The 46,376-nt window shown below is 70.2% G+C and carries 38 protein-coding genes; 15 read left to right on the top strand and 23 right to left on the bottom strand.

The genetic code is table 11. The features are described from left to right. Positions 1-105: 105 nt before the first annotated feature. The 4 genes from LMI96_RS14960 to LMI96_RS14945 all read right to left on the bottom strand — a co-directional run bounded on the left by LMI96_RS14960 (position 106) and on the right by LMI96_RS14945 (position 5,548). Positions 106-1,158: a hemolysin family protein gene (locus LMI96_RS14960; protein WP_228362061.1), complete on the bottom strand. Its 1,053-nt coding sequence runs from the start codon at positions 1,156-1,158 to the stop codon at positions 106-108. Continuing rightward, positions 1,155-2,501, bottom strand: a complete 1,347-nt coding sequence (locus tag LMI96_RS14955) for a hemolysin family protein (RefSeq protein ID WP_223723534.1) — start codon at positions 2,499-2,501, stop codon at positions 1,155-1,157. Before LMI96_RS14955 ends, LMI96_RS14960 begins: the two co-directional genes overlap by 4 nt. A 321-nt stretch (positions 2,502-2,822) precedes the next feature. Next, a complete protein-coding gene (locus tag LMI96_RS14950; RefSeq protein ID WP_228362060.1) occupies positions 2,823-3,623 on the bottom strand; it encodes a hypothetical protein in 801 nt (266 codons plus the stop codon). A gap of 467 nt (positions 3,624-4,090) precedes the next feature. Next, a complete protein-coding gene (locus tag LMI96_RS14945; RefSeq protein WP_228362059.1) occupies positions 4,091-5,548 on the bottom strand; it encodes a GuaB1 family IMP dehydrogenase-related protein in 1,458 nt (485 codons plus the stop codon). A 213-nt stretch (positions 5,549-5,761) separates the two neighbouring features. Between LMI96_RS14945 and LMI96_RS14940 the strand changes: the two genes are divergently transcribed. Then, positions 5,762-9,457 carry a multifunctional oxoglutarate decarboxylase/oxoglutarate dehydrogenase thiamine pyrophosphate-binding subunit/dihydrolipoyllysine-residue succinyltransferase subunit gene (locus LMI96_RS14940; protein WP_228362058.1) on the top strand — a complete coding sequence of 1,232 codons (3,696 nt, stop codon included), beginning with the start codon at positions 5,762-5,764 and terminating at the stop codon, positions 9,455-9,457. 59 nt (positions 9,458-9,516) lie between these two features. Here the strand turns inward: LMI96_RS14940 and LMI96_RS14935 are convergent, their stop codons facing one another. From LMI96_RS14935 to LMI96_RS14920, 4 genes are all read right to left on the bottom strand, one after another. After that, on the bottom strand, positions 9,517-10,815 hold the full coding sequence (locus tag LMI96_RS14935; protein WP_228362057.1) for an alpha/beta hydrolase-fold protein: 1,299 nt from the start codon (positions 10,813-10,815) through the stop codon (positions 9,517-9,519). Beyond that, positions 10,812-13,298, bottom strand: coding sequence for a bifunctional lysylphosphatidylglycerol flippase/synthetase MprF (locus LMI96_RS16380; RefSeq protein ID WP_228362056.1), 2,487 nt, complete (start codon positions 13,296-13,298; stop codon positions 10,812-10,814). Before LMI96_RS16380 ends, LMI96_RS14935 begins: the two co-directional genes overlap by 4 nt. Before the next feature lie 119 nt (positions 13,299-13,417). Then, a complete protein-coding gene (locus LMI96_RS14925; protein WP_223723540.1) occupies positions 13,418-13,663 on the bottom strand; it encodes a zf-HC2 domain-containing protein in 246 nt (81 codons plus the stop codon). Then, positions 13,660-14,313 (bottom strand): sigma-70 family RNA polymerase sigma factor, encoded by a 654-nt coding sequence (locus LMI96_RS14920; RefSeq protein WP_374197936.1) that lies wholly within the window; start codon positions 14,311-14,313, stop codon positions 13,660-13,662. Before LMI96_RS14920 ends, LMI96_RS14925 begins: the two co-directional genes overlap by 4 nt. A gap of 61 nt (positions 14,314-14,374) precedes the next feature. On the opposite strand from LMI96_RS14920, the gene aroA reads away from it, so the two are divergent. The 3 genes from aroA to bcp all read left to right on the top strand — a co-directional run bounded on the left by aroA (position 14,375) and on the right by bcp (position 17,483). Beyond that, positions 14,375-15,712, top strand: coding sequence for a 3-phosphoshikimate 1-carboxyvinyltransferase (aroA, locus tag LMI96_RS14915; RefSeq protein ID WP_228362055.1), 1,338 nt, complete (start codon positions 14,375-14,377; stop codon positions 15,710-15,712). After that, positions 15,709-16,749 carry a ribosome small subunit-dependent GTPase A gene (gene rsgA, locus LMI96_RS14910; RefSeq protein WP_228362054.1) on the top strand — a complete coding sequence of 347 codons (1,041 nt, stop codon included), beginning with the start codon at positions 15,709-15,711 and terminating at the stop codon, positions 16,747-16,749. The genes aroA and rsgA overlap by 4 nt, the downstream gene beginning before the upstream one ends. Positions 16,750-17,015: 266 nt before the next feature. Further along, positions 17,016-17,483: a thioredoxin-dependent thiol peroxidase gene (gene bcp / locus LMI96_RS14905; protein WP_228362053.1), complete on the top strand. Its 468-nt coding sequence runs from the start codon at positions 17,016-17,018 to the stop codon at positions 17,481-17,483. 36 nt (positions 17,484-17,519) lie between these two features. Here bcp and LMI96_RS14900 read toward each other — a convergent pair whose 3' ends face one another. After that, the gene (locus tag LMI96_RS14900; RefSeq protein ID WP_228362052.1) at positions 17,520-17,912 is read right to left on the bottom strand and encodes a histidine kinase; all 393 of its coding nucleotides are present in this window, start codon (positions 17,910-17,912) and stop codon (positions 17,520-17,522) included. Positions 17,913-18,153: 241 nt separating this feature from the next. Here LMI96_RS14900 and LMI96_RS14895 point away from each other — a divergent pair, with 241 nt between their 5' ends. Continuing rightward, the gene (locus LMI96_RS14895; RefSeq protein ID WP_047542656.1) at positions 18,154-18,402 is read left to right on the top strand and encodes a WhiB family transcriptional regulator; all 249 of its coding nucleotides are present in this window, start codon (positions 18,154-18,156) and stop codon (positions 18,400-18,402) included. 45 nt (positions 18,403-18,447) lie between these two features. On the opposite strand, the gene LMI96_RS14890 is transcribed toward LMI96_RS14895, so the two are convergent. From LMI96_RS14890 to LMI96_RS14880, 3 genes are read right to left on the bottom strand one after another with little or no spacing between them, the layout of a single operon-like run. Beyond that, on the bottom strand, positions 18,448-19,935 hold the full coding sequence (locus LMI96_RS14890) for a sensor histidine kinase (protein WP_223723545.1): 1,488 nt from the start codon (positions 19,933-19,935) through the stop codon (positions 18,448-18,450). A gap of 9 nt (positions 19,936-19,944) precedes the next feature. Beyond that, positions 19,945-21,231, bottom strand: a complete 1,287-nt coding sequence (locus LMI96_RS14885) for a ParA family protein (protein ID WP_228362051.1) — start codon at positions 21,229-21,231, stop codon at positions 19,945-19,947. After that, positions 21,228-21,857: an SAF domain-containing protein gene (locus LMI96_RS14880; protein ID WP_228362050.1), complete on the bottom strand. Its 630-nt coding sequence runs from the start codon at positions 21,855-21,857 to the stop codon at positions 21,228-21,230. Before LMI96_RS14880 ends, LMI96_RS14885 begins: the two co-directional genes overlap by 4 nt. Positions 21,858-21,955: 98 nt before the next feature. On the opposite strand from LMI96_RS14880, the gene LMI96_RS14875 reads away from it, so the two are divergent. Beyond that, positions 21,956-22,237, top strand: a complete 282-nt coding sequence (locus LMI96_RS14875; RefSeq protein ID WP_223723548.1) for an excisionase family DNA-binding protein — start codon at positions 21,956-21,958, stop codon at positions 22,235-22,237. Between the two features lie 56 nt (positions 22,238-22,293). Here LMI96_RS14875 and LMI96_RS14870 read toward each other — a convergent pair whose 3' ends face one another. Continuing rightward, a complete protein-coding gene (locus tag LMI96_RS14870) occupies positions 22,294-22,896 on the bottom strand; it encodes a hypothetical protein (RefSeq protein WP_228362049.1) in 603 nt (200 codons plus the stop codon). A 180-nt stretch (positions 22,897-23,076) separates the two neighbouring features. On the opposite strand from LMI96_RS14870, the gene LMI96_RS14865 reads away from it, so the two are divergent. Further along, positions 23,077-23,463 (top strand): Rv3235 family protein, encoded by a 387-nt coding sequence (locus LMI96_RS14865; protein WP_223723571.1) that lies wholly within the window; start codon positions 23,077-23,079, stop codon positions 23,461-23,463. Between the two features lie 67 nt (positions 23,464-23,530). On the opposite strand, the gene LMI96_RS14860 is transcribed toward LMI96_RS14865, so the two are convergent. Further along, positions 23,531-24,757 carry a pyridoxal phosphate-dependent aminotransferase gene (locus LMI96_RS14860; RefSeq protein WP_308015780.1) on the bottom strand — a complete coding sequence of 409 codons (1,227 nt, stop codon included), beginning with the start codon at positions 24,755-24,757 and terminating at the stop codon, positions 23,531-23,533. 195 nt (positions 24,758-24,952) lie between these two features. Beyond that, positions 24,953-27,748 carry a preprotein translocase subunit SecA gene (gene secA, locus LMI96_RS14855; RefSeq protein WP_228362048.1) on the bottom strand — a complete coding sequence of 932 codons (2,796 nt, stop codon included), beginning with the start codon at positions 27,746-27,748 and terminating at the stop codon, positions 24,953-24,955. Between the two features lie 194 nt (positions 27,749-27,942). On the opposite strand from secA, the gene LMI96_RS14850 reads away from it, so the two are divergent. Together LMI96_RS14850 and LMI96_RS14845 are read left to right on the top strand one after the other, a co-directional pair. Beyond that, on the top strand, positions 27,943-28,524 hold the full coding sequence (locus LMI96_RS14850) for a PadR family transcriptional regulator (RefSeq protein WP_223723551.1): 582 nt from the start codon (positions 27,943-27,945) through the stop codon (positions 28,522-28,524). A gap of 38 nt (positions 28,525-28,562) precedes the next feature. After that, positions 28,563-29,888 (top strand): hypothetical protein, encoded by a 1,326-nt coding sequence (locus LMI96_RS14845; protein ID WP_228362047.1) that lies wholly within the window; start codon positions 28,563-28,565, stop codon positions 29,886-29,888. An 82-nt stretch (positions 29,889-29,970) separates the two neighbouring features. Here the strand turns inward: LMI96_RS14845 and hpf are convergent, their stop codons facing one another. From hpf to mtrA, 5 genes are all read right to left on the bottom strand, one after another. Continuing rightward, positions 29,971-30,630, bottom strand: a complete 660-nt coding sequence (gene hpf, locus LMI96_RS14840; RefSeq protein WP_223723553.1) for a ribosome hibernation-promoting factor, HPF/YfiA family — start codon at positions 30,628-30,630, stop codon at positions 29,971-29,973. A gap of 87 nt (positions 30,631-30,717) precedes the next feature. After that, positions 30,718-31,386, bottom strand: coding sequence for a ComF family protein (locus LMI96_RS16375; protein WP_228362046.1), 669 nt, complete (start codon positions 31,384-31,386; stop codon positions 30,718-30,720). 94 nt (positions 31,387-31,480) lie between these two features. Continuing rightward, entirely contained in the window at positions 31,481-33,151 is a 1,671-nt protein-coding gene (locus LMI96_RS14830) for an LpqB family beta-propeller domain-containing protein (RefSeq protein ID WP_228362045.1), read from the bottom strand. Then, positions 33,148-34,833 (bottom strand): MtrAB system histidine kinase MtrB, encoded by a 1,686-nt coding sequence (gene mtrB / locus LMI96_RS14825; RefSeq protein WP_228362044.1) that lies wholly within the window; start codon positions 34,831-34,833, stop codon positions 33,148-33,150. The genes LMI96_RS14830 and mtrB overlap by 4 nt, the downstream gene beginning before the upstream one ends. 1 nt (position 34,834) lies before the next feature. Continuing rightward, a complete protein-coding gene (gene mtrA, locus LMI96_RS14820) occupies positions 34,835-35,515 on the bottom strand; it encodes an MtrAB system response regulator MtrA (protein ID WP_223723557.1) in 681 nt (226 codons plus the stop codon). A gap of 159 nt (positions 35,516-35,674) precedes the next feature. Here mtrA and LMI96_RS16225 point away from each other — a divergent pair, with 159 nt between their 5' ends. Genes LMI96_RS16225 through LMI96_RS14795 form a run of 5 tightly spaced genes read left to right on the top strand, consistent with a single transcriptional unit; the run spans position 35,675 to position 41,090 of the window. After that, complete coding sequence (locus tag LMI96_RS16225) at positions 35,675-36,991, top strand: glycerophosphoryl diester phosphodiesterase membrane domain-containing protein (RefSeq protein ID WP_308015779.1); 1,317 nt, start codon at positions 35,675-35,677, stop codon at positions 36,989-36,991. Further along, a complete protein-coding gene (locus LMI96_RS16370) occupies positions 36,988-37,635 on the top strand; it encodes a DUF4129 domain-containing protein (RefSeq protein ID WP_228362043.1) in 648 nt (215 codons plus the stop codon). Before LMI96_RS16225 ends, LMI96_RS16370 begins: the two co-directional genes overlap by 4 nt. After that, positions 37,632-38,810: a DUF4350 domain-containing protein gene (locus LMI96_RS14805; protein ID WP_228362042.1), complete on the top strand. Its 1,179-nt coding sequence runs from the start codon at positions 37,632-37,634 to the stop codon at positions 38,808-38,810. The genes LMI96_RS16370 and LMI96_RS14805 overlap by 4 nt, the downstream gene beginning before the upstream one ends. Beyond that, positions 38,807-39,772 carry a MoxR family ATPase gene (locus LMI96_RS14800; protein WP_228362041.1) on the top strand — a complete coding sequence of 322 codons (966 nt, stop codon included), beginning with the start codon at positions 38,807-38,809 and terminating at the stop codon, positions 39,770-39,772. The genes LMI96_RS14805 and LMI96_RS14800 overlap by 4 nt, the downstream gene beginning before the upstream one ends. Before the next feature lies 1 nt (position 39,773). After that, positions 39,774-41,090, top strand: a complete 1,317-nt coding sequence (locus LMI96_RS14795) for a DUF58 domain-containing protein (protein ID WP_228362040.1) — start codon at positions 39,774-39,776, stop codon at positions 41,088-41,090. Between the two features lie 108 nt (positions 41,091-41,198). On the opposite strand, the gene katG is transcribed toward LMI96_RS14795, so the two are convergent. The 3 genes from katG to LMI96_RS14780 all read right to left on the bottom strand — a co-directional run bounded on the left by katG (position 41,199) and on the right by LMI96_RS14780 (position 45,076). Beyond that, positions 41,199-43,550 carry a catalase/peroxidase HPI gene (gene katG / locus LMI96_RS14790; protein WP_228362039.1) on the bottom strand — a complete coding sequence of 784 codons (2,352 nt, stop codon included), beginning with the start codon at positions 43,548-43,550 and terminating at the stop codon, positions 41,199-41,201. Beyond that, entirely contained in the window at positions 43,547-44,014 is a 468-nt protein-coding gene (locus LMI96_RS14785; protein ID WP_223723563.1) for a Fur family transcriptional regulator, read from the bottom strand. Before LMI96_RS14785 ends, katG begins: the two co-directional genes overlap by 4 nt. 66 nt (positions 44,015-44,080) lie before the next feature. Then, positions 44,081-45,076, bottom strand: a complete 996-nt coding sequence (locus LMI96_RS14780) for a stage II sporulation protein M (RefSeq protein ID WP_228362038.1) — start codon at positions 45,074-45,076, stop codon at positions 44,081-44,083. A gap of 16 nt (positions 45,077-45,092) precedes the next feature. On the opposite strand from LMI96_RS14780, the gene LMI96_RS14775 reads away from it, so the two are divergent. Then, positions 45,093-45,899, top strand: a complete 807-nt coding sequence (locus LMI96_RS14775; protein WP_223723565.1) for an RDD family protein — start codon at positions 45,093-45,095, stop codon at positions 45,897-45,899. The last annotated feature ends 477 nt before the right edge of the window (positions 45,900-46,376 follow it).

Genomic DNA, 46,376 nt, shown 5'->3' with positions numbered 1-46,376 from the left:
GGGGGCGCGCGTGTTGGCGGGCGGGGCGTGTTTCGGGGGGCCCCCCCGGGTGGCCCCCCCGCCCCGATCCCGTCTCGCGGTCGAAAGGCGGGAGACGGATGCTGCTCAGCGGGCGCGGCGGGTCGCGTCCTGCACCTCTCCGATCAGCTCCTCGATGATGTCCTCGAGGAAGAGCACCGCGGTCGTGCGCCCGGTGGCGTCCCGCACCTGCGCGAGGTGGCGGCCGGCGCGGCGCATGAGCGCCAGCGCGTCCTCCAGATCGGTCGTCTCCTGCAGCGGCACCATCTGATGGATCCGCTTGGCGGGGATCACCCGGTCCGGGCGCGGGTCCGCCGGGTCCTCGGTCACCCGCAGCACGTCCTTCAGGTGCACATATCCGACGGGCACGCCCGCGTCGTCCACGATCACGTAGCGCGAGAACCCGTGGCGGGCGACGGCGCGTTCGATCTCCGCCGCCGTGGTGTGCTGCGGCAGGGTGACGAGCTCGGCGAGCGGCACGGCCGCATCCTTCGCTTTCTTGTCGGTGAACTCCACGACGGCCGCAACGGCGCCCGCGGAATCATCGAGCACGCCCTCGATCCGCGACTGGTTGACGATCGTCGCGACCTCCTCGAGCGTGAAGGTCGAGGCCGCCTCATCCTTCGGCTCCACCCGGAACAGGCGCACGATGTGATTCGCGGTCCAGTTGAGCGAGACGATGATCGGGCGGAACACCTTCGAGACCCACACGAGCGGCGGCGCCAGCATCAGCACCGCGCGATCCGGCACTGAGAACGCGAGGTTCTTCGGCACCATCTCGCCGAACACCACGTGCAGGTACGACACGAGCACCAGCGCGAAGGCGAAGGCGACGATGTCGACGACCCCCTCGCTCCATCCGGTCAGCTCGAGCGGAACCGCGAGCAGATGGTGGATGGCGGGCTCGGAGACGTTCAGGATCAGCAGCGAGCAGATCGTGATGCCGAGCTGGCACGTGGCCAGCATGAGCGTGGCGTGCTCCATCGCCCACAGCGCCGTCTTCGCCGCGCGCGATCCTTTCTCGGCGAGGGGTTCGATCTGCGATCGGCGCGCGGAGATGACCGCGAACTCGGCGCCGACGAAGAAGGCGTTGAAGACGAGCAGCACCACGAGCCAGACGATTCCCGCCCAATCGCTCATCGGGACTCACCCCCTCGGGCCTCACGTGCGACGTGGTCGGGTGTGTCACCGGGCATCGATCGCGGGGTGAACTTCACCCGGTCGACACGTCGTCCGTCCATGCGGGCCACCGCCAGCGTGCCGTCCTCGATCTCCACTTCGTCGCCCACTCGGGGGATCCGTTCCAGTTCGCTCATCAAGAATCCGCCGACCGTGTCGTAGACGTCGCCCTCGGGCACGCGGACGCCGGCGCGGTCGCTCAGTTCGTCGGGACGGAGCGCGGCCGAGAACGTCACCGAATCGGCACCGCGGACGATCTCCGCACGCCGCCGGTCGTGCTCATCGAGCACCTCGCCGACGATCTCCTCGACCAGGTCCTCCAGCGTGACGACGCCGGCGGTGCCGCCGTACTCGTCGACGACGATGGCCATCTGATAGCCGCGGGCGCGGAGCTCCGCGACGAGCACGTCGAGGTGGACGGTCTCGGGAACGCGCAGCGCCTCGCTCGCGAGGGCCGCGGCGGGCACGTCTCCGCGCCGATCGCGGGGCACGGCGACGGCGGCCTTGAGGTGCACGATGCCGACGATGTCGTCCATGGATTCGTCGTAGACCGGGAAGCGGCTGTGTCCCGTCGAGCGCGCCAGCTGGATGACGTCATCCGCGGAATCGGATGCGGCGACGGCGTGAACGCGCGGACGCGGCGTCATCACGTCGTCGGCGCTCAGTCGAGCGAATGTCAGGGTGCGGTCGAGAAGCGACGCGGTGTCCTTCTCGAGCACGCCCGCGCTCGCGGAACGGCGGACGAGGCTCGAGAGTTCTTCGGCGGTGCGGGCGCCGGACAGTTCTTCTTTCGGCTCGATGCCGACGGAGCGCAGGATGCCGTTCGCGCTGCCGTTGAGCAGAGCCACCGCCGGGCGGAAGACCGTGGTGAACGCGACTTGGAAGGGCATGACCAGAATCGCCGTCTGCCGCGGGATCGCGAGCGCGAAGTTCTTGGGGACGAGCTCGCCGATGATCATCGAGAACACCGTCGCGATCGTGATGCCGATCACCGAGGAGACGCCGACGACGATGCCCTCCGCGATCCCCCATCCGCTGAGCACCGGGCGCAACAGGTTCGAGATCGCCGGTTCCATCGTGTAACCGGTGAGCAGCGTGGTCAGGGTGATGCCGAGCTGCGCGCTCGAGAGGTGCGTCGACGTCATCCGCAACGCGCCGATCGTCATCGCCAGCCGGGTCTCGCCGGCGTCGCGCCGCGACTCGAGGTCGGCGCGATCAAGATTGACGAGGGCGAACTCGCTCGCAACGAACAAGCCCGTACCCACGGTGAGCAGGAGCCCCACGCCCAACATGACGTAATCCATCACGCATCACCTCCCGTGCGGGAGGGGGGTCGGTGGGGCGAGGGTCTGCAACTGGGAGGGTCGTCCATCGTGCGGACCACTTTACCGAAGACTGCACCCTCCGGACCCGGGCTCCCCCGCATCCGTCCCGCCGCTCCGCATCACCCGCACGCTCTACCGCCCCGCCGTTCCGCATCACCCTGGGTGCTCTACCGCTCCGTACCCGCCGCGGCTCCTGTTTCCTGCGACGGCGCTACATATTTCTGTGGCCAAGACAGGAAACTGGCGCCACGAGATGTGGGCGACCGGATTGCAGGGGTAGCCGGGTCCACGTGCGGGTGATCAGCGGAAGATCAGGCCCGCGGGCGGGCGAGGGCGGCGCGATGGCAGACCATCGAGGGTCAACACATCCCAGAGCAGCCGTGGGTCATCGAGTTGCGGCGTGCGCCAACGCGAGAGAGCCCGCACCATCCGCCGAAGCTCGTCGCCTCGATCCTTCTCCGCGGTGAGCGCCTGTTCGGCCGTCTGACCGTCACGCATCTGGGGATCGAGGTACTTCCCCAAGCCGTCGAACTCGCCTGCGTGGTCGAAATCCGGGAAGAAGAAATCTGTGCGGATGCGGCGTCCCCCGGGCAGCACGAACTCGCGCTGCAGGACGGGCACGGGAAATCCGAGCGCACCGATCAAGACCCTGCTCTGGGATTCGCGAACGGAGTCCGAGAGATGGGTCGCCGCTTCGAAGGCATCCCACGCCCGAGCGGCACCCACGCGGGAGCCCCTCGTCGACAGGATGCCCGCGATCTCGGCACGCGTTGCGAGGGGGCCGCCGGGTCGCCTCGCCCAGAGCGCCTGGTCCATCGCGATCACGCCCGCGGTGAACGAAGACACTCGCGCAAGGTCGATTGCGGTCTGGGCAGCGGTGGTGATCTCGTGCCCCTGCCACGGCGTGACGACCGCATCCACCGAAGTCCGCGTGCGGCGGCGGAACACCCCGCTGGAGCGCCCACCCGACGTGCGCGGCACGATCGTATCGATGCGTGCGGGCCAGGCGCCGAGTTTGTCGATGCCCCACTGCGCAGCCGCGGCGAAGTACCCCAGGGTGAGTGGTGACGCGGCCCGCGCCGCGGCCTCCGTCCCGCGCACGCGGTGCCTTTGCATAGGGCTGAGGGCCGCCCATTCCGCCGCCATCACGTAAACACCGGGCACTACCGCGATGAACTCACCGGAGGCGAGCGCTCGCTGTAGGCGACGATCGTTCAGGGGAAGCCCGTCACGTTCCCGACGGCGATGGATGGTGATCGACGCGGCCCCGTGCGTATTCATACGCCGACCCTCGCTGAATAGGGCGTCTGCGACACACGTGAATAGCCCGTCTGTGCAGAACAACCCCCCTCGGCTCACTGGGGAGGAACGTAGGACTCCAGCCGCGTCCTTCCTTGCTCCGCTCTCGCTCGTTCGCCTATCCCGCGATGGCGCCTCATTCCTGCTGAGGCGCCAGATACATCTGCAGCCTCAGCAGGAAACAGGAGCCATCGCAGGAAAACGGAGCGTCGACACGGGCGAACCGCGACCGGCGGACGGGCGCAGCGCGGGGCGCCGCGCCGCGCGGGTCACCAGCTGACGGGGAGCGCCTTGCCCTCTTCGTAACCGGATGCGGACTGCAGGCCGACGAGGGCGCGGTCGTGGAACTCGGCGACCGTCGACGCGCCGGCGTAAGTGAACGACGAGCGCACGCCGGAGGTGATCATGTCGAGCAGATCCTCGAGGCCCGGGCGCAGCGGATCGAGGTAGATCTTCGACGACGAGATCCCCTCGGCGAACAGCTCCTTCCGGGCGCGCTCGTAGGCGTCGAGCCGGCCGAACCGCGCCTGCACGGCCTTCGTGGACGCCATCCCCCACGATTCCTTGTAGACCCGACCCTGGGCATCCGCGAAAAGCTCGCCGGGCGCCTCGATCGTGCCGGCGAACCACGAGCCGACCATGACGGATGCGGCGCCCGCCGCCAGCGCCAGCGCGACGTCGCGGGGGTAGCGCACTCCGCCGTCCGCCCACACGTGCGCGCCGAACTCGCGCGCCGCCGCGGCTGTTTCGAGGACCGCGGAGAACTGGGGGCGCCCGACCGCGGTCATCATCCGCGTCGTGCACATCGCGCCCGGCCCCACGCCGACCTTCAGGATCGAGGCGCCGGCGTCGACGAGATCACGGACGCCGTCACCGGTCACGATGTTGCCCGCGGCGATGGGGAGTCCGAGCTGGAGCGCCGACACGGCCCGGAGGGCGTGCAGCATCCCCTCCTGGTGGCCGTGCGCGGTGTCGAGCACGAGCACGTCGACTCCGGCGGCCGCGAGCGCGCGCGCCTTGCTGGCAACGTCGCCGTTGATGCCGATGGCGGCGGCCACGATCAGTCGACCGTTCGCGTCCACGGCGGGTCGGTACAGCGTCGAGCGCAGGGCGCTCCGCTGCGAGAGCGTGCCGACGAGGTGCCCGTGGTGCAGCACGCACACGGTTTCCGCATCCGCCGCGACGAGCAGGTCGAACGCGGCGCGCGCGTCCGCGACGTCGTCCGCGTCGATCGCGACCGGGCGGCCGCGCACGAGATCGCCGAGGGTCGCATCCGGCAGCGCGGTGGCGAGCCGGGAGGCGGGCACCACCCCGGCGATGTCGTCGATCGAGAGCCCCTCCGCGGCAGCGTCGGCGACGACGATCCCGTGCCCGGGGGTGGCGGGAAGCATCCGGGACGCGTCGCTGACGGTCGTCTGCGGGGGCAGCACGAGGGGCGTGTCCCAGCGCACCGGCTGCCGCTTGACCCACCGGATGGCGGCATCGAGCTCCTGCAGGGGCATGTCCTGGGGCAGCACGCCGAGTCCGCCGCGTCGAGCGAGGGTCGCTGCGAGTCGCGGGCCGGTGACCGAGTTCATGTTCGCCGACACGAGCGGGATGCGCGCCGTCGTGCCGTCTCCGGGCGAGAGGTCGACGTCGAGCCTGCTGGTGACGGCGGATCGCCGCGGAATGAGGAACACGTCCGAGTAGGTCAGGTCCAGTTCGGGGTCGTCGCCGTAGAACTCCATGTATCCCAACGTTAGACCTCTCGCCCCGGCCGCGGACCTCTCGCCCCGGCCGCGGACCTCTCGCCCCGGCCGCGGACCGGCGGCGGAGGTGATACCACGGATGCGGGTCGCCGGACTCGGCGCGGCCAGACTGGGCTACCCTGGGTAAGCGTGCGTGTGGGCCGACGGTGGCCCCGCACGACCACTGAATCTCACGAAAGCGGGCGATCGAGAGTGTCGAGCCAGGTGACAGGCGTCGGAGTATCGAACGAGGGAGAGTTCGGGGCCAACGAATGGCTCGTCGAAGAGCTCTACGAGCAGTTCAAGGTCGACAGGAATTCTGTCGACAAGTCATGGTGGCCGGTTCTCGAGGCCTACACCCCGGCGGATCTCACGGCAGAGGCCGCCGCTCCGCAGACACCTAGCGCAGCGCCCGCCCCGACCGGCACGGAACCGCATCCGATCACGGCGCCGATCCCGGTGATCGGGGCTCAGCCTGTGGCGCGTACGACGGCGAAGCCGGCCGCGCGGCAGCCGATTCCCGCGCAGGCGCCGAGCGCGCAGCCCTCGAACCCGACGGCCGCCGTCGAAGAAGACACGGTCACGCCTCTGCGCGGCATGACCAAGACCCTCGCGGCGAACATGGACCAGTCGCTGACGGTCCCGACCGCGACCAGCGTCCGCACCGTGCCGGCGAAGCTGATGATCGACAACCGCATCGTCATCAACAACCACATGGCCCGCACCCGCGGCGGCAAGGTGAGCTTCACGCACCTGATCGGCTGGGCGCTGATCCAGGCGCTCAAGGAGTTCCCGAGCCAGAACGTGTTCTACGCCGAGGTCGAGGGCAAGCCGTCGGTCGTGGCGCCCGCGCACATCAACCTCGGCATCGCGATCGACCTGCCCAAGCCCGATGGCACCCGCTCGCTCATGGTGCCCAGCATCAAGCGCGCCGAGTCCCTGACGTTCCACGACTTTCTCACCTCCTACGAGGATCTCGTCAAGCGCGCACGCGCCAACAAGCTCACGGCCGCCGACTTCCAGGGCACGACGCTCTCGCTGACGAACCCCGGAGGAATCGGAACGGTGCACTCGGTGCCCCGTCTGATGAAGGGGCAGGGATGCATCGTCGGCGCGGGTGCCCTCGAGTACCCCGCCGAGTTCCAGGGTTCGAGCGACAAGACGCTCACCGAGCTCGGCATCGGCAAGACGATCACGCTCACCAGCACCTACGACCACCGCGTCATCCAGGGCGCCGGTTCGGGCGAGTTCCTCAAGAAGGTGCACGAGCTGCTGATCGGGCAGCGCGGGTTCTACGAAGACATCTTCGCCGACCTCCGCATCCCGTACGCGCCCATCCACTGGGCGCGCGACATCAACGTCGACCTCGCCGAGCGCGTCGACAAGGGCGCGCGCGTGCAGGAGCTCATCAACTCGTTCCGCGTGCGCGGCCACCTGATGGCCGACATCGACCCGCTCGAGTACATGCAGCGCACGCACCCCGACCTCGAGATCGAGAACCACGGCCTGACGTTCTGGGACCTCGATCGCGAGTTCGTCGTCGGCGGCTTCGGCGGCAAGCGGCTGATGAAGCTCCGCGACATCCTGGGTGTCCTCCGCGACTCGTACTGCCGCACGACCGGCATCGAGTACATGCACATTCAAGATCCGGTGCAGCGCAAGTGGTTCCAGGACAACGTCGAGGTCAAGTACCAGAAGCCCGGTCACGACGAGCAGCTGCGCATCCTGTCGAAGCTGAACGAGGCCGAGGCGTTCGAGACCTTCCTGCAGACCAAGTACGTCGGTCAGAAGCGCTTCAGCCTCGAGGGCGGCGAGTCCGTCATCCCGCTCCTCGACGAGATCCTGCAGGGGGCCGCCACCGCCGGACTCGACGGCGCGGCCATCGGAATGGCCCACCGCGGTCGCCTGAACGTGCTGACGAACATCGCCGGCAAGACGTACGGCCAGGTGTTCCGCGAGTTCGAGGGCACGAGCCTGCCGGGCAACAAGCGCGGCTCGGGCGACGTGAAGTACCACCTCGGCACCGAGGGCACCTTCATCTCCGACCGTGACGAGGAGCTGCCGGTCGTGCTGGCCGCGAACCCGTCGCACCTGGAGACCGTCGACGGCGTGCTCGAGGGAATCGTCCGCGCGAAGCAGGACCGCAAGCCGATCGGCACGTTCTCGTGGCTGCCGATCCTCGTCCACGGCGACGCCGCGTTCGCCGGCCAGGGAATCGTCGTCGAGACGCTCCAGATGTCGCAGCTGCGCGGGTACCGCACGGGTGGCACGATCCACGTCGTCATCAACAACCAGCTGGGCTTCACCACCCTGCCGATCGACGGTCGCTCGTCGGTGTACGCGACGGATGTGGCCAAAACCATCCAGGCACCGATCCTGCACGTGAACGGCGACGACCCCGAGGCCGTGGTTCGTGCGGCGGAGCTCGCATTCCGTTACCGCCAGGAGTTCCACCGCGACATCGTGGTCGACCTCGTCTGCTACCGCCGCCGCGGTCACAACGAGGGCGACGACCCGTCGATGACCCAACCCCTCATGACGAACCTCGTGGAGGCGAAGCGTTCCGTGCGCCGCCTGTACACCGAGGCGCTCGTCGGTCGCGGTGATATCACCGAAGAGGAATACGAGCAGGCGAAGCGCGACTTCCAGGACCGTCTCGAGGTGGCTTTCGCGGAGACGCACGCCGCCGAGACCGGTACGCACCAGGTCGTGAGTGACACCGTCGAGCCGGAACCCGCCGTCGGAGAGCCCGAATCCACGGGCGTGTCGACGGAGGTCGTGCACCTGATCGGCGACGCGTTCATCAACAAGCCCGACGGCTTCACGGTGCACGCCAAGCTGCAGCAGCTGCTCGACAAGCGCCACACGATGAGCCGTTCGGGCGGAATCGACTGGGCGTTCGGTGAGTTGCTCGCGTTCGGTTCGCTCGTTCTCGAGGGCACGCCGGTGCGCCTCGCCGGACAGGATTCCCGTCGCGGCACATTCGTGCAGCGTCACGCCGTGCTGCACGACCGCGCCAACGGCCAGGAGTGGCTGCCGCTCGTGAACATCGCCGACAACCAGGGCCGGTTCTTCGTGTACGACTCGCTGCTGAGCGAGTATGCGGCCGTCGGCTTCGAGTACGGCTACTCGGTCGAACGGCCCGACGCGCTCGTGCTGTGGGAGGCCCAGTTCGGTGACTTCGCCAACGGCGCGCAGACCGTGATCGACACCTACCTGACGTCGGCCGATCAGAAGTGGGGCCAGCAGTCGTCGGTCGTGCTCCTCCTGCCGCACGGCTACGAGGGCGCCGGTCCCGACCACTCGTCCGCGCGCATCGAGCGCTTCCTGCAGATGTGCGCGCAAGACAACATGGTCGTCGCGCGTCCGTCGACGCCCGCGTCGTACTTCCACCTGCTGCGTCGGCAGGCGTATTCGAAGCCCCGGAAGCCCCTCGTCGTCTTCACACCCAAGGCGATGCTGCGGCTGCGGGACGCGACGAGCCCGGTCGAGGACTTCACGCAGGGCCGCTTCGAACCGGTGCTCGATGACAATCGCGGACTCGACAAGAACGCGGTCACGCGGGTTCTGCTGCACGCGGGCAAGGTGCACTGGGACCTCCGCGCCGACCTCGAGAAGAACCCGAAGCCGGAGATCGCGCTCGTTCGGGTGGAGCAGTACTACCCCGCTCCGATCGACGAGTTGAACGCGATCATCGACAGCTACCCGAACGCCGAACTGGTGTGGGTCCAGGAAGAGCCCGAGAACCAGGGCGCATGGCCCTTCATCGCGCTCGAGGTCGTGCCGCACCTCCACCGCCCCTCGATGCGCGTGCTCTCGCGTGCTGCATCCGCCTCCCCGGCGGCCGGGTCGGCGAAGGTCCACCAGATCGAGCAGGCGAAACTGCTCGCGAAGGCGCTGACCCTCTGATCACCGCGGAATGACGATGCCCCGGATGCTGCGGCCTCCGGGGCATCGTCGTTTCCGTCTCAGCCGGTCGGGGCGGCGAGCCCGAGCCGGGGGCCGAGCGCGTCGATCGCCGAGGTGAGCCCCTTGGAGAGCGCCGCACCGACGTGCCCCTCCCCGGCGATGGTCTCGGCGTAGACCGTGAATCCCGCTTGCTGCGCCAGCGCCGCGTTGCTCACCTGCCCCGGGCCGAAGGTGGCGTCCTGGTCGCCGTGGGTGAAGACCGCCACGTGACCGTCGTACGCACCGGGGTGCGCGGCGAGCTGCGCCGCCGGCTTCGCCGCCGTGAACGCCGCGCTGTCGCCGCCGAACGCGTCGGCGATGGTCTGGTCGATGTGTTCGGATCCGGGGTACTCGTTCCCCGAGATGTCCATGACGTTTCCCCACAGTTCCGGATGCTGCGCCCCGTACGTGAAAGCGCAGGACCCACCGTTGGAGTAGCCGCCGATGACCCGGTACGCCGGGTCGTCCACGATGTTCAGCGTCCGGGTCGCGTAGTCGAGCACATCCTGGTTGATGTAGGTCGACACGGTTCCGTAGGTCTTGGAGTCGGCGCACGCCGGGTCGGCGTTCACGGAGCCGAGCTGGTCGGCCACGATCGCGATGGGGGCGAGACCGTTGTGCGCGGCCGCAAAGGCGTCGAGGGCCGCGGCGAGCGCCGTCGGGTCGGGAGAGCCGGGTTGGCCCATCATGAAGACGATCAGCGGCAGCTGGGGCGGGTCGGCCACGAGCGCCGCGGGCGGAAGATACACGGCCGCATCCCGTGCCGAGAAGCCGGTGGATGGGATCCGCTGGTCGCCGGACAGTGCGCTCACCCGGCCCTGCGCGGGCATTCCGGCCGGCGGTGTCCACGTCTCGTACAGCGTCGATGGGTCCGTCGACGCGGCGCCCGCATTCGGCAGCGGGGCGCTGTCGAGGGCTTGCACTCCGAGGATGGCGGCCAGATTGTGGGTGAGCCCGTACGACGCGTTGACGCCGAGACCGGCCGTGGTGGCGGCCAGAATCACCAGGAGGATGCCGAGCGCACGGCGCCACCAGGGCCGGAGGAAGAGCGCGAAGAACCCGATCACGATGAATCCGGTGCCCGCCGCCGCCCACAGGGCGGCATGCACGGGCAGCGCGCCGTCGAAGATCCCCCACCCCGCCAGCACATGGGCTGCGGCGTAGGCGGCGACCGTCGCCGCCGCGAACGTGATGAGGAGCCGGCGCACGCGCCGCGGACGCGCCGCGACGATGACGAGCGCGACGACGACGGTGAGGGCGGCGAACACCCACACGAGCGGGCTGTCGATCAGCTCGAGGCTCAGCATCCACCGGGTCATCGGTCGCCTCCTCGGGCGGAACGGAGCAGCGTCAGCACGTCGGCCGGCGTCGCGTCGGGAAGATAAGCGCGCCCGATGGCGATGCCGATCTTCGGCAGGTCGACCGGATCCCCGTAGGCGAGCCAGATCGTGCGGTAGTGCGGGTGGAACTTCCGCTTGAACCGGAACAGCGAGGCGAAGCCGTAGGCGGGTTCGAGCGTTTCCGCCAGCCAGCTCAAGACCCCGCGGAGCGTCGTCGGGTCGCCGGAGACCTCGGCGTCGGGCTTCACGGCCATGGGGGCACCCGACAGGCTCACCTCCTCGATGCCGTCCGCCGCGGCGCGCTGGGCCGCGCGTGCGATGACGAACTCCATGAGGCCGTTGGGTCCGTCCGCGCGGCGTCGCATGAAGTCGAGCGTCCATCCGGTCAGCGCGCCATCGCGCCACGACGGCATCCAGCTCGTGACGACCTGCACGCGTTCCTCCGCATCCACGGCCAACAGCAGCGCCACGTCCGGGTCGGTCACCTCATCGAGCGAACCGAGGGTGAATCCCATCTCCGGCAGGGCCTTGTCGGCCACCCACTGCTCGTCGATCTCGCGCACCTGCGCGCGCTGGGAGGCGGTGAGGTCGGCCCAACGGGTCCACACCGCCGTGATGCCCTCGCGCTCCGCCCGGGTCATCGGCTGACGTACCTTCTGCCACTGCTTGCCGGTCAGGGTGACTTCGGAGACCACCATGACGGTCTCCTCCCCCACCGAGACGTACTGCCAACCGATCCGATCGAACACGGGAAGTTGCGCATCGTGGATGCTGTAGAACACCGGAACCCAGCCCGCATCCGTGCAGTGATCGATGAATCCGCGGATGGCGCGGTCCTCGCCGCCGGGAGGCGTCAGCGGGTCGCCGAGCGCGAGGGCGACATCACCGACGAGCCGGAACGCGACGGCGGATGACCGATCCGGGCTGTACCAGTAGCTCGTGCCCCGCCAGGTTCCGAGGAAGCCGAGCGTGCCGCCGCCCCGGCGCAGCAGGTCGCGGTAGAGGCGTCCGTCGTCGTTCACGGAACCGCGCACGCTCCGCGAGAGGCGGAGCAGCGCCACGATGATGATCGCCCAGAACACGACCCCGACCCATTGGTACACCCACAGCGCCGGACCCTGCCGCGGGTACGGAGGTTGCCCGACGCCCTGCAGGAACGCGGGCGGGATGAAGCGGCGGAGCGCCTCGGTGAGCAGGTCGAGCACGGATGGCGCCACGTCGAACGAGCGTCGCAGGAGCCACTCGCTCCCCATGAACACCGTGACGCAGAGGACGAACGCCAGAACGGCGGTCACGACGAAAGTGCGCGCGGCGGCGGGAGTGGCCCGCACCGAGAAGCGGCGCCGCAGCAGGAGGATGGTGCCGGCGGTCACGAGTGGCACGCCGATGGATGCCGCGGCCCACAGGACGTACTCGAGCCCGGTACCGTCGGCCCAGGAATCGATCGACAGCTCTCCGCCGGCCCAGGAGTAGATCGCGACCGCGGCCAGCAGAACCTGCACGACGACCGCCAGCAGCGCCCCGGCGCGGCGTCCGCGTCGGATCCCGATCGCCGCGACGATCAGGAGCGCGAGCGGCACGAGCGCGAGGATCACGGGGCCCGCACCGCGGGTGACGAGGAGCGCGAATTGATGATCGCACCCGCGGGAGTACACGGCCACGCACCGGTCGACGAGGTGCTGGTCGTACTCCACGAACGACGAGGCGACGAGGGAGAACGGGCCGCGTCCGCCGCCCGCGATCACGGCTGCGACGGGACCGAGGCCGGTGACGGCGACGAGGGCGGCCATCAGCGAGCGGATTTCACGCGTGGACGAGCGGTGCCATTCCAACCGGGGCCGACCCGCCATGAGAACGCCGACGACGAATCCGACGAGCCCTGCGACGAGCCGATACCAGGAGTCGGCGTCGCCCGCGTAGAAGGCGAACATCACCAGCACCGCGAAGCCGACGGTTCTCAATCTTCGTCGCCACAGCGCCGAGGCGAACGCGGATGCGGCCATCGTCGCCCCGAAGATGCCGATGGACGGGTCGAGCACGGGGTCGGTCGTCTCCCACGGCCGCAGATCGACGATGCTCCAGAGCGCCGCGTGCACGCCGGTGGCGACGGCGACGCTGACCAGACCCGTCGCCACGAAGAGCACGGCGACCCGCAGGTGACCGAGCAGGGTTTCCGCGTAGACGAAGACGGTGAGGAGCAGAACGACCGCCAGCACGGTCTCGATGGTGGAGTCCGGGACGATCAGCGCCGTGATGGGCGTCCACCAGTTCCCACTGGCCAGCGCCGTGGGACCCGTGCCCCAGGATGTGGCGTCCTCGCCCCAGAGAGAACCGGTCACGACGGCCGACACGAGCACCGCGCCGGCGATGATGACCGCGGACGGATGCCGGGTCAGGTAGCTCCGAATGATCCGGAGCGTCGCGCGCCATCCGGTCGCACCCGACGAATCGACAGTCGACACATGCCCTCCCGTGTGCTCAGTGCGCCGACGTCACCTTATCGATGACGGGCACCGACCGGGACGCCGCACCGAGCAATAGCCGATGAGTCAGCTGAGGATCGCGAGAGAGGGGATGCGGATCAGTGGTGGGTCGCCTGCACGTCGCGCAGGCGCGTGAGTACGGTGTCGCGCAGTTCTTCGGGAGCGGTCTCCCGGCATGCCCGCGCAACGACCTCGGTGAGGGTTCTCGCCACGAGCGCTTCATCGCGGCAGGAGGCGCAGTGCTCGAGGTGCTCCGTGATGTCGGTGTGCTGGGTGTGGCAGACCTCGTTGCGCAGATACTCTTCGAGGTCGCGTCGCGCTTGGTCGCAGCCGCAATCGGTCATTTCCCACTCCTGGATGATGACGGGGTGATGCCCCGTTCCTTCGCGTAATCGGCCAGCAGGTCACGCAGCATCCGTCTGCCGCGATGCAGACGGCTCATGACCGTGCCGATGGGTGTCTTCATGATGTCCGCGATCTCCTGGTAGGCGAATCCCTCGACGTCTGCGAGGTACACCGCCAGCCGGAAGTCCTCGGGGATCGACTGCAGCGCGTCCTTCACGACGGACGCCGGCATGTGGTCGATGGCTTCCGCCTCGGCCGACCGCGAGCTGGTCGCGGTGGTCGATTCGGCCCCGCCCAGCTGCCAGTCCTCGAGGTCGTCGATGGCGCTCTGGTAGGGCTCGCGCTGCTTCTTGCGGTACGTGTTGATGTACGTGTTCGTGAGGATGCGGTAGAGCCACGCTTTGAGGTTCGTGCCCTGCGTGAAGGTCGCCCACGACGCGTAGGCCTTCACGAAGGTCTCCTGCACGAGGTCGGCCGCATCCGCGGGATTGCGCGTCATGCGCATGCCCGCGGCGTAAAGCTGGTCCATGAAGGGCAACGCCTGTTCTTCGAACTGCGCGCGCGGATCCGGGGGTGCCTGGTCATCCATCGCCAGCCAGTCTACGGCCGGGGCGATAGCGCTCCGGGGGCGCTCGAGCACGCTCGTCATCCGGTCCCCCTTCTCGGCTCAGGCCCACGCGGTCTGCAAGCCGTTCAGTAGGGTGGAACCGATGAGCGCGAAAGGCTATTCCCCCGAATCGAATGATGCCGGCCACTGGGCGGCACCGGTCGCCGCTGCGCCCGTCGAAGCGGCGGTCGCCGTGCCCGGCTCGAAGTCCCTCACGAACCGCGAGTTGGTGCTCGCGTCCCTCGCCGACGGACCGAGCACGCTGCACGCCCCGCTGCACTCGGATGACTCGCGGCGGATGATCGAAGCGCTCCGCGGACTCGGTGTCTCGGTCGATCCGGTGGAGGGAACGAGCGCTTTCGGCGACGACCTCCGGGTCACGCCCCCCGCGCACATCCCGGGCGGCGGAACGGTGGATTGCGGCCAGGCCGGCACGGTCATGCGCTTCGTCACGCCCGCCGCCGGATTCGCGACCGGCGACGTGACGATCACGGCGCACGAGAGCGCCCTGCACCGCCCGATGGGCGAGATGATCCGAGCCCTGCGCGAAGTGGGGGTCGATATCGACGACGGCGGAAGCTGGTCTCTGCCCTTCACCGTGCGCGGGCGCGGTCACGTGCGCGGTGGCGAGGTCACGATCGATGCGAGCGCGTCGAGCCAGTTCGTCTCCGGGCTGCTGCTGTCGGCTGCGCGGTTCGATGTCGGGATGCAGCTGATCCACCGCGGCGAGCGCCTGCCGAGCGTTCCGCACATCGACATGACCGTCGAGTCGCTCGCGCACCGCGGGGTGCATGTCGAGCGACCCGCGCCCGGACAGTGGATCGTGCCGCCAGGACCGATCCGCGCGAAGGATGTCGCGATCGAACCCGACCTTTCGAACGCGTCACCGTTCCTCGCGGCCGCGCTGGTGACGGGCGGCCAGGTCTCCGTGCTCGGCTGGCCGGGCACGTCGACGCAGCCCGGCGCGCAGCTGCCCGAGCTTCTCGCCGCCTTCGGCGCGCGGTGCGTGCGCCGCCACGGCGCGCTGACCGTCACCGCGGGTGACCGGATCCACGGCGTCGATCTCGATCTGTCGGCCGTCGGAGAGCTCACCCCGACGCTCGTCGGGCTCGCTGCGTTGGCCGATGCCCCCTCGACCTTCACCGGCATCGGCCACATCCGGGGGCATGAGACCGACCGCATCGCGGCGCTCGTGAGCAACCTGCGCGCGATCGGCGGCGAGGCGGAGGAACTGCCGGACGGCATCCGGGTGATCCCCCGGACGATGCACGGCGGGCTGTGGCGTGCGCACCACGACCACCGACTCGCGACGACCGGTGCACTGCTCGGTCTCCGGGTGGCCGACGTGCACGTCGATGACATCGGGACGACGGCGAAGACGATGCCGGAGTTCCCCGAGCTCTGGCGGCGGATGCTCGCCGGCGAGGACGCCGCCGGGTGAGCTGGCTGAGCGACGACGACGAGGACGACGAGCAAGAACTCGACGAGTCCGACTTCCGGGCGCGACCGAACCCGAAGGCGAACCGCCCGCGGACGAAGCGTCGACCGGCGCACGCGGATGCCCGGATCGCGCGCGTTCTCGGGGTCGACCGCGGCCGGTACGCGGTGCTCATCGACGAAGACGAAGCCGATGAGCGGGCGAACACCGCGACCCGCGCGCGGGAGCTCCGCAAGCAGCCGATCGTCACCGGAGACCGGGTGCGCGTCGTCGGAGACACGTCGGGCGATGAGGGCACGCTGTCGCGGATGGTGGGGATCGAGCCGCGGGCGACGCTCCTGCGGCGCAGCGCCGACGATACCGACCAGGTGGAGCGGGTCATCGTCGCGAACGCCGACCAGATGCTGGTGGTCGTCGCGGCTGCGGATCCCGAGCCGCGCGCGCGGCTGGTCGACCGCTACCTGATCGCGGCGTTGGATGCGCGCATCCGCCCGCTTCTCGTCGTCACGAAGACCGACCTCGCCGATCCGTCCGAGTTCCTCGGTCATTTCGCGGGGCTCGATCTCGAGGTCTTCACGAGCGCTCAGACGGAGATGCCGGTCGATCGGATCGGCGCGGCGCTCGTCGGGCATTCGACCGTGTTCGTCGGGCACTCCGGTGTGGGCAAGTCGACGCTGGTGAATGCCCTCGTGCCCAGCGCGATGCGCGCGACGGGGCACGTCAACGACGTCACCGGGCGCGGACGGCACACGTCGAGTTCGACGATCTCGTACCGCTACCGCGGCCCGGCGGGGGCGGGATGGGTGATCGACACCCCGGGCGTGCGGTCGTTCGGACTCGGTCATGTCGACCCGGCGAACGTGCTCGGCGCGTTCACGGATCTGGCCGAGGCGGCAGCCGACTGCCCGCGCGGGTGCACGCATCTGCCCGACGCCCCGGATTGCGCGATCATCGAGGCCGTCGCAGAGGGTCGGCTGGGCCCGAGCGCTCCGGCCCGTCTCGATTCGTTGCAGCGCCTGCTCACGACGTTCGCCCGCTGACTCGCTCCCACCCGCCCGCGGACGCGACGCATCCGTTCCGGGCGCTGGCATCGGGACTGGCGGGAGACCGCCGCAGGCGGTCGGGGGCAAGCGGCTGTCGCACGCGGGCGAAGCGGATGCGACGCGTCCGTTCCGGGCGCGGGCATCGGGACTGGCGGGAGACCGCCGCAGGCGGTCGGGGGCATGCGCCCGGAACGGACGCGACGCGCAGCGCAGCACAGCACAGCACAGCACAGCACAGAGCGAGCGCCCCGTACCCTGGACATATGACGACGCTGCATCCCGGAGACATCGCCCCCGACTTCACGCTCGCCGACCAGGACGGTCAGACCGTGTCGCTGCACGATCTGCGTGGCAGGCAGGTCATCGTCTACTTCTATCCCGCGGCGATGACGCCGGGCTGCACGACGCAGGCGTGCGATTTCCGCGACAGCCTCTCCTCGCTCGAGGCGGCGGGGTACACGGTTCTGGGGGTCTCCCGCGATACTCCGGCGAAGCTGCGCGAGTTCCGCGAGCGCGACGGTCTCACGTTCTCGCTCCTCGCGGACGAGGACCACGCCGTGCACGATGCGTACGGTGCGTGGGGCGAGAAGATGAACTACGGCAAGCGCATCGAGGGCGTCCGGCGTTCCACGTTCGTGATCGATCCCGAGGGCCGGATCGTGCACGCGCAGTACAACGTGAAGGCGACCGGTCACGTCGCGCGTCTGCGCCGGATGCTGTCGATCGACTGAGTCGCGCGCCGGGACGGCGCCCCCGCGCGGTGGCGGTCAGGGGCGTTCGGCGCGCGCGTCGCGTCCGGCCCGACGGACGGCGGCGAACAGCAGCACCAGCGTGATGATCGCGGGAATGGCGAGCTGGAGCCCGAGGAGCGGGTGCGCGAACACTCCCGTGGCGGCGCCGCCGGCGACCGCGAGGATGAGGAGTTGGGTGACGATTCCGCCGGAGCGCCCCCAGGAGCGCCCGCGGATGGTGGCCACCCCGAACGCGACGACGGCGGCGGCCCCGATCACGGTCAGGACCAGGAGCGCGATCGCGGATTCGAGGGCGCTGGTGTCTCCCCCGATGATGGCGCCGCCCTGGGCGATCGCGAGCACGGCGATCGCGGCGCCCTCCACGATGAGAAGGCCTCCGGTGAGGGTACTGAGCAGGTCGTAACGCATGGTTCTCCCGGTCGCACTGTTGTTGGGGACGTCAACACGACGAGCTTCCGCTGTGTGAATGCCAACAAAACAGGGGGTAAACCCTTGAAAAGGGTCAACCCCTGTGCGACGATTGTTCACGTCGTGTGCTCCCACAGCGGCGTGGGGCGAGCATTCTGCTCGCACACCACACAGGGTACCGGACCCGAGTTCCCCCTGTTACCGCACGAATCTTCCTTCCCAAGTCTGAGGAGCAACACGCATGGACTGGCGCGACAAATCGGCCTGCCTTACCGTCGACCCGGAACTCTTTTTCCCGGTCGGCAACACCGGACCCGCTGTGGACCAGATCGAGAAGGCCAAGGCTGTCTGCGCTCGCTGCACCGTCACCGAAGTGTGTCTCCAGTACGCCCTCGAAACCGGGCAGGACTCGGGAGTCTGGGGCGGCCTCTCCGAAGACGAGCGCCGCGCCCTCAAGCGCCGCGCCGCGCGCGCCCGCCGCGCTTCCTGACCTCACGCGAGAAGCGGATGCGGGGTGCCCGCATCCGCTTCTGCGTTACACCTGAGCGCGCCCGATGTAGCGGAGCGGGATCTCGATCGTGACCTCGGTTCCGCTGCCCATCACGGTGTGCCAGTCGATCGTTCCTCCCAGCTCACCCTGAATGAGGGTGCGGACGATCTGGGTACCGAGGCCGCGTCCGACCTGACCCTCGGGCAGGCCGACTCCGGTGTCGCGCACCTTGACCGACAGCGTCTCGTCGCTGCGTTCGGCGGCGATCTCGACCTCGCCCTCCTGGCCGGCCAGTCCGTGCTCGACGGCGTTGGTGACGAGCTCGGTCAGTGCGAGCGCGAGCGGAGTCGCGTACTCGCTCGGCAGCGGCCCGAACGAGCCCGTTTTGCGGGTCATCGCGCGGGTGTTGGGAGCGGCGGCGACCTCCGCGACGAGCTTCAGCACGCGCGAGAAGACGTCGTCGAAGTCCACGCTCTGCATGAGACCTTCGGAGAGCGTGTCGTGCACGACGGCGATCGCCGAGACGCGCCGGGTGGCATGGGTGAGCGCGTCACGCGCCTCGTCGGAGTGCGTGCGACGCGCCTGGATGCGGAGCAGTGACGCCACGGTCTGGAGGTTGTTCTTCACCCGGTGGTGGATCTCCCGGATGGTGGCGTCCTTGGTGATGAGTTCCTGCTCCTGGTGGCGCAGTTCCGACACGTCGCGGCAGAGGACGATGGCACCGACCCGGGTGCCGTGGTCGCGGAGCGGAATGGCGCGAAGCGAGACGGTGACGCCGCGCGCCTCGATGTCGGTGCGCCAGGGGGCCCGACCGGCGACGACCACCGGCAGGGACTCGTCGAACTGGCGCTTCGCCGGGAGGATCTGCGTGATGACCTCGATCAGCGGTTCGCCCTCGAGTTCGTCATCGAACCCCATCCGGTTGAACGCCGACAGCGCGTTCGGGCTCGCGAAGGTCGCCAGACCGTTGACGTCGATGCGGATGAGGCCGTCCGACGCGCGCGGCGCTCCCCGACGGGGGGCGGTCGGGGCGGCGAGGTCGGGGAACTCTCCCGAGGCGATCATGCCGAAGAGGTCGTCGGCGCAGTCGTTGAACGTGATCTGCTGACGCGACGGTGTGCGCGCCTCCCCCAGGTTCGTGTGCCGCGTCAGCACGGCGATGACGTTCACGGCCTTGTCGGATCGGGCACGCATGATGGGCACGGCGCGCACCCGGGTCGGCGTCTCCTCGAACCAGTCGGGCGACGCGGAATCCACGATGCGCCCCGAGACGAAGGCGTCCCGCACCTGCGCCCGCCACTGCGGGCGCACCCGGTCGCCGACGATATCTCGGTAGAAGAGGGTCGCCGCGCCGCTCGGACGCGCGTGCGCGACGGCGACGAACGACTCGTCCTCCGTCGGCACCCACACGACGATGTCGGCGGACGCGAGATCGGCGAGCAACTGGCCGTCGCCGGCGAGGCGGTGCAGCCACTCCACATCAGCGGGGTCCGAGAAGCCGTGCGCGTAGACGAGTTCACTGAGGGTCGACACGCGTCCAGCCTAGACGTCGACCAGCGCCCCTCGCGGCGCCCGACGGGGCGCCGAACGCCGCCGCGCACGTCGGGAGAGATCGGCGGATGCCGGTGCGGGCGGCACGAGCTCGGCACCCACCATGCGCCGGACCGCGGCGACGAGAGTCGAGCGCGGTGCGACCTCGGCGACCGGGCGCGCGGCGAGCATGGCCGCATCCATCCCCCGCCGATCTTCGGGCACGAACCAGAGGTCGCGGATGTCGGCGTAACGGTCGAGCGTGCGCCGGATCTGCCCCCGCGCGTCCACCCCCACCGTGCCCCCACGGAGCCGGTTCACGACGACCGACACGGGCGTCGTGCCGGCGAGCGCTCGCAGATCGGGATACGCGCGGAGGAAACGCGCGACGCCGACCGGATCGGCCGAGAGCACGGCCACGATGTGGTCAGCGGACGCGACCGCGGCGAGAGTCGCCGCGTTCCGCCTCGGTCCGTCGACGATGTCGCTGACGATCTCCTCGTCCTGCTCCAGACTCGCGGCCACGTCGACGACCGTGTGATCGGCCCATCCGGCGCACGCCGCCAAGGCTCGCGAGACGCGCACGGCGCTGAGCTCCGGCCAGCGCGAGGGCCGGTTGATCCCGGCGAACACGTCGACGTCCACTCCGCCCAGCGGCACGCTGATGCGATGGAGTTCGACGTCGTCGAGCGTGCCGCGCTCGGCCTGACGACACGCGACCGGAAAGCCGGGTCCCTCATCCGGAAGCCCCAGCGTCATGGCGACAGCCGGTGCGTGCGAGTCGGCGTCGACGAGCGCGACGTGCCGCCCGCCGCGCGCGAGTTCGGTGGCCAGAGCGATCGCGAGCGTCGTCCGCCCCGGCGACCCGTGCGGCCCCCACACGACGATCGTCCGCGGTGCGGGCGCCGGAGCGAGCTCGGGCGCCGGGGGCTGAGCGGCCAGCACCGCACGCGCGATGTCGCGAGGGCTCCACACGCTCGGCACGGGCGCCGCCAACCCGAACGCCGCGGCGAGACGCGCGGCAGCACTGTCGTCGCCGACCGGAACGAGTCGGATGCCCTGGCGATCCGCGAAAGCCACGGCATCCGAGGTGAGGATGCCGGCGATCGCCGGCAGCACGACAGCGGTCGCGCCGTCGAAGGCTGCCGCAGCGGCCGCATCCGGTGCCGCTGCGCAGGAGATCGTCGCGGCCACGTGCTCGGGTGCGACACGGGCGATCTCGGCAACGCCCTCGGCCGCCAGTTCGGGGGCGATCGCCGCGGCGAGGGCCTCCTCGAGGACCAGGACGACGCGGGTCACGGGGCCCCTCCGACACTCGGCACGACCGAGAGCGACGCCTCGCCGGAGATGGCCGCCAGCACGTCCGCGACGTCCTCGCGCGGGATGACGAGTTCGACGGATGCCGCACCGCCGCCCATCATCGAGTCGTCCCGGGTGACCTCCGTCACGGTCGCATCCGCGACGAGGATGCGAGGTTCTTCACGGACCCCCTCCGCGTCGAACGGCGCGGACCACACTTCGACGACCGCGCCGGTCGCGACGGATGCCGGCACCTCCGTCGCGCTGCGCACCACCACCGTTGTCGTCGCCGCGACGTCCGCCGCGCCGAGCGCTTCGGCCGGAACGAGTTCTCCGGCGTGGATGGTGCGGGTGGCAACCGTGTCGAGCGTCAGCTGCGTCGGCGCGAGATAGATCTCCTCGAGCGAGCCCAGAGCCACGTCGACGACTCGGAGATCACCCGCCGTGATGGCCTCCCCCGGGGTGATGGTCCGGGCGGCGGCGAACACCGGGGTGGTCTGGCGGGCGGCGGCGACCACGAGCCACACTCCGACGATCGAGGCGATCACGAGGGCCGCTCCGATCACGAATCGGGCGTCGGCCCACAGGGCACGCGGTCGCTGCCGCGGCGGGTCCTGAGCTGTCATGGCGTCCATGGTCGTCCAGGAGCGGGTACGGCGTCGGATGTTATCCACAGCCGCTCTTCGCGGGCGGGTGTGTCGGTGGGTGGTCCCATAATGAACACATGCCCGATTCCTCCCCGACCGAGGGGCGTCTTCTTCCCCCCGCGTCCGTCGCGGAGGCGCTTTCCGTGTCGGTCGACGAGGTCGTGGCTCTCATCATGGACGGCCGGCTGCGCGGATTGCGCGTCGGATCAGGGCGTCAGTGGCGGGTCGAAGAGGCGAGCGTCGCCGAGTATCTCGACGACGAGGCCGAAGAGGCCCGGCGGATGGCGCTGTGGCGCCAGTCGAGCACCGCGAGTTTTCCGGAGCTGTGGGGTCGAGGCCGCGTCCGCAACCCGGACTGACGACGCCCGTCGACCTGAGAATCCTCCCGGAGGAACGGCGCGGAGATCTGCGGCCCTCAGAGCCGCTCGAGGTTGTCGACGCGCACCCATGACACGGCGCTGAACGGCACGAGCCGGTGCCCGTTGACCGCATCCGCCCGGCGCGGCGACCCCGGATCGTGAAGGGCGAGATCCAGGTGATCGGCCCCGGCCCGGTCGATGGTTCCGGTCAGCGCGCGTCCGCCCGTCGTCGTCACCGTCACGGGCGTCCGGCGCCGCACGAGATCGCGGAGCACGAACCCGAGGGTCATCCGTTCGGTGAGTGATGCGCGCTCCGACGCGCGCGGCCGCGCGCTGCGCAGGAGATCGGCATGACCGAGCCCGATCGCGGCGATCGACGCGAGCGGGATGACGCCGGAGCGGTCGCCCGCCGTCTCGACGCCGACCCAGTCCGCTCCCACGACGCTGACGCGCGCCGTGATCGAGAGATCGCCGAGCAGGTCCCAGGCGAGGGTGGGCGCTTCCGCATCCGCGCCGCGACCGAGTTCGGTGAGGCGTTCGCGCAGCGCGACACGCGACAGCCGCAGCCGTTCGGCCTCGGTGTCCAGGACCGCTCGCTCCGCCTCCCACTCGGCGTCGAACTGGTCCTGCAGGTCTTCGAAGAAACGATCCCAGCGCACGCCGTGAGATTAGACCGATCCGGTGGCCCGGATGAGAAGTTTTCCACAATAGGCCGGAGCCCTGGAGGCGGCTCTGAGGTGCGTGGTCTACTGAACCCGTTCAGGATCCCCCACCCAGTGAGGCTCACCATGGCACACACGTCGACGCAAGCGCAGCGCGCTTCCCGTGCGGACGGACGGATGTACTCCGGCGATTTCTTCGCGCCGCAGCCGACGTCGGCCGCCGATCTTCCCGACCCGGTCCCGCTCGTCCGCAACCTCACGAACGGTGTGCTGGAAGCGCTCGCGGGGGTCCGCGACATCGACCAGTTCGGACGCTGGCTGACGGAAGACGCCTACCGTGCGCTGCTCACTCGGGTGAACCTCGCGACCCGCGCGCGGAGCGCCCGCGGCGTCGCCGCCGTCCGCCCGGTGCACACGATTCTGAGCGTCCACCACTCCGCGCCCGCGGACGGCGTCGTCGAGGCTGTCGCGATCGTGGCCGGCCCCGCGCGCACCCGGGCGATCGCCATCCGCCTCGAAGGCATCGACCGCCGCTGGCGCGCGACGTCGCTCGCACTGCTGTAAGCGCGACGCCGTCCGCCTCGGAGCGCGAGCCTTCGCGGGCGCACCCGCGGCGCCGCCGACCGCCGGTCTACTGGCGGTACGACGACAGGAAGTTCCCCAACCGCTCGATCGCCTCGGAGATGACGCGCGCCTCCGGGAGCGTGACGATCCGCAGGTGGTCGGGCGTCGGCCAGTTGAACCCCGAGCCCGGCACCAGCAGGATGTGCTCCGCCACCAGCAGGTCGTGCACGAGCTTCGCGTCGTCGCGGATCTCATGTACCTCCGGGTCGAGCCGGGGGAACGCGTAGAGGGCGCCGCGCGGCTTCACGCACGACACACCCGGGATCGCTTCGAGTCCCTCCCACGCACTATCGCGCTGTTCGTGGAGGCGTCCGGCCGGCCCGATGAGCGCGTCGATCGACTGCACGCCCGACAGCGCCGCCTGCACGGCGTGCTGCGCGGGGACGTTCGGACACAGGCGCGTCGACGCGAGCAGGTTGATCCCCTCGAGGAACCCGCGCGCGTGCGACTTCGGTCCTGTGATCACGAGCCAGCCCGAGCGGTACCCCGCGACGCGATAGGTCTTGGACAGACCGTTGAACGTCAGGCACAGCAGATCGGGGGCGAGGGTCGCGAGCGGGATGTGCGTCGCGTCGTCGAAGAGGATGCGGTCGTAGATCTCGTCCGCGAGCAGCAGCAGCGAGTTCTCCCGCGCGATCTGCACGATCTGCTGCAGGACCTCACGGCTGTAGACCGCGCCGGTCGGGTTGTTGGGATTGATGACGACGATCGCCTTGGTCTTGGGCGTCACCTTGGATCGGATGTCTTCGATGTCGGGCTGCCAGTCGTTCTGCTCGTCGCAGACGTAGTGCACCGGGGTGCCCCCGCCGAGGCTCGTCATCGCCGTCCAGAGCGGATAGTCGGGCGAGGGGATCAGCACCTCGTCGCCCTCGTCGAGGAGGGCCTGCATCGTCATCGTGATGAGCTCGGACACGCCGTTGCCGAGGTAGACGTCCTCGGGCGTGAACGCCGGGAACCCGGGCTCCTGCTCGTACCGGTAGACGACCGCGCGACGCGCAGACAGAATGCCCTTGCTGTCGCTGTACCCGTGCGCCGACGGGATCGCCGCGATCATGTCGCGCACGATCTGATAAGGCGCCTCGAACCCGAAGGTCGCCGGGTTGCCGGTGTTCAGCTTGAGGATGGTGTGTCCGCGGGCTTCGAGCCGATCGGCCTCGGCCAGGGCCTCGCCGCGGATCTCGTACAAGACGTTCTTCAGCTTGGCGGACTGGTCGAGGTGGCGCAGCGAACTCATCCGATCAGGATAGTCCCGCCACCGGCATGCCAATCGGCCACCGCTGGCCCCCGCATCCGCCGCCCCGCACAGCCCGCGAGACGCACCGCACCGGCCGCGAGACGGGATCTGGCCGCCGAGACAGTGGGGTTACCCCACGGTCTCGGCGCGAAGATCCCGTCTCGCGGTCGAGGACGCCCCGGAAGGAGCGGGCGGCTACTTCTTCTTGGCGCGGCGGTCGGCGCGGTTCTGGGGGGCGGATGCGGGCGCCGCGGGAGCGTCGGTCTTCTGCCCGAACGCACCACGGGCAGCGGGCTCTGCGGCGCGCTGCGGCACCACGGGAGCCGCGGCCTGACGTGCACGACCGGTCGCGGCCTTCTGCACCTGGCCGCGTTCGTTCCGCACCTCGGCCTCGCCATCCTCGGACGGCGCCGTGTACTCCAGGCGCTGCGCCTCGACGGACGGGGCCACGAGACCCTTGGCCTCGACCTCGGTGTGCTCACCGTCGGCGCGGCGCACCTCGACCTCGAGGTTGAAGAGGAAGCCGACCGACTCCTCCTTGATCTGCCCCATCATCGTCTGGAACATCTCGTAGCCCTCGCGCTGATACTCGATCAGCGGATCGCGCTGCGCCATGGCGCGCAGGCCGATGCCGTCCTTGAGGTAGTCCATCTCGTACAGGTGGTCGCGCCAGCGGCGGTCGAGCACCTGCAGCACCACGCGGCGCTCAAGTTCGCGCATCGCGGCCTCACCGAGCTGCTCCTCGCGCTTCTGGTAGGCGATCTTCGCGTCGCTCACGAGTTCGCGGATGAGGCCGGCCGAGGTGACCCGACCCTTCTCCCCCGCCTCGGCGACGACCTCGTCGATCGTGACCCCGACCGGGTACACCGTGCCGAGCTCGGTCCAGAGCGCGTCGAAGTCCCAGCTCTCGGTGTGTCCGCTGCCGGTGCGGTCGGCGACGATACCGCCGACGGCGTCTTCCACGAAGTGCGCGACCCGATCGGCGATGTCGTCGCCCTCGAGGATGTGCCGGCGGTCGGCGTAGATCGCCTCGCGCTGGCGGTTCAGCACGTCGTCGTACTTGAGCACGTTCTTACGCATCTCGGCGTTGCGCGACTCGACCTGCGACTGCGCGCTGCGGATCGCCCGCGACACCATGCCGGATTCGATCGCGACATCGTCGGGGAAGTTCGTGCGGGCGAGGATGGCTTCCGCGGCTCCCGACTGGAAGAGACGCATGAGGTCGTCGGTCAGCGACAGGTAGAAGCGGCTCTCACCGGGGTCTCCCTGTCGTCCCGAGCGACCGCGCAGCTGGTTGTCGATTCGGCGCGACTCGTGACGCTCGGTGCCGAGCACGTACAGGCCGCCGGCCTCGACGACCTTCGTCGCCTCTTCCGCCACCGTGTCGCGGGTGCCCTGGTACACCGTGTCCCAGGCCGCTTCGTACTCGTCCGGGGTTTCCTCCGGGTCGAGGCCCTTGGCCTTCATCTCCTGCACGGCGAGGAACTCCGCGTTCCCACCGAGCATGATGTCGGTACCGCGACCGGCCATGTTCGTGGCGACGGTCACCGCGCCCACGCGGCCCGCGCGGGCGACGATCTCGGCCTCACGGGCATGGTTCTTCGCGTTCAGGACCTCGTGCTTGATGCCCTTCTTCGCCAGCATCCGCGACAGGTACTCGCTCTTCTCGACGCTGACCGTGCCGACCAGCACGGGCTGGCCTTTTTCGTGGCGCCCGGCGATGTCTTCGACGACCTGCTCGAACTTGGCCTGCTCGTTCTTGTAGACCAGGTCGGGCTGATCCTTGCGGATCATGGGCTTGTTCGTCGGGATGGGCACGACGCCGAGCTTGTAGGTCGACATGAACTCCGCCGCCTCGGTCTCGGCGGTACCGGTCATGCCGGAGAGCTTCTCGTACAGACGGAAGTAGTTCTGCAGCGTCACCGTGGCGAGGGTCTGGTTCTCGGCCTTGACCGGAACGCCTTCCTTGGCCTCGATCGCCTGGTGGATGCCTTCGTTGTACCGGCGTCCGACCAGGATTCGGCCGGTGTGCTCGTCAACGATCATGACCTCGTCGTTCATGACGACGTAGTCCGCGTCGCGCTTGAAGAGTGCGAGCGCCTTGATCGAGTTGTTCAGGAACGAGATGAGCGGGGTGTTCGCCGACTCGTAGAGGTTGTCGATGCCGAGGTAGTCCTCGACCTTCTCGATACCGGGCTCGAGCACACCGATGGTGCGCTTCTTCTCGTCGACCTCGTAGTCCACGCCCGATTCGAGGGTGCGGGCGACCTTCGCGAACTCGGTGAACCAGCGGTTCGCCTCGCCGGAGGACGGGCCGGAGATGATGAGCGGGGTGCGGGACTCGTCGATCAGGATCGAGTCGACCTCATCGACGATCGCGAAGAAGTGGCCGCGCTGAACGAGGTCTTCCTTGCGCCACGCCATGTTGTCGCGCAGGTAGTCGAATCCGAACTCGTTGTTCGTGCCGTACGTGATGTCGGCTTCGTACTGCGCGCGACGGACCTCGGGCGTCTGCCCCGACACGATCGTGCCGGTCGTCATGCCGAGCGCGCGATAGACGCGACCCATGAGCTCGGCCTGGTAGCTCGCGAGGAAGTCGTTGACCGTGATGACGTGCACGCCCTGGCCGGCGATCGCGTTCAGGTAGGCCGCGAACGTCGCCGTCAGCGTCTTTCCTTCACCGGTCTTCATCTCGGCGATGTTGCCGAGGTGAAGGGCCGCACCACCCATGATCTGCACGTCGTACGGGCGCTGACCGAGCGTGCGCTTCGCGGCCTCGCGGATGGCGGCGAAGGCTTCGGGCATGAGCTGATCGAGCGTCTCGCCGGCGTCGTAGCGCGCACGGAGCTCTGCGGTCTCTCCGCGCAGCTCCTCATCGGTGAGGTGCGCGTACTCCTCCTCCAGCGCGTTGACGGCCTTCGCCACCTGCTGAAGCTTCCGGACGAGCCGGCCCTCGCCGGCGCGGAGCAGTCTCTCGAGAGGGTTGGCCACGGGGCATCTCCATCTGTCGGGTGGGCGCGGGCGGATGAACGCTCACGCGGGTCGTTCCCGGCAACCCGGGCACGCCGTCTCCCATGTTATCCGTCCGTGACCTACGAGAGCACTGGATGCGGTCGCCGCCGTCGCGCCGAGCCCTCCACCCCCGCATATACTCGGAAATGGAAAACTCCAGGACGGGACGTGGAATGTCGGTACGACGCAGCTTGCTCGCGATCCTCGACCAGGGCGCGTGCTACGGCTACCAGCTCCGCGCCGAGTTCGACCGGCGCACCGGCAGCGTCTGGCCCCTGAACGTCGGCCAGATCTACAACACGCTGGAGCGCCTCGAGCGCGACGGACTGGTCGTCAAGGGCGACACCGATGAGCACGGCCACGTCTATTACGAGATCACGGATGCCGGGCGCGCCGACGCTCGCGCGTGGTTCCAGGACACGGTGGAGCGGCCCGCGACCAGAGACGAGCTTTCCGTGAAGATCGCCCTGGCCGCCACGCTGCCCGGCGTCACGGCGAGCAGGGTAGTCGCCGCGGAGGAGACTGCGGCACGCGGTCGCGTCACCGCGCTCCGGGCGAACGACCCGAGCGGCGCCGACGACACCCCGGATCTCGCCGCCCTGATCGTGCACGAGCACCTTCTGGCCCAGGCCGAAGCGGAGGTCGTCTGGCTCGGGCGCGTCGCCGAGCGACTGGCGCAGCATCCGGAATCCGCCCGCACGGTGTCCCTGTCGGAGCGGCGTCCGAAGCGCGGCCGGCCGGCTCGAGTCGCCTGAACGGATCGCCCGCGCAGCAGCGCGCTTAGGATCGGTACATGGCGGGTTTCTGGGGTAAACGCAAGCGCGAACAGCAAGCGGAGATCGACGCGAAGGATGCGGATCTGGCCCGACGCGCCGAGCAGGCCCTGGTCTCGGCCGACGAGCGCATCCGTGCGACGACGGAGGAGCTGGCGTTCGCCGAGGCCGAACTCAGCCCGAAGTCGACGAAGGATCTGCGCGACGCCCTCACCGCTGTGCGCACGCACCTCGGCGAGGCGTTCCAGCTGCATCAGCTGAACCACGACGAGATCCCCGACACCCCCGAAGAGCTCCGCACCCGGAACGCCCGCATCGTGCAGTTGGCCGAATGGGCCGAAGACCTGCTCGATGACCGTACGACCGTGCTCGCCGACGCGATCGCCCGCATCCGCCGCGCTCCCGAGGTACTCGCGAGTGTGCGAGCGGATGCGGAACGGCTCCGCGAGCGCATTCCGAACGCGGCCGACGTCGTCGAACGGATGCGGGCCCGTTACGCCCAGTCCGCCGTGCACCAGATCGAGAACGCCCCGGCGGAGGCCGAGCAAGTGCTCTCGTTCGCCCTGCACAGCGCCGACGTTTCGACAAGGCGTCGCGACGCGGGGCGCGCCGAAGAGGCGAACATGGCGCTCGAGGCCGCGACCGAGTCGGTGCGCCGCGCCGAATCATTGCTCGACGGTGTGGAGGACTTCGAGATCGAGGCACTGCGGGCGGAGGCGACGCTCAGCGAGGTGGTGGTCGATTCCCGCGGCGATCTGGTCGAGGCACGCCGCATCGCCGGGAACCCCGAGATCACGGCGGCCATGCGCGATCTCGAGCAGGCGCTCGACGCCCTGACCCCTCCCGGCACCCTCGGCGACCCGTTCGCGGAGCTCTCGCAGTTGCGGACGGCGAACACCGCCCTCGACGCCGCCGTCGCGAAGGCGCGGAAGCGGGCCGAGCGCCCCCTTCCGAGCCCCGACCTCGTGCGGCACACGATCGACGACGCCGACCGGCAGATCGCGGTCGCGGGAAGCCTCATCAACGGACACCGCGGGTGGATCGGCGCCGACGCGCGCACGCGCCTCGCCGAAGCCGAGCGCGCCCGGGCCGACATCGACCGGCTCCCGGACGAAGAGGACTCCCTCGAGACCGCACTTCAGCTCTCCCGCCGCGCGGGTCAGCTGGCCAGCGAAGCGCTCCAGCTCGCCCAACGCGACATCGACCAGTCCCGTCCGCGCGACGACGGCTGGGGCGGAGGCGGCGGCTGGGGCGGAGGCGGCGGGCGAGGGATGGGCGGCGGCATGGGCGGCAGCATCCTCGGCGGCCTGGTCATCGGCAGCCTGCTCGGCGACATGTTCGACTGACCTGGTCGACTGATCCTCAGAGACAGAAGAAGGGACCCGCCGCACGGACGGGTCCCTTCTTCTGTCTCAACGCCTCACTGCGTCAGGACGCCACCTTCTCCGGGGCGGCCTGCGTTTCGAGCGAGATGACGCCGTAGTCCCAGCCCTTGCGCCGGTAGACGACGCTCGGCTGATCGGAACGCGCGTCGATGAAGAGGAAGAAGTCGTGACCGACGAGCTCCATCCGATCGACGGCATCTTCGACGGTCATCCATTCCGCGTCGAACTGCTTCGTGCGGATGACGACGGGCGAGTAGGCCTCTTCGTCTTCGGCGCCCGTGATGATGGGAACCTCGCCGGTGGCGACGGCTCGCAGGACGTCGACGGATGCGGGCTGCACGTCGATGCCCGCGATCTCACCGGTGCCCTTCTCGTAGTGCGCGCCGCGCGGATGGTTGCGCCCGTCGATGCGCTTCTCCTTCGCGCGACGGACCTGTTCGCTGAGCTTGTCGACGGCCAGGTCGAGGGCGGTGAACTTGTCGCCGTCGACAGCCTCGGCGCGTACCAGAGGACCCTTGCCGGTGAGCGTGAGCTCGACCGTCGAGTCCTCCATTCGGCCGTTGCGATAGGCGCGATGCGTGACTTTCACATCCAGACTCTGCGCGCGTGGCGCAATGTTCTCGATGCGAACGGATTTCTCCTCGACGACTGCGCGAAAGCGATCCGTAATCCCGACGCCCACGCCGACGATGTTGGTATCCATCCTTGACCTCCTTGTTCCGGTCCGCCCGGTCAAGGGCGGACCATCGTCGCCTTGTCCGTCCCAACCTAGCCCGCACGGTGTCGGGTGTCACGCATCGAACCGGCGCTTCGGAGTGGCGGCGACCGTCAGCGCTCCCCGAACGTCCGCGCCGGCCGCCGTCAACGCGCGCATCGCGTCCGCGAGCGTCGCTCCCGTCGTCACGACGTCGTCGACCACCACGACGCGCCGGCCCGATGCCGCCGGGGTCGAGACGAGGCTCCCCCGCACGTTCGACGCGCGTTCCTCGCGGCCGAGCGTGCGCTGGTCGGCCGTTCGCCGCGCGGGGCGGAGCGCGGAGAGGGCGGGCAGTCCGCTCCGGCGCGTCAGGAGCTCGACGACGCGGTACCCGCGGCGACGCATCGACGCCCGGGAGGTCGGCACGGGGACGAACACGAGATCCTCGCCGGGGAAGGCGGATGCGGCACGCATCGCCAGCGCGCGCCCGAACGGGCGTGCGAGCGCGGTGCGGCCGTCCTCCTTGAGCGCGCGCAGCATCCGCGCCGGCTCGTCGATGTAACGGAACGCGGAGTGCACGACGAGGCCGTCTCCGACCGACTGGACGAGGTCGGACGGACGCGCGAGGAGAACCGCGCAAGCGGGGCAGAGCGCGACGTCCGCCGCACCGCAGCCGGCGCACGAGACCGGAAGGACGAACGCGAGCGCGTCCGCGAAGGCTGCGCGCACTACGTCGGGCACGAGGGGAGAGAAGGACGACACGGGTCGACTCTGGCCCACCCGACCTTCGCCCGATCCCGGTTCGCGCGCGCGTTCGGACAATGGCCCGCCCTCACGCCCTGGGGAGGAAAGGAGGTCAGGGGCTCCCCTGCAGCACCGCCAGCACCGAGATTCCCGCGGCGGTCTGCACCCAGTTCGACGAGCGCCGCACGAACAGCGCCCCGTCGGCCGTTCGCAGTCGCACCGCGGACGGCGTGTTGACGCCCGAGATCTCCGCGGCACCCGCAGGTGCCTCGAACGTCGTCGTCAGACCACCGACGACCTGCTCCACGAACGTCACGTCGTCATCGGGGCCGGTCAGCGCCCCGACCGTCAGATCATCGAGCCACGCGACGTCACGACCGGTGCCGTCCAGATTCGCGAGGGTGATCTGATCGCCGATCGCAATCGGCACGCCATCCGCGTCGCGCGATATGCCCGCGACCACGAGCACCGTCCGCGACCCGAATCCGATGATGGCCGCCATCCGCGCGCCGTCCCGCGAGATCTGCAGGGAGTCGATGCGGCTCGCTCCGCTCCACGCGCCCTCCGGCTCGACGAGTTCGCCGCCGGGCGTGGTCGCGTGGAGATCGCTCGGGGACGCCGACGGCACGGTCCAGACGATGCCGAACGGGTCGATCGCCGGTGCGAGCAGGCCCTTCCGATCGTCGATCACGGAGCGCCGGCCGTCGTCGGAGATGCGGGATGCGGAACCGTCCGGCATCCGGACCGCGACCGAGCCCCGATCGCGCGCCAGTTCGATCGCCGACGGCGCGGCGGTGACGACGGCGGGCGACAGCGCAGGGATCGGCGTGAGATCTCCCGAGACGAGGAACCCGAAGCCGTCCTCGGAGAGCACGAGAGCTCGCTGGTCGACGGAGGTGTCTTCGGTCGCCACCCGGTCCGCGTCGAGCCGCGTGCCGTCCACGAGCATCTCGACTTGACTGACCTGAGCGCTCGCGAGGCTGCTCGCGAGCTGCGTCTGCATCCGGTCGAGCGTGGTCTGGTCGAGGGTCAGGGCCTGCTGGCTCAGCTGCGCCTGCGCGACGCCGCCGATCGCCGGCACGGAGGGCAGCAGGTCCACGGTCTCGGGGAACGCGGTCTTGACCGCATCCGCGAGCCACGCGGAGGGCGCACCGTTCACGAGCGCGTCCGCGATCCGCGTCGCCGCGTTGTAGGTCGGGAAGAACCGGGTGTCCGGAACGAGGAACTCCCACGTCGGGTCGAAGTACATGAGCGAGTACGACCGGAACACACTCCGGAAGAAGTCCTCGTCGAGCAGGATGCCGTTCGGGGCCGACGTGATGCGCCATTCGCCATCGGACTGCTGCGCGAGCGCGTACGACAGCGGCGCGGCGGTGCCGCCGTCGGACGGCGCATAGCTGCCGTGCTCGTCGACGGTGGCCCGGGGGGTCACCTGCAGATCGAGGGCCTCGTCGGAGATCGGGGTGTACACACGGTCGGACAGGACGTCCACGATGACGCCCGCCTCCGGCTCCCACGAGTCGCGGAAGTCCGGCGCGAGGAAGAGCCGCGCCGTGTCCCAGTCGTTCTGCGGTCCGGAGGCCGCCCGGACGAACCCTTCGACGATCTGCTGCGGACTGGCGCCTGCCTGCGGCGCGTCGGGGCGGAACGTGATGTCGGGGACCTCGGCCTGCGCTGTCTCCTGCGGCACCGGCTGGACGGGTCCGGTCGTCGGCAGCCCGGCGCATCCCGCGAGCACCAGAGCGATCACGACGGCAGACACGAGTGACACGGTGCGTCTCATCGCTTCTCCTCCCGGGCCCGCGCGTTCACGGAGACATCGATCGGCTGGGTCATCCCGAGGACATCGAGCGCGTCTTCGCCCGGATCGAGCGGGATGGGAGAGCGAACGTCCGCATCCAGGGTGCGTCGCGGCAGCGTCAGCACGAAGTTCGTCCCGCGCCCGGGAGAGGACCACACCGCGAGTGTGCCGCCGTGCAGGCGCGCGTCTCCCAGCGCGATCGACAGCCCGAGCCCCGTGCCGCCGATCGTGCGCTTGCGCGACGGATCGGCACGCCAGAACCGGTCGAACACCCGCTCCTGGTCCTCGGCCCGCATCCCGAGCCCGTAGTCGCGGACGCCCACGGCGACCGCATCCTGATCGCTGTCGACGGTGACGACGATCGGCCGCCCCTCCCCGTGCTCGATCGCGTTCCCGAGCAGGTTGCGGACGACCCGGCGCACCCGACGCGGGTCCATGTCGACCGGGGAGTATCCCCCGGGTGCGACGACCCGCACGTCGCTGCCGTGCTGTGCGGCGAGCTGATGCATCGACTCGACGACGTCTTCGGCGAGCGCGGCGAGGCTCGTCGCCTCGAGTTCGAGCTGTACGGACCCCGCGTCGTAGCGGCTGATCTCGAGCAGGTCTCCGAGCAGCACCTCGAAGCGCTGCACCTGGGCATGCAGCAGTTCGGCGGCGCGGGAGGAGACCGGGTCGAAATCGGTGCGGTGATCGTTCAGCACGTCGGCCGCGAGCCGGATGGTGGTCAGCGGCGTCCGCAGCTCGTGCGAGACGTCGGAGACGAAGCGTTGCTGCACGAGCGACAGCTCTGCGAGCTCGGCGATCTGAGTCTGGATGCTGTCGGCCATGGCGTTGAAGGAGCGGCCCAGCGTCGCGAGTTCGTCTTCGCCGTGCACGTCGAGCCGCACGTTCAGTCGCCCGGCGGCGAGCTCGGCGCTCGTCTGCGCCGCGTCCGCGATCGGCACGGTCACCGTGCGCAGCACGAACCAGGAGATCGCCGCAATGATGGCGATGAGCGCGAGCCCGACGATCCACAGCGTGCTCTGGACGAACAGCAGGGTCTGCTCTGCGGCGGAGAGGTCGTAGGCGATGTAGAGCTCGTACGCGTCGCCGTCCACATTGAGCTGCTGGCCCACGACGATCCCGGGCGACGTGTCGCCGGGCCCGTCGGGCAGAGAGATCGACTGCCACCACTGCGCGTTCGCGGTGCTCTGCACGCGCTCCCGGAGGGCGTCGCTGATCTGCGCATCCCAGTCCGCCCCGCCGAGGGTGAAGTCCTGCGGCGCGGTCGCGGACGGTGCGTCATCGATCCGGGTCGCCGCGACCCGCTGGGAGGCGGACTGCTGGACGAGCGTGGTGCGCACGCTGTCCATGACGCTCCGCACCTGCGCGCTGTCGCTCTGCACCGCCGAGTCGAGCGTCGCCTGGGCCGCGGCGGTGGCGCGGCGCGCGTCGCCGACGACCTGATCGCGACGGGACTGGAAGAGGTCGTTCTGGATGGCGAGCGCCATCCAGACGCAGGCGACCAGGATGGCGAGGGCGCTCAGCGCGATCGTCAGCACGAGCGTGCGGAACCGGAGCGAGCGTCGCCACAATCCCGACAGCGAGTCCGGCCAGGTTCGCCAGTTCCGCAGGAACCGGACCAGGGCCGTGCGGCGCCGCCGGCGCGGGGCCTGGACGGTCATCTCACACCACGGCGCCCGCGCGATACCCGACGCCGCGCACCGTGGTGACGATCTTCGGGTTGTCGGCGTCGAGCTCGACCTTCGCGCGCAGACGCTGCACGTGCACGTTCACGAGGCGCGTATCGGCCTTGTAGTGATAGCCCCACACCTGCTCGAGCAGCATCTCGCGGGAGAAGACCTGCTGCGGTTTCGAGGCGAGCGCGACCAGCAGTTCGAACTCGAGGGGCGTCAGCGCGATCGGCGCGTCGCCTCGGCGCACCTCGTGGGCGGCCACATCGACCGCGAGATCGCCGATGCGCAGCACCTCGGCCGATTCGGCCGGCGTCGGACGCAGCCGCGTGCGGATGCGGGCGACGAGCTCCTTCGGGTTGAACGGCTTGACGATGTAGTCGTCGGCGCCGGATTCGAGCCCGCGGACCACGTCGGCGGTGTCGGTGCGCGCGGTCAGCATGATGATCGGCACGCCGGACTCGCTGCGCAGGCGCGTGCAGATCTCGATCCCGTCCATCCCGGGAAGCATGAGATCGAGCAGAACCAGGTCGGGACGCTCGGTGCGGAACGCTTCGACGGCCTCCGCGCCGTCTGCGCAGAACACCGTCTCGAACCCCTCGGTGTCGAGGACGATGCCGATCATCTCGGCAAGGGCAACGTCGTCGTCGACCACGAGAATGCGTGAAGTCATGAAATCGCGTTCGTCCTTTGCCTGCGACACGACGACGGCCGGGCACCGCCGATGTCCCCCGTGCGCTCCCCACAGAGTAGTCCACGCCGCGCGCCGCGCTGCCGAGGGGCGACCGCCCGTGTGTCACGATAAGGGGACGCCGACCGCGAGGGAGACATCGTGACCGCCTACCCGTCATGGACGCCGGCAGCGAGAGCGGGCATCATCCCGCTGCATCCGCTCACGTTCGGCGCCATCCTCGGCCGCTCGTTCACCGCGCTCCGCCGGAACCCTCGGGTGCTGCTCGGATTCGCGCTCGGGATGCAGATGCTGGCGTACATCGTGCTGCTGGTGGCCGTCGGCGGCACCGCGTTCGCGTCGTTCTCGCGGCTTGACACCGTGCCCCTCGGCTCCGACGAGTACGACGCCCTCTTCGCGGGGTCGACGCTCATCACCGTCATCACCGGCGTCGTGCTGGGGATCGCCGCGACCGCGTTGACGGTCGTGGTGCAGGGCGTCGTGGTGGCCGAGGTCGCCCACGGCGTCGTCTCGGAGCAGCTCACCGTCGGGGCGCTCTGGCGACGCGTGCGCCCGGCGTTCTGGCGTCTGCTGGGCTATACGGTCCTCACGGTCGTCGCGATCATCATCGTGGTCGCCGTCCTCGTGATCGCCGTGGTGGCGCTTTCCACCGTCGCGCTCGCGGTCGGGATCGTGCTCGCGATCCTTCTCGTGATCGCCGCCGTCCCCCTCACGTTCTGGCTGACGACCAAGCTGTTCCTCGTTCCCGAGGTCATCGTTCTCGAGGGTGCCGGGATCTTCGCGGCGATCGGTCGCTCGTGGCAACTCACCCGCGGCCGGTTCTGGAAGACGCTCGGCATCTGGTTCGTCATCCAGGTCACCTTCAGCGTGATCGCTCAGGTCGTCAGCGTGCCGTTCTCGCTCCTCAGCGGGGTCTTCGGCACCGTGATCGCCCCCACCGGGGAACCCGAACCGACCGCGATCATCGCCTACCTTGGTTCGATGGGCCTCGCGCAGATCGTGACGCTGCTCATCCAGTCGGTGGCGCTCGTCGTCGGTGCCTCCGCCGGAACACTTCTGTACGTCGACGCGCGGATGCGGACCGAGGGCCTCGACCACGACCTGCAGTCCTACGTCGACCAGCGCCAGGCCGGGGCCGGCGTCGCCGACCCGTACCGCTGGCACGTCGGCCGCGCGGTCACCCCGGCACCCGTGCCGTCGCCGCAGGGGTACCCGGGGGCACCCCAGGGATACCCCGTCCCGCAGGGGTACCCGGTCCCGCAGGGATACCCGGTCCCGCAGGGATACCCGGCACCGCAGGGATACCCGGCACCCGAACCCGCGCCGGCACCGGCACCCGCACCAGAGCCGTCGGATCGCGGACAGGACACCCCGCCGCCGGCCCCGGCCCCGGCCCCGACCCCGACCCCGACCCCAACCGATTGGGCCGCCCCCGGCGGCTCGGGCTCGGCACGGTGATCGGCCCCCTCACCGGAGCCCCCCTCATCCCGGACGGCGACGAGGCGCGGCGCTGGGCCGAGCAGGAACTCAGCGATCCCTCGTACCTCGCTGCCCAACCGACCCCGATCGACCGCATCGCCCAGGCCGTCGGCGACGCGATCGCCCGCTTCTTCTCGCAGCCGTTGACCGGTTCGTGGGGACCCGTCGCGGCCGTCGTCGCCACGGTGATCGTGCTCGCCGTCGTGCTGGTCGCCTTCCTCGTGTGGGGGCGGCCGCGGTCGCGGGCCCGGATGCGGACGACCACACCGAGCGACCTGTTCGGCGACGCGGCCGGCCGATCCGCTCAGGACCTCCGCGCCGACGCCGCCCGATGGGCAGCATCCGGTGACTGGTCCGCCGCCGTGTCGGATGCGGTCCGGGCGCTCGCGCGCGGCCTCGACGAGCGCGGCATCGTCACGACTCCCCCGGGCGCGACCGTGCAGGCCTTCGCGCGCGCCGCCACCGCGAGCTTCCCGGATCGCGCGGCCGATCTCGCGCGCTGTGCGGCCGACTTCGACGACGTCCGATACCTCCGGCGGCCGGGCAGCCGGGAGACCTACGATCGGGTGCGCGCCCTCGACGACCGGCTCGCCCGTGCGCGCGCGACGGTGGACGCGCGATGACGTCCGCGCCCGCCCGCGCGGCGACCGCTCTCCCGGAGCGCAGTGGGCGTCGTCGACGCGTCGGGGGCTGGATCGTGATCGCCCTCGTGCTCGTGCTGGTCGGCTCCCTCGGTGCGGTGATCTCCGGGGGCATCCAGTGGTCCGAACGCGGCGCGTTCGACCCGGAGTCCGCGGGCCCGGGCGGCACCCGCGCCGTCGCCCGCCTGCTCGCCGAGAACGGTATCGACGTGCAGATCGTCCGCGATCGGGCCGCGGCGGAGGATGCCCTCCGCGCCGGCAGCGCCACCCTGGTGCTGCCCGACTCACCGCTCCTCTCCGACGACGCGTTCACCCACCTCGCGAGCGCCGCGACGGATGTCGTCGTCGCCGAGCCCCGGGCGCGCAGCATCCGGGTGCTGTTCGAGGGCCGCCTCGACGGATTCGGCGAGACGACGCCGGTCGCCCCGGGGTGCGGTCTCGCCGAGGCCGAACGCGCGGGCCCGGTCGTGATCGGTGCGACGTTCGCCTCGGACACGGCGACCGGGTGCTATCCCGTCGGCGACGGCTTCGGCCTGCTCGCGGTGTCGCGCGGAGACGGACGGGCGGTAGCGATCGACGGCACGGCGCTCTTCACCAATGCGACCCTCGCGAGCGACGGCAATGCGGCACTCGCGCTCAACCTGCTCGGCGCCCGCGACCGGGTCGTGTGGTTCGTCCCGAGCCTCGCCGACAGCGACGGCGCCGCCGGAACGCTCGGCGAACTCACTCCGGGCTGGGTGAGTCCCGCGATCGTTCTGCTGCTCACCGCCGCCCTCGCGGCCATCATCTGGCGCGGGCGACGGTTCGGACCTCTCGTCCGCGAGCGCCTCCCGGTGACCGTGCGCGGTTCGGAGACCACCCGCGGGCGGGCGCGCCTCTACGCCCGCTCCCGTGACGTCCCGCACGCCGCCGACGCGATCCGTCAGGCGACCGTCGCGCGTCTCGCGCGGCTGACCGGGCTCGCCGCATCCTCCTCCGCCGTCTCGGTATCGGATGCCGTCGCCGCGCGCCTCGACCGCGATCCCCGCGAGGTGCGGGCACTGCTCGTCGACGACGTCCCGCGCACCGACCGCGACCTCGTCGCACTCACTCACCATCTCCACGACCTCGAAGCCGCGCTGTCCGCGGCGCTCCGGCCCGGAAAGGACCCCCGATGAGCGACATCACCCCCGACCACAACGCGCTGCGCGCCGCGATGCACGACGTGCGCACCGAGGTCGGCAAGGCCGTCGTCGGTCAGGACGGCGCGATCACGGGACTGCTGGTCGCCCTCCTCGCCCGCGGCCACGTGCTGCTCGAGGGCGTTCCCGGCGTCGCGAAGACCCTGCTCGTGCGATCGTTCAGCCGCGCCCTCGGCCTCGACACGCACCGGGTGCAGTTCACGCCCGATCTGATGCCGGGTGATGTGACCGGATCGCTCATCTACAACGCTCGCGACGGAGAGTTCGACTTCCGCGAGGGACCGGTGTTCACGAACGTGCTGCTGGCCGACGAGATCAACCGCACGCCGCCGAAGACCCAGTCCTCTCTCCTGGAGGCGATGGAGGAGCGTCAGGTTTCGGCCGACGGTGTGACCCGCCCGCTCCCCGACCCGTTCCTGGTCGCCGCGACGCAGAACCCCATCGAGCACGAAGGCACCTACGAGCTCCCCGAGGCGCAGCTGGACCGGTTCCTGCTGAAGCTCCTGATCGACGTACCGGAACGCGATGCTGAGATCGACGTCCTGCGCCGGCATGCCGCCGGGTTCTCGCCGCGCGAGCTCGAAGGCCTGGTGCCGGTCGTCGACGCGGAACGCATCCGTGCCGCACAGCGCGCGGCCGCATCCGTCGGCGTCTCCGACGATCTGCTCGGCTACATCGTCGACCTCGCCCGCGCCACGCGCGAATCGCCCTCCATCCAGCTCGGGGCGAGCCCGCGCGCCGCGACCGCGCTGCTCGCCACCGCGAAGGCCTGGGCCTGGCTCGGCGGGTACCCCGCGATCACCCCCGATCACGTGCAGACCATGCTCGCGCCCACCTGGCGCCACCGGCTGCGGCTCCGACCGGAGGCCGAGTTCGAGGGGGTCACGGTCGATGCGGTGATCGCCTCGGTCGTTCAGCAGACGCGCGTTCCGCTCTGACGTGTACATCACCGGTCGTCTCGCTCTCCTCGTCGCGGCGGGCATCGTGCCCGTCGTGCTGTTCGGCGCGGCCCTCGATCCGTGGATCGTCGCGGGCGGCTGGATCCTCCTCAGCGCGGCGGTCGCCGTCGCCGACGCGCTCCTCGCCGCATCCCCGCGCGCGCTCCGGGTCGCACGCGAGATCCCCGCGCGTGCGCGTCGCGATGAGGCCGTCCGCACCGAAGTGATCCTCCGCAACACCGGAACGCGCCGGATCCACGGACGGATGCGGGATGCCTGGCAGCCGACCGCCGGCGCCCCTCTCGGGCGGATCCGCATCGACATCCCGGGCGGCGAGTCACGTCGCATCACGGTGCCGCTGCATCCGCGTCGCCGGGGCCAACTGGTCTCGGAATTCGTCGTCGTCCGCTCCGGCGGGCCGTTCGGCGTGGCCGGACGCCAAGCGAGCATCGGCGCCCGCGGAGCGCTGCGCGTGCTGCCGCCGTTCCGCTCGCGCCGCCACCTGCCCTCACGTCTGGCCCGCCTGCGCGAGCTCGACGGCTCCACGAGCGTGCAACTACGCGGCCGGGGAACCGAGTTCGACAGCCTGCGCGAGTACGTGCGCGGCGACGACGTGCGCTCGATCGACTGGCGCGCCACCGCACGTGCGGGCACGACGATGCTCCGCACCTGGCGTCCCGAGCGCGACCGGCACATCGTGATCGTGATCGACACCGGACGCACGTCGGCGACGCGGGTGGGCGACGGCGTGCGGCTGGATGCGGCCATGGAGGCGACGCTGCTGCTGTCGGCTCTCGCCGCCCGCGCCGGCGACCACGTGCATCTCGTCATGATGGACCGGGTGACGCGCGCCCGAGTAAGCGGGGTGGACGGGAACGCCCTCGTTCCCGCTCTCGTCGACGCGATGGCGGCGGTGGACCCGCAGCTGATCGACACGGACTGGTCGAGCGTCGCGGCCCTCGTCCGGCGGCTGCCCGTGCGCCCGGCGCTCGTCGTGCTGCTGACGGCCCAGGACGACCCCGCCGCATCCCGCGCCTTCCTCGCCGCGCTTCCGTCGTGGACCGCGCGCTCCCGCGTGCTGGTGGGCGCCGCGACCGACCACGACACCTCCGCAGGCGCCGCCGACGCCGCCGAAGGGCTGATCGACGCGGAGTCCGCATATCTCGAGGCCGCCCGGGCGCGGGCCGGCTCGGATGCGGCGCGGGTGGCGGATGCTGTCGCCCGCGCGGGCGCGGTATCGCTCGCCGCCGATGCGGAGTCGCTGCCTCCGCTCATCGCCGACCACTACCTGGCGCTCAAGCTGCGCGGACTCCTCTGACCCCGTCCGGATCTCGTTGCCCGCGGGCGTGCCCGCCATCCGGCGGAGCCCCCGACGCACGAGGGCCCACCCCGCGGATGCGGAGCGGGCCCGGAGGGCGTGCGGAGATCAGACCAGGTCGAACCGGTCGAGCTCCGTGACCTTCGTCCACGCGGCGACGAAGTCCCGCACGAACTTCTCCTTCGCGTCATCGCTCGCGTAGACCTCCGCGAGCGCGCGCAGTTCGGAGTTCGAGCCGAAGAGCAGGTCGACGCGGGTTCCCACACCGACCGGCGCCCCCGAGCCGTCCTTCGCTCCGGCGAACGCGTGCGAACCCGGGTCGAGCGGCTTCCAGGTGGTGCCGAGATCGAGCAGCGTGACGAAGAAATCGTTCGTCAGCACGCCCGCACGGTCCGTGAAGACGCCGTAGGCCGAGCCGTCCCAGTTCGCCCCCAGCACGCGCAGCCCGCCGACGAGCACCGTCATCTCCGGCGCACTGAGCGTCAGAAGATTGGCCTTGTCGATCAGGTGGTGCTCCTGCGGGAGGGTCGCGTTCGGGCCATAGTAGTTGCGGAATCCGTCGGCGGCCGGCTCGAGGAACGAGAACGACACCTCGTCGGTCTGCTCCTGCGTCGCGTCGGTGCGTCCCGGGTGGAACGGCACCTCGACCTCGTAACCCGCATCCGCCGCCGCCTTCTCGACCGCGGCGTTACCGGCGAGCACCAGCAGATCAGCGAGCGAGACGGTCTTGCCGTCGGTGCGCCCCTCGGCGAACGATGTCTGGATCTTCTCAAGCTCGGCGAGCACCTGCGCGAGCTGCGCGGGGCTGTTGACCTGCCAGTCCTTCTGCGGAGCGAGCCGGATGCGGGCGCCGTTGACGCCGCCGCGCTTGTCGCTGCCACGGAAGGTCGAGGCCGCGGCCCACGTCGTCGAGACGAGCTGCGAAACGGTGAGACCGGAACGCAGGATCTGCTCCTTGAGCGCCGCCGCATCCGCCCCGTCGATCAGCACCGCGGGGGCCGCGGGCACCGGGTCCTGCCAGAGCAGTTCCTCCTGCGGAACCTCGGGGCCGAGGTAGCGGTCGATCGGACCCATGTCGCGGTGGGTCAACTTGAACCACGCGCGGGCGAAGGCATCGCCGAATGCGACCGGGTCGTCCTTGAAGCGGCGTGACACCCGGTCGTAGTCGGGGTCGACGCGCAGCGCCAGGTCGCTCGTCAGCATGCGGGGCTCGCGGCGCCCCGACGAGTGCGCGAGCGGCACCATGTCGGCGCCTGCACCGTTGATCGGTCGCCACTGGTGACCGCCGCCGGGGCTGCGCATGAGCTCCCACTCGTACGCGTAGAGAATGTGGAAGAACTCGTTGTCCCAGCGGGTCGGGTGGTAGGTCCAGGTGACCTCGAGGCCCGACGTGATCGTGTCGTCGCCCTTGCCGGTACCGAAATTGTTCTTCCAGCCGAGACCCTGCATCTCGAGGCCGGCCGCCTCCGGGTTGTCCTCGATGTTCGTGTCGGGCGCCGCGCCGTGGGTCTTGCCGAACGTGTGACCGCCCGCGATCAGCGCGACGGTCTCTTCGTCGTTCATGCCCATGCGACCGAACGTCTCCCGGATGTCGCGCGCCGAGGCGAGCGGGTCGGGGTTGCCGTTGGGGCCTTCGGGGTTGACGTAGATGAGGCCCATCTGCACGGCCGCGAGCGGCTTCTCGAGTTCCCGATCGCCGGAGTACCGCTCGTCGGCGAGCCAGGTGGTCTCGGGGCCCCAGTACACGTCGTCATCCGGTTCCCAGACGTCCGGGCGACCGCCGCCGAAGCCGAAGGTCGCAAAGCCCATGGACTCCAGCGCGACGTTGCCGGCGAGGATCATGAGATCGGCCCACGACAGGTTCTGGCCGTACTTCTTCTTCACGGGCCAGAGCAGGCGACGTGCCTTGTCGAGGCTCACATTGTCGGGCCAACTGTTGAGCGGTGCAAACCGCTGCATCCCGGCTCCGGCGCCGCCACGGCCGTCGGTGACGCGGTAGGTGCCGGCGCTGTGCCACGCCATCCGGATCATGAACGGGCCGTAGTGGCCGAAGTCGGCGGGCCACCAGTCCTGCGAGTCGGTCATGACCGACTCGATGTCCTGCTTTACCGCGGCGAGGTCGAGGCGCGAGAACGCCGCCTTGTAGTCGAAGTCCTCGCCGAGCGGGTTGGACACCGCCGGGTTCTTCGCGAGGATCTTGAGGTTCAGCTGGTTGGGCCACCACACGCGGTTCGCCGAACCCGCGGTCGGATGCGGCTGCGCGCCGGTCCAGGCGGGCGCCGCGGGTCGCTGGCCCTCGCCGTGGATGACGGGGCAGGAGCCGGCCGCATCCTCGTTGGAACGGGGACGATCCTCACCGTCGAACCGCTCGTCGACGGGGGTGTCGATGTCGGTGACGGACTGGTCGGTGCCGGTCGGGGTGTCGCCGATCTGCGGCACGGTACCTTCGTTGTCGGTCATGAGTGTCCTTCCGTTGACAGGTGGTTTTCGCCGGAGGCCGGGTCTGCGCAGTCCGCGCAAAGCCCCCAGAACGTCACTTCGGCGGTGTGGATGCGGTAGCCGTGGGTGTTCGCCGGCTGGAGGCAGGGCGCCTCGCCGACGACGCAGTCCACGTCCTCGACCCGTCCGCAGCTCGTGCAGACCAGGTGGTGGTGATTGTCATCGACGCGCATCTCGTACAGGCCCGGGTGTCCGGCCGGCTCGATGCGTCGCGCGAGCCCCGCGTCGACGAAATCGCCGAGGGCGTTGTACACGGATTGCAGGCTGATCGCCGGCACGTCGGCGCGGACCCGGGAATGCACCTCGTCGACGCGGGCGTGCGCCATCCCGCGGAGCGCGTCGTACACGCCTCGCCGGGTGTCGGTCACACGCAATCCGGCACCGCGGATCGCGGTATCGGCCGGGGAGAGCGGTGCGGGGGTCATCAGGCCCAATCTAGCCTAGTTTTGATCTGTTCAAAAGAAGGCGGGTCGATCGCCGGGCGGAAGAAATCAGCCCGCGACGAGCTCCGGAGCGCCGGTCTCGTCCTCGGTGAGGTCGCCGGTCTCCCCCCGCTGCACGGCGCGGCGACCGATCACGAGCATGTAGAAGAGGAAGACCGCCAGGGCGAGGGCGCCGAGTCCGAGCTTGATCGGCCACGGCCAGGGCTGCGGCGTCACGAAGCCCTCGACGATCCCCGACAGTCCGAGCGCGAACACGAGCCCGATCGCCACCGTGACGAGGGAGCGCCCCGCGGCCGCAAGCGCCTCCCCCCGCGAACGCGGCCCCGGAGCGACCCATGCCCAGAAGATCTGCAACCCCGCGGCGGCAGCCACGAAGATGCAGGTCAGCTCGAGCAGACCGTGCGGAAGGATGAACGCGAAGAACACGTCGAGCCGGTCGTACGACGCCATCACCGCGGCGGACGTGCCGAGTCCGACCGCATTCTGCGCGACGACATAGACGGGCCACACCCCGGAGATGCCGAACAGCACGCACTGGGCCGCGATCCAGGCATTGTTCGTCCACACCGTTCCTGCGAAGACGGCGGCCGGATTCTCGGAGTAATAGGCCGTGAACTGGTCCTGGGCGTACGACGCGAGCTGCGCGTCCGACCCGAGCGAGGCGACGAGAGCCGGATCACTCGCGATCCACGTCGCCACCAGGGTCGCGATCAGAAGGAACCCGACGGTGACGCCGAGCGTCGCCCCACGCACCCGGTAGAGCGCCGCGGGCAGCTGCAGGACGAAGAATCTCGGGATGCGGCGAAGGACGTTCTCCGATGCGCCGGTCAGCCGCAGCCTGGCACGGGCGAGGATGAGCGAGAGGTGATCGGCCTGCGGACTCCGACCGGCCGTGGTCTTCACATCGGCGAGATCGGCGGATGCGGCCCGGTACCGCGTGACGAGCTCGTCGACGTCCGCGCCGGCGAGGCGGCGGGTGCGGGTGAGCTCGTCGAGGCGCTCCCACTCGGCACGGTGCGCGGCCGTCAGGGCGTCGAGGTCCATGTGTTTCACTGTACCCATGGCCTCCCCCGTGACCGTGGTCGATATCGCCCAGGACGAGGTATTGACCGGCGAAGCGGTGGCGCTCGACATCCAGCCGACCGGGTTCTTCCTCCGTGCGCTGGGCGCACTGATCGACATCGTGCTCGCGGTCCTCGTGTACGTGCTCTTCATCCTCGTGATGCTCTGGGCCGGCGGGTCCGGCCTCGATCCCGCCCTCGCGCCGATCCTGTCGATCGCCATGCTCGTGGTCGTGGCCGTCGTCATCCCCACCGTCGTCGAGACCGCCACGCACGGACGAAGCCTCGGCAAGTTGGCCGTGGGCGGCCGCATCGTCCGCGCCGACGGCGGTGCCGCCGGTTTCCGGCAGGCCTTCATCCGCGCTCTCGTGGGCGTTCTGGAGATCTGGATGACGTTCGGGGCGGTCGCCGCGGTGACCGGCATCTTCACCCCTCGCGCGCAGCGCCTCGGGGACCTGCTGGCGGGCACCTACAGCCAGCGCACCCGGTCCCCGCGACTGCCCGAGATCGCTCCGGTCGTTCCGCCCGCGCTGGCGGCTTGGGCGACAGTGGCAGATGTCGCCCCGCTCCCCGAGCGGCTCGCCCGCCGGCTCAGCCAGTTCGTCCGCCAGGCGGAGGATCTGCAGCCGGCCGCCCGGGCGCGGCTCGCCCGCGACCTGGCTGCCGCGGTGTCCGCATCCGTCTCCCCCGTTCCCGAGGTCGATCCGGAGCTGTTCGTCCGCGCGGTGGTCGCCGTGCGATTCTCACGCGAACTCGCCGCCGTGCGCCTGCGCGACGCCCGCGCCGCCACGCTCCTCCGGGACTGACGCCCGCCCGCGCGCCGGCGCGGCGGACGGCCGCGGGTCCGCCGCGCCGCGGGTCCGCCGCTTCTTCGGCCGTCGATGGCTCGTCAGTCGTCGGAACGAACGTCGCTGGGCCGCCTCATCCGCCCCATCCGTGCGCATCTGCACCACCGGTCCGACGACTCACGCCGATTCGACGCACGGACGCACCCCCACGCACAGCACTTCCCCGCCCTCGCCGATCCAGCCCACTTGTGCCGGGACGCCGTCGATGGCTCGTCAGTCGTCGGAACAAACGTCGCCGGGCCGCCTCATCCGCCCCACCCGTGCACATCTGCCCCACCGGTCCGACGACTCACGACCTACAGCCGTCGAAACACGGCGCCGGCCCACCGCAGGCGGGCACGGCCGCCAGAAACCCGCGGCCGGCAGACACCGCCCTCCCCGGCCGGGCAAAGCCCGCACCGCAACCCGCCACACATGCCGCCGGGCCCCCCCCCC

The organism is Microbacterium sp. cx-59, from assembly GCF_020805625.1.
GTDB lineage: Bacteria > Actinomycetota > Actinomycetes > Actinomycetales > Microbacteriaceae > Microbacterium.
Note: the sequence above shows the minus strand (reverse complement) of the source record. Positions and strands in the feature narration are given on the sequence as shown.

Coding starts and splice junctions, on each gene's coding strand:
- LMI96_RS14920 (WP_374197936.1), bottom strand. CDS start 14,313: ATGACGAGCGTGCTCGAGCGCCCCCGGAGCGCTATCGCCCCGGCCGTA.
- LMI96_RS14805 (WP_228362042.1), top strand. CDS start 37,632: ATGACGTCCGCGCCCGCCCGCGCGGCGACCGCTCTCCCGGAGCGCAGT.
- LMI96_RS14775 (WP_223723565.1), top strand. CDS start 45,093: ATGGCCTCCCCCGTGACCGTGGTCGATATCGCCCAGGACGAGGTATTG.
- hpf (WP_223723553.1), bottom strand. CDS start 30,630: ATGGATACCAACATCGTCGGCGTGGGCGTCGGGATTACGGATCGCTTT.
- LMI96_RS14830 (WP_228362045.1), bottom strand. CDS start 33,151: ATGAGACGCACCGTGTCACTCGTGTCTGCCGTCGTGATCGCTCTGGTG.
- LMI96_RS14945 (WP_228362059.1), bottom strand. CDS start 5,548: ATGGAGTTCTACGGCGACGACCCCGAACTGGACCTGACCTACTCGGAC.
- katG (WP_228362039.1), bottom strand. CDS start 43,550: ATGACCGACAACGAAGGTACCGTGCCGCAGATCGGCGACACCCCGACC.
- LMI96_RS14800 (WP_228362041.1), top strand. CDS start 38,807: ATGAGCGACATCACCCCCGACCACAACGCGCTGCGCGCCGCGATGCAC.
- mtrA (WP_223723557.1), bottom strand. CDS start 35,515: ATGACTTCACGCATTCTCGTGGTCGACGACGACGTTGCCCTTGCCGAG.
- LMI96_RS14935 (WP_228362057.1), bottom strand. CDS start 10,815: ATGACCCGGTGGATGCTGAGCCTCGAGCTGATCGACAGCCCGCTCGTG.
- bcp (WP_228362053.1), top strand. CDS start 17,016: ATGACGACGCTGCATCCCGGAGACATCGCCCCCGACTTCACGCTCGCC.
- LMI96_RS14900 (WP_228362052.1), bottom strand. CDS start 17,912: ATGCGTTACGACCTGCTCAGTACCCTCACCGGAGGCCTTCTCATCGTG.
- LMI96_RS14850 (WP_223723551.1), top strand. CDS start 27,943: ATGTCGGTACGACGCAGCTTGCTCGCGATCCTCGACCAGGGCGCGTGC.
- LMI96_RS14895 (WP_047542656.1), top strand. CDS start 18,154: ATGGACTGGCGCGACAAATCGGCCTGCCTTACCGTCGACCCGGAACTC.
- LMI96_RS14780 (WP_228362038.1), bottom strand. CDS start 45,076: ATGGACCTCGACGCCCTGACGGCCGCGCACCGTGCCGAGTGGGAGCGC.
- LMI96_RS14875 (WP_223723548.1), top strand. CDS start 21,956: ATGCCCGATTCCTCCCCGACCGAGGGGCGTCTTCTTCCCCCCGCGTCC.
- LMI96_RS14865 (WP_223723571.1), top strand. CDS start 23,077: ATGTACTCCGGCGATTTCTTCGCGCCGCAGCCGACGTCGGCCGCCGAT.
- LMI96_RS14785 (WP_223723563.1), bottom strand. CDS start 44,014: ATGACCCCCGCACCGCTCTCCCCGGCCGATACCGCGATCCGCGGTGCC.
- LMI96_RS14860 (WP_308015780.1), bottom strand. CDS start 24,757: ATGAGTTCGCTGCGCCACCTCGACCAGTCCGCCAAGCTGAAGAACGTC.
- mtrB (WP_228362044.1), bottom strand. CDS start 34,833: ATGACCGTCCAGGCCCCGCGCCGGCGGCGCCGCACGGCCCTGGTCCGG.
- LMI96_RS14880 (WP_228362050.1), bottom strand. CDS start 21,857: ATGACAGCTCAGGACCCGCCGCGGCAGCGACCGCGTGCCCTGTGGGCC.
- LMI96_RS14925 (WP_223723540.1), bottom strand. CDS start 13,663: ATGACCGATTGCGGCTGCGACCAAGCGCGACGCGACCTCGAAGAGTAT.
- LMI96_RS14845 (WP_228362047.1), top strand. CDS start 28,563: ATGGCGGGTTTCTGGGGTAAACGCAAGCGCGAACAGCAAGCGGAGATC.
- LMI96_RS14955 (WP_223723534.1), bottom strand. CDS start 2,501: ATGGATTACGTCATGTTGGGCGTGGGGCTCCTGCTCACCGTGGGTACG.
- LMI96_RS14960 (WP_228362061.1), bottom strand. CDS start 1,158: ATGAGCGATTGGGCGGGAATCGTCTGGCTCGTGGTGCTGCTCGTCTTC.
- aroA (WP_228362055.1), top strand. CDS start 14,375: ATGAGCGCGAAAGGCTATTCCCCCGAATCGAATGATGCCGGCCACTGG.